Source organism: Emticicia sp. BO119 (assembly GCF_013912375.1).
Taxonomy (GTDB): domain Bacteria; phylum Bacteroidota; class Bacteroidia; order Cytophagales; family Spirosomataceae; genus Emticicia.
Window position 1 is genome coordinate 1 of the sequence record NZ_JACETV010000003.1, and the last position, 57,671, is coordinate 57,671.

At 40.3% G+C, this 57,671-nt stretch carries 50 protein-coding genes and 1 tRNA gene (1 of these 51 running past the window's edge); 28 read left to right on the plus strand and 23 right to left on the minus strand.

Annotated elements, in window-relative coordinates; all coding sequences use genetic code 11:
- The first annotated feature begins 230 nt into the window (after nt 1-230).
- A tRNA-Pro gene (locus H1R81_RS11485) sits at nt 231-320 on the plus strand.
- A 425-nt stretch (nt 321-745) separates the two neighbouring features.
- Here H1R81_RS11485 and H1R81_RS11490 read toward each other — a convergent pair.
- From H1R81_RS11490 to H1R81_RS11505, 4 genes are all read right to left on the minus strand, one after another.
- Nucleotides 746-1,102: a hypothetical protein gene (locus H1R81_RS11490; protein ID WP_181840876.1), complete on the minus strand. Its 357-nt coding sequence runs from the start codon at nt 1,100-1,102 to the stop codon at nt 746-748.
- A gap of 84 nt (nt 1,103-1,186) precedes the next feature.
- Nucleotides 1,187-1,333, minus strand: coding sequence for a hypothetical protein (locus H1R81_RS11495; RefSeq protein ID WP_181840877.1), 147 nt, complete (start codon nt 1,331-1,333; stop codon nt 1,187-1,189).
- 260 nt (nt 1,334-1,593) lie between these two features.
- Nucleotides 1,594-2,277: a response regulator transcription factor gene (locus H1R81_RS11500; RefSeq protein ID WP_181840878.1), complete on the minus strand. Its 684-nt coding sequence runs from the start codon at nt 2,275-2,277 to the stop codon at nt 1,594-1,596.
- A 52-nt stretch (nt 2,278-2,329) separates the two neighbouring features.
- A complete protein-coding gene (locus H1R81_RS11505; protein ID WP_220275212.1) occupies nt 2,330-3,580 on the minus strand; it encodes a sensor histidine kinase KdpD in 1,251 nt (416 codons plus the stop codon).
- A gap of 216 nt (nt 3,581-3,796) precedes the next feature.
- Here H1R81_RS11505 and H1R81_RS11510 point away from each other — a divergent pair, with 216 nt between their 5' ends.
- Nucleotides 3,797-5,419 (plus strand): sodium:solute symporter family transporter, encoded by a 1,623-nt coding sequence (locus tag H1R81_RS11510; protein WP_181840879.1) that lies wholly within the window; start codon nt 3,797-3,799, stop codon nt 5,417-5,419.
- A 119-nt stretch (nt 5,420-5,538) separates the two neighbouring features.
- On the opposite strand, the gene msrA is transcribed toward H1R81_RS11510, so the two are convergent.
- The 4 genes from msrA to H1R81_RS11530 all read right to left on the minus strand — a co-directional run bounded on the left by msrA (nt 5,539) and on the right by H1R81_RS11530 (nt 9,016).
- On the minus strand, nt 5,539-6,204 hold the full coding sequence (msrA, locus tag H1R81_RS11515) for a peptide-methionine (S)-S-oxide reductase MsrA (protein WP_181840880.1): 666 nt from the start codon (nt 6,202-6,204) through the stop codon (nt 5,539-5,541).
- Nucleotides 6,205-6,307: 103 nt separating this feature from the next.
- Nucleotides 6,308-7,036 (minus strand): hypothetical protein, encoded by a 729-nt coding sequence (locus tag H1R81_RS11520; protein WP_181840881.1) that lies wholly within the window; start codon nt 7,034-7,036, stop codon nt 6,308-6,310.
- Nucleotides 7,037-7,155: 119 nt separating this feature from the next.
- On the minus strand, nt 7,156-7,944 hold the full coding sequence (locus H1R81_RS11525; protein ID WP_181840882.1) for a hypothetical protein: 789 nt from the start codon (nt 7,942-7,944) through the stop codon (nt 7,156-7,158).
- A 103-nt stretch (nt 7,945-8,047) separates the two neighbouring features.
- A complete protein-coding gene (locus H1R81_RS11530; RefSeq protein ID WP_181840883.1) occupies nt 8,048-9,016 on the minus strand; it encodes a TolB family protein in 969 nt (322 codons plus the stop codon).
- A gap of 63 nt (nt 9,017-9,079) precedes the next feature.
- On the opposite strand from H1R81_RS11530, the gene H1R81_RS11535 reads away from it, so the two are divergent.
- The 5 genes from H1R81_RS11535 (at nt 9,080) to H1R81_RS11555 (ending at nt 12,954) form a co-directional block, all read left to right on the plus strand.
- Nucleotides 9,080-9,217, plus strand: coding sequence for a hypothetical protein (locus tag H1R81_RS11535; protein ID WP_181840884.1), 138 nt, complete (start codon nt 9,080-9,082; stop codon nt 9,215-9,217).
- Nucleotides 9,218-9,251: 34 nt separating this feature from the next.
- The gene (locus tag H1R81_RS11540) at nt 9,252-10,310 is read left to right on the plus strand and encodes a sensor histidine kinase (RefSeq protein ID WP_181840885.1); all 1,059 of its coding nucleotides are present in this window, start codon (nt 9,252-9,254) and stop codon (nt 10,308-10,310) included.
- Nucleotides 10,297-10,992 (plus strand): LytTR family DNA-binding domain-containing protein, encoded by a 696-nt coding sequence (locus H1R81_RS11545; RefSeq protein ID WP_181840886.1) that lies wholly within the window; start codon nt 10,297-10,299, stop codon nt 10,990-10,992. The genes H1R81_RS11540 and H1R81_RS11545 overlap by 14 nt, the downstream gene beginning before the upstream one ends.
- 63 nt (nt 10,993-11,055) lie before the next feature.
- Nucleotides 11,056-11,943, plus strand: a complete 888-nt coding sequence (locus H1R81_RS11550) for a Ppx/GppA phosphatase family protein (RefSeq protein WP_181840887.1) — start codon at nt 11,056-11,058, stop codon at nt 11,941-11,943.
- A 9-nt stretch (nt 11,944-11,952) separates the two neighbouring features.
- Nucleotides 11,953-12,954, plus strand: coding sequence for a zinc dependent phospholipase C family protein (locus H1R81_RS11555; protein WP_181840888.1), 1,002 nt, complete (start codon nt 11,953-11,955; stop codon nt 12,952-12,954).
- Nucleotides 12,955-13,261: 307 nt separating this feature from the next.
- On the opposite strand, the gene H1R81_RS11560 is transcribed toward H1R81_RS11555, so the two are convergent.
- The 3 genes from H1R81_RS11560 to H1R81_RS11570 form a co-directional block, all read right to left on the minus strand.
- Nucleotides 13,262-14,191, minus strand: coding sequence for a DUF1338 domain-containing protein (locus H1R81_RS11560; protein ID WP_181840889.1), 930 nt, complete (start codon nt 14,189-14,191; stop codon nt 13,262-13,264).
- Between the two features lie 6 nt (nt 14,192-14,197).
- On the minus strand, nt 14,198-15,259 hold the full coding sequence (locus H1R81_RS11565) for a saccharopine dehydrogenase C-terminal domain-containing protein (RefSeq protein WP_181840890.1): 1,062 nt from the start codon (nt 15,257-15,259) through the stop codon (nt 14,198-14,200).
- 344 nt (nt 15,260-15,603) lie between these two features.
- Nucleotides 15,604-16,596, minus strand: coding sequence for a GlxA family transcriptional regulator (locus H1R81_RS11570; protein WP_181840891.1), 993 nt, complete (start codon nt 16,594-16,596; stop codon nt 15,604-15,606).
- Between the two features lie 363 nt (nt 16,597-16,959).
- On the opposite strand from H1R81_RS11570, the gene H1R81_RS11575 reads away from it, so the two are divergent.
- Nucleotides 16,960-17,703, plus strand: coding sequence for an isocitrate lyase/phosphoenolpyruvate mutase family protein (locus tag H1R81_RS11575; RefSeq protein ID WP_181840892.1), 744 nt, complete (start codon nt 16,960-16,962; stop codon nt 17,701-17,703).
- A gap of 41 nt (nt 17,704-17,744) precedes the next feature.
- Nucleotides 17,745-18,116, plus strand: coding sequence for a SnoaL-like domain-containing protein (locus H1R81_RS11580; RefSeq protein ID WP_181840893.1), 372 nt, complete (start codon nt 17,745-17,747; stop codon nt 18,114-18,116).
- Nucleotides 18,117-18,141: 25 nt separating this feature from the next.
- On the opposite strand, the gene H1R81_RS11585 is transcribed toward H1R81_RS11580, so the two are convergent.
- The 3 genes from H1R81_RS11585 to H1R81_RS11595 form a co-directional block, all read right to left on the minus strand.
- Nucleotides 18,142-18,564 (minus strand): hypothetical protein, encoded by a 423-nt coding sequence (locus H1R81_RS11585; RefSeq protein ID WP_181840894.1) that lies wholly within the window; start codon nt 18,562-18,564, stop codon nt 18,142-18,144.
- Between the two features lie 102 nt (nt 18,565-18,666).
- A complete protein-coding gene (locus H1R81_RS11590) occupies nt 18,667-20,826 on the minus strand; it encodes a xanthine dehydrogenase family protein molybdopterin-binding subunit (protein ID WP_181840895.1) in 2,160 nt (719 codons plus the stop codon).
- Nucleotide 20,827: 1 nt separating this feature from the next.
- Entirely contained in the window at nt 20,828-21,289 is a 462-nt protein-coding gene (locus H1R81_RS11595; RefSeq protein WP_181840896.1) for a (2Fe-2S)-binding protein, read from the minus strand.
- Nucleotides 21,290-21,528: 239 nt separating this feature from the next.
- On the opposite strand from H1R81_RS11595, the gene H1R81_RS11600 reads away from it, so the two are divergent.
- From H1R81_RS11600 to H1R81_RS11615, 4 genes are all read left to right on the plus strand, one after another.
- Nucleotides 21,529-22,326: an MlaE family ABC transporter permease gene (locus H1R81_RS11600; protein ID WP_409013553.1), complete on the plus strand. Its 798-nt coding sequence runs from the start codon at nt 21,529-21,531 to the stop codon at nt 22,324-22,326.
- Between the two features lie 227 nt (nt 22,327-22,553).
- The gene (locus H1R81_RS11605; protein WP_181840897.1) at nt 22,554-23,309 is read left to right on the plus strand and encodes an ABC transporter ATP-binding protein; all 756 of its coding nucleotides are present in this window, start codon (nt 22,554-22,556) and stop codon (nt 23,307-23,309) included.
- Between the two features lie 4 nt (nt 23,310-23,313).
- The gene (locus H1R81_RS11610; protein ID WP_181840898.1) at nt 23,314-24,357 is read left to right on the plus strand and encodes an MlaD family protein; all 1,044 of its coding nucleotides are present in this window, start codon (nt 23,314-23,316) and stop codon (nt 24,355-24,357) included.
- Nucleotides 24,358-24,632: 275 nt separating this feature from the next.
- On the plus strand, nt 24,633-26,183 hold the full coding sequence (locus H1R81_RS11615) for a hypothetical protein (protein WP_181840899.1): 1,551 nt from the start codon (nt 24,633-24,635) through the stop codon (nt 26,181-26,183).
- 82 nt (nt 26,184-26,265) lie between these two features.
- Here the strand turns inward: H1R81_RS11615 and aspS are convergent, their stop codons facing one another.
- Entirely contained in the window at nt 26,266-28,017 is a 1,752-nt protein-coding gene (aspS, locus tag H1R81_RS11620) for an aspartate--tRNA ligase (protein ID WP_181840900.1), read from the minus strand.
- Nucleotides 28,018-28,239: 222 nt separating this feature from the next.
- Between aspS and H1R81_RS11625 the strand changes: the two genes are divergently transcribed.
- Entirely contained in the window at nt 28,240-28,869 is a 630-nt protein-coding gene (locus H1R81_RS11625) for a hypothetical protein (protein WP_181840901.1), read from the plus strand.
- Between the two features lie 198 nt (nt 28,870-29,067).
- On the opposite strand, the gene H1R81_RS11630 is transcribed toward H1R81_RS11625, so the two are convergent.
- Nucleotides 29,068-29,313, minus strand: a complete 246-nt coding sequence (locus tag H1R81_RS11630; protein ID WP_181840902.1) for a hypothetical protein — start codon at nt 29,311-29,313, stop codon at nt 29,068-29,070.
- Between the two features lie 98 nt (nt 29,314-29,411).
- Nucleotides 29,412-30,302, minus strand: a complete 891-nt coding sequence (locus H1R81_RS11635; protein WP_181840903.1) for a LysR family transcriptional regulator — start codon at nt 30,300-30,302, stop codon at nt 29,412-29,414.
- A 121-nt stretch (nt 30,303-30,423) separates the two neighbouring features.
- On the opposite strand from H1R81_RS11635, the gene H1R81_RS11640 reads away from it, so the two are divergent.
- The 6 genes from H1R81_RS11640 (at nt 30,424) to H1R81_RS11665 (ending at nt 37,993) form a co-directional block, all read left to right on the plus strand.
- Nucleotides 30,424-30,909, plus strand: a complete 486-nt coding sequence (locus tag H1R81_RS11640; RefSeq protein WP_181840904.1) for a GNAT family N-acetyltransferase — start codon at nt 30,424-30,426, stop codon at nt 30,907-30,909.
- A gap of 19 nt (nt 30,910-30,928) precedes the next feature.
- The gene (locus H1R81_RS11645) at nt 30,929-32,353 is read left to right on the plus strand and encodes an aminotransferase class I/II-fold pyridoxal phosphate-dependent enzyme (RefSeq protein ID WP_181840905.1); all 1,425 of its coding nucleotides are present in this window, start codon (nt 30,929-30,931) and stop codon (nt 32,351-32,353) included.
- A gap of 45 nt (nt 32,354-32,398) precedes the next feature.
- Nucleotides 32,399-33,127 (plus strand): methyltransferase, encoded by a 729-nt coding sequence (locus tag H1R81_RS11650; protein ID WP_310588074.1) that lies wholly within the window; start codon nt 32,399-32,401, stop codon nt 33,125-33,127.
- Nucleotides 33,128-33,140: 13 nt separating this feature from the next.
- A complete protein-coding gene (locus tag H1R81_RS11655; protein WP_181840906.1) occupies nt 33,141-34,106 on the plus strand; it encodes a glycosyltransferase family 2 protein in 966 nt (321 codons plus the stop codon).
- A gap of 22 nt (nt 34,107-34,128) precedes the next feature.
- The gene (locus tag H1R81_RS11660; protein ID WP_181840907.1) at nt 34,129-35,427 is read left to right on the plus strand and encodes a M20/M25/M40 family metallo-hydrolase; all 1,299 of its coding nucleotides are present in this window, start codon (nt 34,129-34,131) and stop codon (nt 35,425-35,427) included.
- A gap of 235 nt (nt 35,428-35,662) precedes the next feature.
- Entirely contained in the window at nt 35,663-37,993 is a 2,331-nt protein-coding gene (locus H1R81_RS11665; RefSeq protein ID WP_181840908.1) for a penicillin-binding protein 1A, read from the plus strand.
- Between the two features lie 6 nt (nt 37,994-37,999).
- Here H1R81_RS11665 and H1R81_RS11670 read toward each other — a convergent pair whose 3' ends face one another.
- Complete coding sequence (locus H1R81_RS11670) at nt 38,000-38,194, minus strand: hypothetical protein (RefSeq protein ID WP_181840909.1); 195 nt, start codon at nt 38,192-38,194, stop codon at nt 38,000-38,002.
- A gap of 790 nt (nt 38,195-38,984) precedes the next feature.
- On the opposite strand from H1R81_RS11670, the gene H1R81_RS11675 reads away from it, so the two are divergent.
- The gene (locus tag H1R81_RS11675) at nt 38,985-42,041 is read left to right on the plus strand and encodes a TonB-dependent receptor (protein ID WP_229251114.1); all 3,057 of its coding nucleotides are present in this window, start codon (nt 38,985-38,987) and stop codon (nt 42,039-42,041) included.
- A gap of 13 nt (nt 42,042-42,054) precedes the next feature.
- Nucleotides 42,055-43,740, plus strand: a complete 1,686-nt coding sequence (locus H1R81_RS11680) for a RagB/SusD family nutrient uptake outer membrane protein (RefSeq protein ID WP_181840910.1) — start codon at nt 42,055-42,057, stop codon at nt 43,738-43,740.
- Between the two features lie 78 nt (nt 43,741-43,818).
- Here the strand turns inward: H1R81_RS11680 and H1R81_RS11685 are convergent, their stop codons facing one another.
- Nucleotides 43,819-44,172, minus strand: coding sequence for a DoxX family protein (locus H1R81_RS11685; RefSeq protein ID WP_181840911.1), 354 nt, complete (start codon nt 44,170-44,172; stop codon nt 43,819-43,821).
- Between the two features lie 275 nt (nt 44,173-44,447).
- On the opposite strand from H1R81_RS11685, the gene H1R81_RS11690 reads away from it, so the two are divergent.
- The 4 genes from H1R81_RS11690 to ffh all read left to right on the plus strand — a co-directional run bounded on the left by H1R81_RS11690 (nt 44,448) and on the right by ffh (nt 49,686).
- A complete protein-coding gene (locus H1R81_RS11690) occupies nt 44,448-44,822 on the plus strand; it encodes a helix-turn-helix domain-containing protein (protein ID WP_220275213.1) in 375 nt (124 codons plus the stop codon).
- 218 nt (nt 44,823-45,040) lie between these two features.
- Nucleotides 45,041-45,379 carry a PadR family transcriptional regulator gene (locus tag H1R81_RS11695; RefSeq protein ID WP_181840912.1) on the plus strand — a complete coding sequence of 113 codons (339 nt, stop codon included), beginning with the start codon at nt 45,041-45,043 and terminating at the stop codon, nt 45,377-45,379.
- Nucleotides 45,367-48,126: an ABC transporter permease gene (locus H1R81_RS11700; RefSeq protein ID WP_181840913.1), complete on the plus strand. Its 2,760-nt coding sequence runs from the start codon at nt 45,367-45,369 to the stop codon at nt 48,124-48,126. Before H1R81_RS11695 ends, H1R81_RS11700 begins: the two co-directional genes overlap by 13 nt.
- Nucleotides 48,127-48,369: 243 nt before the next feature.
- Nucleotides 48,370-49,686, plus strand: coding sequence for a signal recognition particle protein (ffh, locus tag H1R81_RS11705; protein ID WP_181840914.1), 1,317 nt, complete (start codon nt 48,370-48,372; stop codon nt 49,684-49,686).
- 135 nt (nt 49,687-49,821) lie between these two features.
- Here ffh and H1R81_RS11710 read toward each other — a convergent pair whose 3' ends face one another.
- Entirely contained in the window at nt 49,822-51,093 is a 1,272-nt protein-coding gene (locus tag H1R81_RS11710) for a DUF937 domain-containing protein (RefSeq protein WP_181840915.1), read from the minus strand.
- A 118-nt stretch (nt 51,094-51,211) separates the two neighbouring features.
- Here H1R81_RS11710 and H1R81_RS11715 point away from each other — a divergent pair, with 118 nt between their 5' ends.
- On the plus strand, nt 51,212-52,939 hold the full coding sequence (locus H1R81_RS11715) for an IlvD/Edd family dehydratase (RefSeq protein ID WP_181840916.1): 1,728 nt from the start codon (nt 51,212-51,214) through the stop codon (nt 52,937-52,939).
- Nucleotides 52,940-52,998: 59 nt separating this feature from the next.
- The gene (locus H1R81_RS11720) at nt 52,999-53,712 is read left to right on the plus strand and encodes a hypothetical protein (protein ID WP_181840917.1); all 714 of its coding nucleotides are present in this window, start codon (nt 52,999-53,001) and stop codon (nt 53,710-53,712) included.
- A gap of 113 nt (nt 53,713-53,825) precedes the next feature.
- Here the strand turns inward: H1R81_RS11720 and lpdA are convergent, their stop codons facing one another.
- The 3 genes from lpdA to H1R81_RS11735 all read right to left on the minus strand — a co-directional run.
- Complete coding sequence (gene lpdA, locus H1R81_RS11725; RefSeq protein WP_181840918.1) at nt 53,826-55,226, minus strand: dihydrolipoyl dehydrogenase; 1,401 nt, start codon at nt 55,224-55,226, stop codon at nt 53,826-53,828.
- Nucleotides 55,227-55,261: 35 nt separating this feature from the next.
- Nucleotides 55,262-56,947 (minus strand): hypothetical protein, encoded by a 1,686-nt coding sequence (locus H1R81_RS11730; RefSeq protein ID WP_181840919.1) that lies wholly within the window; start codon nt 56,945-56,947, stop codon nt 55,262-55,264.
- Nucleotides 56,948-57,239: 292 nt separating this feature from the next.
- On the minus strand, nt 57,240-57,671 hold the 3' portion of the coding sequence (locus H1R81_RS11735; RefSeq protein WP_181840920.1) for a sigma-54 dependent transcriptional regulator. Its footprint extends 732 nt past the window's final position; 432 of the gene's 1,164 nt are visible here — the last part of the coding sequence; its start codon lies beyond the right edge, outside the window; the stop codon is at nt 57,240-57,242.

The following is a 57,671-nucleotide window of genomic DNA, read 5'->3' on the forward strand; positions in this document are numbered from 1 at the left end:
TCAACTATGATTGTGGGAAGTAATAACTTTAATAGTTCTCCGTAACTCTCTTGCATCTGTTCAATTAGTAAAATGCAAAGGTCTAAATTATTTTATCACCCCACAACTTTTAGGTTTGATCCGTAATTTTCTTGTTTTTAGCCAAGCTCATCATTCAAGTGGCGTCAAAGTCCCCTTGCTTTGTGCTATGCCGACGCACATGGGAGACTTTGACGGGACAGAACCGCCCTCGGGGTGTAGCGTAGCCCGGTATCGCGTCTGCTTTGGGAGCAAAAGGCCGTCAACGGTCCGCCGCCGCGGTTCGAATCTGGCCACCCCGACGTAAAAGCCTTCTTGGAAGTGATTCTGAGAGGGTTTTTGATTTATTATCGCGTCTGTTTTGCGAGCAGAAGGTCGTCAACGGTCCGCCGCCGCGGTTCGAATCTGGCCACCCCGACATCAAAAAGCCCTCTTGGAAGTGATTCTGAGAGGGTTTTTGGTTTATTATCGCGTCTGTTTTGCGAGCAGAAGGTCGTCAGCGGTCGGCCGCCCCGTTCGAATCTGGCCACCCCGACACAAAGACCCTCTTAGAAGTAATTCTGAGAGGGTCTTTGATTTATTATCGCGTCTGTTTTGCGAGCAGAAGGTCGTCAGCGGTCGGCCGCAGAACGTCTGCCGCCCCGTTCGAATCTGGCCACCCCGACTAAAAAGCCCTCTTGAAGAAATTCGGGAGGGCTTTTGGCTTATTAATTATCAGTAATTTTTATCATTTAGGTTTCGATTTTGCATATTCTCTGCCATCTGCTGAAAACCATTTCAAACTCCCCTCTTTATCAATAATCATATACTGGTCAGCTATAACCTCTTTGTACTTTAATCTTATTACATTATCTGTAGATTCCACCACCATTTCTTCGTTCAGTACTGACTTATCATCAAAATTCTCATGGAGAAATACCTTCCCCTCTTTTTTATAAATCGTTACATCGACCACATTTTTATCAGGAGGCATCCATTGCCCGATAGCTGTACTATCAGCTACATGAACGGCCTGGGCTTTATCTTTTAATTTTCCGCAGGAGGTAAGGAATGCAGTAAAAATCAGCAGTAAATATCGGCTCATCAGGTTAGTTTTAAAATGAAATCAAAATTAGTGAAAAGGGTGGGGTTTGGTGTGGGTAGCGATGGGTTTTATTTGAAATATCTATTAAACGCTAATTAATTTCCCTTTCTTCTGCAATCTTTTTTTCTCCTTAGCTATAAATTCAGATATTTCTTTTTCTTCCTCTTTTGTTAATGGCTTTGAGCAAATTGAAATATCTATGTCTGGTTCTTTAAAAGTTGGTTTTTTCATTAACGTAATTCCTTTTCCTATTACCGAATATAAAAAACATCAAAAGGAAGCGATACTAACAACAATTACCTATAAAAAATCCCACCGCAAAAGCCAGTGGGATTGTACAGATAATAATAATTTTGGATAATTTATACTCTTAAAATTACTATCATTCGGCTAAAGCCAGAAAGTTTTTTGTTTTTTAATCCACGACCTGAAGGTTGTGGCAATTGAGCTAATTTAGTGTAAATGCGGGCAACAATATATATTTCAATTATCTAACAAGTAAACCGAAACCCAATCCCATGCACATTTTCAATCTTGATTTTTGGGTCGTCGGAGAGCATTTTTCTTAGGCGGGTAATGAATACGTCGAGGCTTCGGCCCAAGAAATAATCGTCTCTGCCCCAGATGGCTGTCAGTATCTCTTCACGTTTGATTACCTGATGTTTCCTTTCACATAAGTACTTCAAAACCTCTGCTTCGCGGTGGGTTAGTTGCTCGGCTTTATCATCTGATTTCAGCGAAAGCTGGTTATAATTAAATTCGTAATCGCCTAATTTCCATTTGCCGTTGCCTTCGGTCACTTCTTTATTTACGTCTTTCCGTTTCAGAAATACCTTGATGCGGAGGTTGAGTTCTTCGATGCTGAATGGCTTGGTTACGTAGTCATCGCCACCAACTTTCAGACCGGTGATACGGTCTTCCTGCATGCCTTTGGCTGTCAGGAAGATAATGGGTATCTGTTGATTCTGTTTTCTGATTTTTTCGGCTAACGAAAACCCATCTAATTCGGGCAGCATGACATCTAACAGGCAAAGGTCATATTTTTCTTTGGTAAAGCTCTTCCAGGCTTCTTTTCCATCCTGAAAGTGTGTTACCTCATAGCCTTCCAGTTCAAGATTATCTTTGGTTACATAGCTCAGGTTGGGGTCGTCTTCGACGTACAGTATTTTCGGCATATTTAGTTTATGGTAGTAGAAACGAGGAACACCTATTAATCTAACCCGTTTCTTATTCTTGTTTTATGATAATCGTAAATGTACTCCCTTTGTCTGGTTCGCTATCCACTTTTATTTCCCATTTATGTGCTCTTACAATCTCTCTCACATAGCTTAGCCCCAAGCCAAAACCTTTTACATTATGGGTATTTCCGGTTGGTACTCTATAAAACTTGTTGAAAATCTTACTCTGGTGTTCTTTGGCTATACCTACGCCATTGTCTTTTATGGAGAGCACTAATGAATCCTCAAAATTCTCGGTTCTGATGATGATGCATGGTTTTTTACCTGAGTACTTAATGGCATTTTCGAGGAGGTTCCGTATCAGGCTTATCAATTGTGTGCGGTCGGCGTAGATACTGGTGCGGGTGGCATTCAGTTCTATACTCAGTGAGTCTTCGAGTTCTGCTTTTACGCCCTCTGTTACATCGTTAATGATACTGTGCAACTCCTGTAACTGAATATCGAGTTCCATTTTACCCCGCTCCATGCGAGCCGTATTCAACACAGATTCAACCTGATTTTTCAGCCGGTTGTTTTCTTGTCTGATGATATGTACATATTTTTTCAAACGCTCGGGTTGTTCCATTATTTTGGTCTGACTCAAAACATCTGTTGCCACTCTGATGGTTGAAATCGGTGTCTGAAACTCGTGCGTCATATTATTGATAAAATCACGTTGGACTTCGCTGAGGCGTTTCTGTTTCAGAATCACAAACATTGAATACCCAAAAAAGGCTGTTACAACTAAAGTAATAAGTGACGAAATGACCCAGATATCCAGACGGGCCGCCAGAAAGCTTGTTTTACTTGGGAATCGGACACCGAAATAATTGAGATATTTATCGGTTTTGGGCAAAGTCTTTTTCAAGGCCGAACTTTCAAAATCAGAATTGACATGCGCTCCGTCTACAATTTTGTCGGTATTACAATCGTAGATGCCATATTCAAAATCAGTCTGTAGATTTTGTTTTTTAAATTCTTCTTTGAGGTAATGCTCAAGCACGTCGGCATCAAGCGGGATTCTTAAATTGGCTACGTAGTAATCGGAAGAAAGCTGACTAACGGGGTTTTCGATACTTGAAAGCTTATAGAGAGAAGAGATTTTGTTCGCTACATTTCGTAAAGAGATCATGACAGTTTGCCGAAACTGTTGCTCTTTTAAATCGAAAGCACGCTTTACCCAATAGGCCTGTACTGCAATAATTCCCGTGATCGAAAGCGTGCCGAGTATAATCAGAAGTCGGATGGTATTTCTGTTCAAAACGGGATAGTTTTTTCGTAAAATTAGACAAAAGAAGATTTATTGACAAAATTTTAATAAGAAGTTTAGTGAGTGGTTATTAAAAAAGTTATGTAAAATCTAAATATTCTTTTAAAATCGTTGTCTGCCCTTTGAAAAAGCAAATTTTCTACCTTTATTTGCTTTGCTCAAAGAATCTTATTCTAAAAAAACTAAAGTTTCATTTCCCTAAGCACTATGCAAAAATTACAAACCCTCGATTATGTAGTATTTCTCTTCTATTTTATTTTAGTGTCAGGTTACGGTTATTGGATTTATAAGAAAAAACAAGCCAAACAAACTTCAACCAAAGACTTTTTTCTTGCAGAGGGCTCGCTTACCTGGTGGGCTATTGGTGCTTCGTTGATTGCCTCGAATATCTCGGCTGAGCAAATGATTGGTATGTCGGGTAATGGTTTCTCGATGGGTTTAGCGATTTCTACCTACGAATGGATGGCAGCGGCTACGCTATTGGTAGTAGGTATTGTGTTTATGCCTATTTATCTGAAAAACAAGATTTTTACGATGCCGCAATTTCTTAATCAGCGATACAACTCTACTGTAAGTCTGATTATGGCAATTTTCTGGCTGGCTTTGTATATTTTAGTCAATCTTACTTCTATCCTGTATCTGGGCGCGCTGGCGGTATCAAGTATTTCGGGGATAGATTTCACTGCCTGTATGATAGGGCTGGCTATTTTTGCCATTATCATTACTGTGGGGGGTATGAAGGTTATCGGGTTTACTGATGTAATTCAGGTGTTTTTCCTGATTGTGGGAGGTCTGGCTACTACTTATCTGGCCGTTACGCTGGTATCGACAGAATACGACGGGCTTACGAGTTTAGCTAATGGTTTAAAGCTGATGTCGGAAAAATCGGAAGACCATTTCCATATGATTTTCCATAAAGGTGAGCCACATTATATGGCCTTACCGGGATTGACTGTATTGATTGGTGGTATGTGGATTGTGAATCTGAACTACTGGGGTTGTAATCAGTATATTACACAACGGGCTTTAGGTGCTGACCTGAAAACCGCGCGTGAGGGGATTTTATTTGCGGCGTTTCTGAAACTCTTAATGCCTGTGATTGTAACGCTTCCGGGTATAGCGGCTTATACTTTGTATCAGAAGGGATTGTTTCAACAAGAAATGCTTGGGGCTGATGGTACGTTGAATCAGGATAATGCGTATCCGGTTTTATTGAACCTGTTGCCGATCGGTTTGAAAGGTTTATCTTTTGCTGCACTTACGGCGGCTGTTGTGGCTTCATTAGCCGGTAAAGCCAATAGTATCTCAACCATCTTTACGCTTGATATTTTTAAAAATTATATCGGTAAAAACGCTACAGAAAAACATCTGGTCTGGATAGGCCGTGTAACCATTGTGGTATCGATGATTTTAGCTATTGTGATTTCTCCTTATATGGGTATTGATAAAAAAGGTGGTTTCCAGTTTATTCAGGAAATGACCGGTTTGTTATCTCCGGGTATTTTTGCTTCGTTTGTGATGGGTTTCTTCTGGAAACGTACCAACTCGGCAGGGGCTTTGTTTGCCATTGTGGGTGGATTTCTGATTGCGCTTTCGATGCATAATAACTGGCTACCATTTGCAGACTGGACGACTGTTCCGTTCCTTGACCGTATGGGCATTGTATTCTTGCTATGTGTAGCGGTAATGGTGGTTTTAGGTTTTGTATTGCCTGACGAAGGCAAAGGTCTGGAAATTGACGCAAGTATGTTTAAAGTAAAAGGCACATTTGCGGTTGGGGCATCTGTTGTAGTGTTGATTCTTGTTTTCTTGTACTGGTATTTCTGGTAAGAGACATCTTTATAAAACCAGAAAGGCTTGGGGGCATCCCGAGCCTTTCTGGTTTTATAAAGATGTCTATTCATGTTTTATTGCTTAAAACCTGATAAACCAGACTACTGAAGCTATTTTTATTTCAACAATTGAGGAAACATTGCCTGCGCTCTTTCGATACGAGGTATTGACACAGATGCCACATAAGGCTGGTCTGGATGGTGCTGATCGTAGTTCTGATGATAATCTTCGGCTTTATAGAATGCTTTAAAGGGTACAATCTGTACTGCAATTGGCTTTTTGTATTTGCCAGATGCTGCTAATTTATTTTTATAATTAACCGCTAATTGCTGTTCGCTGGCATTGGTATAAAAAATAACCGAACGATACGAATCTCCGTGGTCAGGGCCTTGTCCGTTTACCTGCGTGGGGTCTTGTGAAGCAAAATATACTTCTAATAGTGTTTCGTAGCTGATAATCTTGGGGTCATAATAAACTGCCACAGCTTCGGCATGACCAGTGGTTTCGGTGACTACATCGCGATAGGTTGGTTTTGCTGTGTGCCCCCCGCTATAGCCAGATTCGGCTTCCTTTACGCCTTTCAGACTATCAAAGATACCCTCAACCGCCCAGAAACAGCCGGAAGCAAAATAGGCGGTGTCTAATTTACCATAAGCGGTGTTATCAACTGCCGGCACTTTATACTTTTCTGTTGTAGCACTGTTTGTTTCTGTAGTAGAGCTACAGGAAAAAACGCTAACAAAAGCACTGACCGTAACAATGAGTGAAATAGCCTTATTCATTTGTATTAATATTAAGATTGAATCATTTTCCTATTTATACAAACGTATTTCAGCTAATTTTGGTTTGATAAAGCCCCTTAGTTGCTCATTAAAAACTTAATTTTTATACGCTAAAACCTAATTTGACTTTATAGCGCCAGCGGTCTTTGCCGATTTCGTTCTCCAGTTTGAGTACTTCCTGCGTTTTTTTACTTATCCAGAATACCTCTTTCAAACCTCTTGATTCGTGTGTGAGCAACCAGCAATCTACTTTCTGGTTATCATAGCCCTCTAACTGCCCGGAACCTGATACAGTATAGGCTTCGAAATTCGGAGCAATGTAGCCCGGGTCATAGAACGGAATCATGAAAGTAGTATTGAGTTTATAAGGCAATAAAGGAAACACTTCGAGGTCGAGGTGCCAGTTTAAGCTATACTGGGTCAAAGCCTTCTGAAATGCCTGATAGGGGCCTTTTCTGTTTCTGGCGGTATCGGCATCAGTCAGAGGCAAATCGTTGATTCTGGCAGTTTTATTCATAAAATCGTATTCGCCCGTGCCTCGTTGCTTCCACCAGCTTTGATGATAGAGTGGGGCAAAGGTCTTCTTATCACAAACCGACTTTACGGTATGTACAATACTGTCTCTATCTTCCCATTCCTGTTTTATTACGATGGCGTCTTTGCCATTATAGGTTTCAAACGAGATATTCCTTGTCCAGAATTGTGGTCTTGAACGTGGGGCAACTTTGCTCATTTTAAAATAGACCAGATAGCGGTTGTTGCCTTCTTTCAGGAACTTTGTGTTTACTTTAGTAGCATCTACCCAAACGGTGTCTGTTGTTTGATTTGCCATGCTGGTAGAACAAAGAAAGAATAATAACAAAATGAGATAGTGCGGTTTCATAAAATTGTATATAAAATTAATGGTTTAATTGATAAAAGTTCATAATCTATTTTTGAACCTGTTTAAACTTATTTCTTTTGCCTGAAATCAGGACTATTGAATTGTACCTTAATAAAATCAAAAGTGTACAGTTGTTCGCTCTGGCTAATTACGATATGCATAGGTAATTGCAAGGTATCTACCTTCTTCCAATCAGAAAATGTGATAATGAGCAGTTCTTTTTCATTTTCAGGATTCTGCAAATGTATTTCGTTTAATAAACCCGAATGGTTATCGAAGAATAACAGGCAGAAATGATTCAGCTCATCTCTGGCAGCAATTCTATACATTTGCTGCTGGTTTACTTCTATCAGTTCCGGTTCAGAAAACTCATGAAAGCGTTGCTTTACATCCAGTATTAAATTGAAAAACTCATGGCTTCTTATGGTATAAATAGCTTCCTTACTGAGTGTCTGGGTTGAATCCCGGCTCTGAAATCCTTGTGTTTTATGATATATTTTAGCTTCAAAAGCTTGCGGATTGTAGGTATAGGTCTGCTTGAAATAGGAATACCCCTCCGAATCAGTATGTATTTCAGTAGTATATTTTCCTTTTGGAGAAGTGCAATTGGCAAAAGCAATAATACTTTTCACTTTATCTCTATCTACCGTATTCGCAATTGCTTCTAATGAAGATTCAAGAATACTTTCTGTTGTGTTGCCATGTGTGCCGTCATTATTTCCGGTAGCATGGCAACTGTACAACAGAGGAGCAAATAAGAAAAGTATTCTTATCCGGCTTGTAACAACTCTTCCATAATTACCGATCCAAAACTTCCTTAAGAAATGTTTTGTATCATCTTCACTCTTTTGAAACATTTACTTTTATTTTAATAAGCGCATATAGTTCAAGCTATTATCAGGATTGTTGCTCTTACTACTCAAATAGGTTATCGGGATTCAATCGTCTATGCACTGTAATTTATTTTTTCCATATCTCCATCACCTTGTCGAAACTTACCCAGTAAATATCTCCTGAGCCATTTTGTGGTGAGGTGTAGGTTCTTAATAAATCATCCATCTTAGCTGAAGCATTTGTATAGGCATTCGGGATACTGATTCTTTCGCTGGTGAAAAACATAATCTTTTTATCAGGGCTCACATAAGGGCAATAATCAATTCTGTTAGAATTAAGCATGCTTAAATTCCGGGCTGGCAGCCATTTACCGGTAGCATCTTTTATGCTCATATAGAGGTCTCCCCTACCCTTATCGTCCTTGCGGCCATAAGAGGTAAAAATGATGTAATCTTCATCAGGTGACACAAATGCATTAAACTCGTACATCTTTGAATTAACGGCTGTATCTAAAGGTACAGGTTGCGTATATTTCCCCTGCTCTAATTTTGCAACGAAAATATCTTCTTTGCCTATTGCGGTTTTGTAGGCAGCGGTATAGTAAAGGTTGCCGTTTCGGGCAATAGACGGATAAAACTCATCTTCATCTGAATTGACTGGTGCGCCTAAATTTTGTGGTTCGCCCCATTGCCCGTTTTCTCTGCTTACCACCCATATATCAAAATCCTTAGGGGTTGTGCCTTGTGTGGGTCGGTTTGAAGCAAAATAAAGTTTCTTTCCGTCGGCAGAGAAAGCAGGCTCCAAATCGCTGAATTTCCCGGCAAAAGGAGCAATTTCCGGTTTGCTCCAGCTATTATTTGCTTCTTTTTTGCAATACACGATAGTCTGGAAAACTCCCTGTGGCGATTGTAGCGTATAGTAGATTTCGGTGCCGTCGGGAGAGACCGCAAAATCTCGTTCGCTGAATCCGGTGCTTACGGCGAACACTTCGGCCTGTGATGGGGGATTAGTCAGAGCAATTGTTTTTTGGGCGGTTAATGCCAAAGTTGATAATAATAGTACGAGTGTTGATAAAAGTTTTCTGTTCAGAGGCATAGTTTTTGGTTTTGTCAGGTCGGGTATAAAAGTAAAGGCTTTGTTTTAAAAAATATATCGTTGATGACAGACAGCAACTATCAACCAACAAAAAGCTGTGTTTATGATTATCTGGTTGATTTTACAACAGAAACTACGGCTGGTAAGCAGGAAATCGCTGTTGATAGCCATAAGCGTTTATATGATAATATTTTCTTATAATTTTATGTTTTTAAAAGCTGAATCATTCCTATTAATGCAAAGACGAATCGTTTATCATATAGCTTTCTGGATAGCTTATGTATTATTTAAATCTTATCTCAATTTTGAGTCTTTACAGTATAGTATGCCTAAAGAAAATGTTTTCTATCTTTTCTTTCTGGCTGTTGGTATTCAGTCTTCTTACCTGCCTATCAAGATACCTCTCGTTTATACGGTTTTTTATATTACGAGTCAGTTTCTTTCAAAAAACTGGGGAGTCATCAAGACAGTTTTTATTACTCTATTGACATTTTTAGTATCTATAGTTGCTTTTTTAAAGGTATCAGGCTTGATACAGCAATATGTTCTGAAACGTTCGATGGAAAATGAGAATTATTTTACATTGGCGAGTTTTCTCTATGCTTTTTTTCTATTGAGTTTTACGTGTGGTATTGCACTGGCATTGAAACTAATCAGGCAGAATATACAGGCAAGAGAAACGGCACAGGAAATGGCACAAAAGAGATTAGAAACTGAACTGAAGTTTCTGAAAGCACAGACTAACCCGCATTTTTTATTTAATACGCTCAATAATATTTATGGCCTGGCCCGTAAAAAATCTGATGATACGGCAGAAGTAGTAATGAAGCTCTCGAAGTTATTGCGATTTATGCTCTATGAAACCAACAAGCCCTATATACCGATTGAAGAAGAACTGAGGGTAATTCAGGATTATATAGAATTAGAGAGGATACGTTATAACCAAAGACTGAAAGTTGATTTTAATACTACGATTGACGATTTGCATGAGCCTATTGCCCCTTTGATTTTATTGCCTTTTGTAGAAAATGCTTTCAAGCATGGTGCCAGCGAAACTATTCATGAATCTTATATCAGTATCAGATTACAATTACAAAAAAGTAATCTGTATTTTAGTGTAGAAAACTCGAGAACAGACGATAATCAATCGGAAATTACAGAAAAAATAGGGTTGAGCAATGTGCGGCGACAACTGGAGCTGATGTACCCGGGACATCAATTAAACATTGAGAACAAAAATACTGCTTTTAAAATTGTACTGGAACTAAACCTTAACAGCCATGCAAAAATTTAACTGTATTATTGTAGAAGATGAGCCATTGGCTGCTGAAATTTTACAGGATTATGTGATGCAAGTGCCGTTTTTGCAGTTAAAGGGGGTTTGCACCAATGCGATTTTAGCTACCGAAGCCCTGAGAAATAATAGCATAGATCTGATTTTTTTAGACATTAACCTGCCTAAGCTCAAGGGGCTTGATTTTATCAGAACCCTGCACCATCCACCACGTATTATTCTTACTACTGCCTATCATGAATATGCTCTGCAAGGTTATGAACATAATGTATTAGATTACCTGCTCAAACCCATTGAGTTCAGTCGTTTTCTGAAAGCGGTTAATAAACTGACCACCGTACCGGTAGTTGCGGCTCAGGTTCTGACAGAAGACAGAAAATACCATTTTTTTAATGTGAGTAAAAAAATGGTTAAAGTGTTTTTTGACGAGATTTTATACATTGAAAGCCAAAGAGAGTATGTAAAAATTGTTACCAAAGCACAGACAATACTGACCAAACTACCTTTGGGTGAAATAGAAGAACTACTAAAAACTGAGAGTTTTCTGCGGGTGCATCGCTCTTTTATAATAGCCAAAGATAAGATTGATGCCTTTTCAGCCACAGATATAGATATCAATGGCAAACAGATTCCGATAGGCAGGGGCTACAAAGATGAGGTTTGGGTGGTTTTAGGTAATTAATCAACGCTTTTTCCATAAAAAGCGATATTTTTGCAAATCCACTAAATACTGATAACAGATTTAATGAAAATTGCCGCTATCGATATAGGTTCAAATGCCGCCCGAATGCAGATTTCGTCGGTATTACATGACAAAAATAAAATCAGCTTTAAAAAAGTAGAATATGTGCGTTTTGCCCTTAGATTGGGTATGGACGTATTTAATACAGGAAAAATATCTTACGAGAGTGAAGCCCGAATCAAAAAACTACTAATGGCTTATCGCCTTCTGATGGAGCTTCATGAAGTAGATGCCTATATGATTTGTGCCACCTCGGCCATGAGGGAAGCTGAAAATGGCATTAATATCGTGGAGAGAGTCAGGAATGAGTTAGGCATGGAAATCCACCTGATAGAAGGAGAAAAGGAAGCCGAACTGATTAATGATGTGATTAAGGTGGTTTTGGAGAACGACAAAACCTATCTGCATATTGATGTAGGTGGTGGCAGTACCGAACTCAATATCTATAAAGGCAGAACCAAAATAGCTGCCAGGTCTTTCAAAATAGGTTCGGTAAGGCTGCTCGAGCACAAAGAAGCACCCGATGTATGGAACAAGATGAAAGCATGGATAGAAGATACAATACCGACTCATGAAAATGTTATTGCGGTGGGTACTGGAGGGAATATCTCAAAGTTGTTTAATATGATTGAACATAAAACACAGGGGAGAGCTACCTTAAGAGAATTACAGCAAAAACGGGATTATATCAATAAATTCAGTCTGGAAGACCGTATCAATCTGCTGCAACTGAATGCAGACCGTGCCGATGTAATTGTGCCTGCTTCTGACATCTATATATCAGTAATGAAATGGGCCGATGCCCATGAAATTATTGTACCTGATTTAGGTTTGAAAGACGGGATTCTGCTATTGGTTTACGAGACTCTGATGGAAGAAGAACAACATTAAAACACTCTCATGAAAAAAAGAATTTTCATTTACACACTCCTTATTGCTACGAGTCTTAGCCTGTTATTGATGCTTTCTTCGTGGGGTATGTGGGGGCATCAGCACATTAACAAATCAGCGATTTTTGCCTTACCCGAAGAACTACGAATTTTCTTTTATAACCATCTGGACTTTGTGGTGGAGGAATCGAATGTGCCTGATTTAAGAAAATATACGCTGAGCGACAGGGCCGAAAATCCCCGCCACTATATTGATATTGAAGATTTTGGCAGTATAGATAGTTTACCGCAAACAAGCAAACTGGCCTATGCCAAATATGATAGCAAGCTGTTGCAGTCGAACGGTATTCTGCCCTGGTATATTCAGGAAGTAATGGAGAAACTGACTAAATCGATGCAGGGTATGAGAAAAACAGAGGCTTTGTTTTTAGCTGCTGATTTAGGGCATTATCTGGCCGATGCTCATATGCCCTTGCATACTTCGAGCAACCATAACGGACAGCTAACCAATCAGGCGGGTATTCATGCTTTCTGGGAGGCACAAATGCCCGAATTATATGGCGAGGCTTATAATATCCATACAGGCCAAGCTCAATATATTGATGATATTACCAAAGAAACGTGGCGTATTATCAGGCATTCGCATGAATTAGCTGATACTTTACTGGCTAAAGAAAGAGAGTTGAGAAAGACGTTTCCGGCAGATAAAATCTTTCAGAAAGATGCTAATGGCAAAATAGCCAGAAACAAATTCAATCAGCCGGTTTATACCAGAGCGTATGCAGACCTGTATCATAAAGCTTTAAACGGCATGATTGAAGACCAGCTAAGGGGAGCGATTGCTGCCACAGCCAATTTCTGGTACACTGCCTGGGTAAATGCCGGAAAACCTGATTTAAAATCTTTAGACGACGCGGGGTTAACCAAAAGAAACAGGTCTAATTATAAAAAGGATATAAAAGCCTGGGAGAAAGGGAAACTGATGGTACTGAAGGTAGAGCCCGAGTTTTAAAAGAATGTAGTTCAATAAAATAAATCCCGTAGGATGATATAACGGTAGAAATAAGAAAGAGATTGAGTCCCGTCGGGGACGGTATATTAAATCAATATATGGTCCCTGACGGGATTTTAAATTCACTTATAGAAATTTTTCTACCGATATACTATCCCTACGGGATTTTAAGAAACTGTTTGAGTTAATCTTATTGAACTAAAAAAGTTGCTTTTTGACCAATACTGCGGTGAAAAAATCATCCTTTTTTATTTTCAAAATTTAACTCAAACAGTTTCTAAATAAATGTACCATCTATATAAAAGAATTATTTACCAACTTCCACCCTCTCCTTGCGCTTCACCGTCTGGCTGGTGAAGGTACTTTCAAAGATTTTATCGGCGTTGCCGGTTTCAAAACCTTCGCGGCGGTGTTCTCTTTTAATTTCAGATGGTTTTAAATGCCTGAATTGCGGTAAAACCTTGCGTTCGGCAAATTCAACATAACTGCCCGAAATCGGGTGGGTTTCTCCCCCAGCAAAGGTAGCATCAATGATTTCTGCTACTGTTGAACTCTGCAATAACCCCCCATCCGGGCTAACCTTGATTTTTCCGCCTGCATCATTGAGTTTAATTCCTGTTTTTTCCAGAAAAGCATTAAATTCCTGAATGGTATTATACCCTTCTTTCAGATTATGCACACTTATGGTATAATGATTGAGGTAATAGCGGTTATAAATCACCCATGCGGCATATTCGCTTTCTTTCAACAAGGTCGAATAATCTTCCCATGTTGGTACACGCCACAAAGCTCTATGTAAAAACTCATCCACTGCTGCGCCATCATTCAGGTCCAGACTATCGGCAGGGTCAGTTTTTACTTCATCTGTATAGCTTGTGATAAGGGTCTGAATGTGCTGTGGTAAATCATTGACACGCAATTCGCTCACGAATATCCGGGGATATTCGGGCTTTGGTGGCGAAAACCAGTAAGCATCTAATTTCTTGCCCTCAAAATAAAAGTAATCACGTTTCTGATAGCCTAAATGAAGAAAAATCTTCTCGAACGATTTAATCCCTAATTGCGGCACACCCATTGTACGAAAAGCTATGTGGTCATTTTCAATTTCGCTCGCATTGGTAATAATGCCTTCGGTAATCATGGCGTCTGATACTTTCTGAACATCAGGTACACGCTCACGGTATCGGCGCATTAAGCCATTTAATACGTATTCTAAAGTTGCTGTCTGAGTTTCCATCTATTATTATTCTTCTACTTTAAAAAATTGTCCGTTGGTGGTCTCCAGATAGGTATCTAACGGAATATCCTCCTGTTTAATAAATCCTTTCTGTGGTAGTTTACCATCGGCTACCATTTCTACTACTGCAGCTATTGAGGCTGCTGTTGTCCAGGAAATAGCCCGCCAGTGTTTGCCATCAATTTCTATCGGATGATAAGCCTCATAAAATTCTTCACGAGCCAGTTCTTCACCTTTCCATCCCTCTACTACGGCATATACATATACCACGTCGTCCTGTACAGGTGGTTTGGCCTCTGTCAGAATCTGTTCTACCAGTTCGCGTTTATCTTTCAGAATCAATTCATATAGCAAAAACTTCATAAGCTTTGCGTGGCCAGGGTAACGGATGGTTTTATAATTGAGTGTATCTACCTTGCCTTCGTAGGTCTCACACATGGTTCCTAACCCTCCTGAAGTACTGAATGCTTCAAACTCCTGTCCTTCAATCTGGATATGTTCGATACCATCTAAAGACGGAACCATTTTTTTTGTGCCGTTATGAATCACCTCGGCATCATTGATATATTCGTTAATAACACCTGCCGGAGACCAGGTGAATGAATAGCCCATCAGGCCATTCGGATAACGGGGTAATGCCCCCACACGTAGTTCAATATCACGCAATCTGGTGAAGCGTTTGGCTAAATCTGCTCCAACAATACCAATTAAGCCCGGTGCGAGGCCACATTGCGGGGCCATGACAGATGTAGCTGTTTCAGCCATTTCTCTGATAGCCGTAGTGGTTGGTACGTCTTCTGTCAAATCAAAATAATGGATGCCGAATTTATGGGCTGTCTGGGCAATGGGCAGGTTCAGGTTATAGGGCATAGCCGATACTACTGCATCAAAACCCGGGATAGTTTTTTCTAAAAAGCCGATGTCGTTTACATCGCCTAAGACTACATCAAAGGGTAGTTCGGTATTGGGGTGGCGTTTGTCCATACCCATCACGGCAAAGCGTTTAGAGAGCAATACGCCCACCAACGAACCCACTTTGCCCATACCAATCACAAGTACGTTTTTCATGTCTGGTTTGATAAGAAAGTTTATGATGAAACTAAATACCACAAATAATAGCACTAAACTTAATTCAATAGCTATACCTATTACTAAACTGAACCAAATCGCATTAGTTCAATAGCAAGATAGAATACCTGAAAATAATTCAGTAAAAATTATTTGTCAATAAATGATAAAGATTGGTTATGACCCCAGATACATATCAGGAACAAATGAGCAGGCACTACGAAGATAAGCGAGGCGTGCTAAGTGATATTTAAGGTCTTTGAACAAGTGGAAGATTTATTTTTTCAACAAATGTAGGCAATTGAGAATAATTTGCAAGGGAATTTTATCAAACAATGTCTACCTCATACGGTCATTGCCTCTTTATTATATCTATTTCTGTATTCTAAAGGTGACATACCGGTGATTTTTCTGAAAACTTCTCTGAATGCTTTAATATCAGAATATCCCACATCATACATTACTTCGTTAATGGTTTTACGGGTAGTTTCAAAGCTTTTTTTGGCCGCTTCAATTTTTACCCTTTGTGCATATTCAAGTGGAGTGTTTCCTGTTGCTTTTATAAATCTGCGGTCGAAGTTCCGCCTTCCAATGGCCAGTTTAGCCGATAAATCTTCAATAGAAATTTTTTCGTCTATTCTGCTTTCAATGTATTGCTGTGCTTTTTTTACATCTTCGTCTTCATGCAATTTCTGTCCGCTGAAAATACTGAATACCGACTGGTGTTGTCTGTCAATTTCAATCTGAAAAACCTTGGCGCAATAAATGGCGGTTTCCCGGTTATAATACTTCTCAACCAGATAAATGAGCAGATTAAGAAAAGAATACGCCCCGCCGTTTGTATAAATACCGTTTTCATCGGTAATCAATTTATGGGTATGCAAATTTACATCCGGGAATAAGGATTTGAATGTATTTTCAGACGACCAGTGAGTAGAACAATTTTTGCCATTGAGCAAGCCCGTTGCTGCCAGCATAAATGCGCCACTGCACATCGTAGCTATTTCTGCGCCTTGCTTGTATTGCTGGGTTATCCAGTCGGTCAAAAGCTTATTCCCTCCGAGGGCTTTCTGGTAATCTCTGGCTAAAGAGGGAATAATAATAAGATTAGTTTTTTTGAGATCGGCAATAGTGGTATGCGGACGAATGCTGAACAAACCATTATCAAACTCTGTATTTGCTGCAATACCTACAATCTGGGCTTTATATAAATCTTTATTTCCCATACTCTTCCAATGTTCTGCGGCCTGTAAAAGAATTTCATAAGAGCCCACAATACAGGCTACGCTACTTAAGTTTCCCTGACCGTCAGGAGCAATGATAGAGATATGTTTCATGATAAATAATTTTTCACAAATATAGCGAAATGTAATTGTCTGAATCAACCCGTCAGAATGTCTATTTTACACCCTCTTAAAGTAAATTTCAGCTTCTAAATTTGTGCTATAAAAATTTATCCTGCGCAGAGCCGATAATGAACCTGTTTAAACTTATTTCTTTTGCCTCCGAATGGCACTTTTTTAATCATATTTCACCGATTTATTTTGTCCGTAGCTCTGCTACGCACTCAACAAATCCGCTCATCTGATTAAAAAATTGCACATTTCCGCCATAAAATAAAAAGTTTAAACAGGTTCAATATTAAAAAGTTTCCTTAAAGCGCGAAGTTTTAAGCTCATCTGCCAGTAACCTTATCAAACATGAATACTTACGAACATTTCCTGAGCTTACATCATCGTCCTGAACCACTGGTTATAGCCAATGCCTGGAATGCTAAAAGTGCACAGATTATTGAAAAAAGCGGTTATGACGCTATTGCCACTTCAAGTGGGGCAATAGCCGATTCTCTGGGATACAAAGATGGTGAAGTGATACCATTTGCTGAATTGATTTATATTATAAAAAGAATAAAATCGTGCACAACACTACCGCTATCGGTGGATATGGAAAGAGGGTATGCCAGTAATCCAGAAACGCTCACTGAAAATATCCAACAGCTTATTGATATTGGGGTGGCAGGTATAAATATAGAAGATGCCGAAGGAGAAGACGTATATCTAAGAAAATTGACAAGTATCAAAAATTATCTTGAAAAGACCAACCAGCAGCTTTTTATCAATGCCAGAACGGATGTTTTTTTATTAAAACTCAACTCGCCTCTTGAAACAACCCTGAAAAGAGCAAAACTTTATGAAGAGGCTGGCGCGGACGGGTTGTTTGTTACGGCTGTAGGTGATGTTGAGCTAATCAAAGAAATTGCGGCCTCAACTACTCTTCCACTCAATGTAGTTGGTGTACCCAAACTCTCTTCTATCCGATTATTAGCCGAAAATGGCGTTAAGCGAATCAGTATGGCTGCTTTTCTCTACCGGGCTACTTATATACAGCTTGAAAAGATGGCTCAGGCAGTAATGGCAGAACAATCGTTTGTTCCACTACATTAATCAGCTCATTAATTATACATTATCATAAATCCATATTTAATATGCAAAACAAAGAAATGACTACAATAGAAGTAGCAGCAAGATTTAATGCTTTAGCACAACAAGAGAAATGGTTTGAGATACAGGACGAACTATTTGCCGAAAATGTAAAAAGTATTGAACCACCAGACTCGCCTTACCTCAAAGATGCTGAGGGAAAAGCTTTGGTGAGAGAAAAAGGAGAAAACTGGGTAAAAAGAATAACAGCCGCCTACAAGCTGGCGACTACCGAACCTGTGATAGCAGGCAACCATTTTGCGATAGGCAGAGAATTTGATATAGAAGTTAGTGAGTTAGGCCGAGTGCATATCAATGAGATAATATTATATGAGGTGAAGGAAGGGAAGATTGTATTGGAGCAGTTTTTTTATTGAGACCAGCTACTCAGTTTTACTATTCTTAGCACTTTATTAAAAGATACACAAAGAAGCCAGACAGAATAATACTTATGAGAGTCATGCTATAACCCGCCCATATAAGGGTTTTAGTTAGATTTTGAGTATGAGGAGCCAATTCAAGACCTAATTTTTCTTTAATTTTGAGAAGAGATTCTGTTAATTCTCTTGACATTGGGATTGCTTGTATGAATCCTGTACCTGTAGCAAAGCATATAATAACTGGTAGAACGACACCAAATAATGACAATTTAAGCGTATGGTCTGATTTATGTTCTGCTTGCGACAACGTATATGAAATAATAGCTCCTGAAACAGTTGATGTTGCCACTAAAGTTTTAAGTACTATGTCCAGATAAAACTTATAAAGTTCTACAAGAATTTTATACTCATCCAAATCATAACTTGCGTTTTTCACTGTTTTCATAATTTACAACTTTGCAGTAGAATAGATTGAACATGAATATACAAAAAGAACCATCCCCCAAAGAGGATGGCTCATATATGGGTAAGGAATCGTAATGGGTCATTATGAAATACCGTCCAATAGTTTTTCTTCCTGCTCAATAAACGGCTGGTTTTTCAGGCGCTTACCTGTGGCCTTGAAGATTGCATTAGCAATTGAGGCTCCGGTTGGTGGCAGGGCAGGCTCTCCCAACCCTGTCGGGTCGATGCCATTATCAACAAAGTGTACGTCAATGGCAGGAATCTCGTTCATCTTGATCAGACGGAAAGTATTGAAGTTACTCTGGTTGGGTTTACCTTCAGTAAAGGTCAGGTTGCCATACATGGCGTGTCCCATTCCGTCTACGATGCCCCCTACTACCTGGTTTCTGGCACCACTCTGGTTGATTACTACACCGCAGTCGACAGCCGCATAGATTTTCTGCAAGACAGGTTTGCCTTTTTTCATCACTACTTCTCCTACCTGCGCTACATAAGAAGCATGAGAGAAATAGACACTAAAGCCAAGACTTACACCTTTGCGTTTTTTGTTCCAGCCTGATTTTTCGGCAGCTAATTCAATGACTGCCTTCATGCGGTCAATGTCATAACGAACAGGGCCTGTTGGCGATGTTTTGGCTTTGTCCAGCAATTCCAGTCTGAATTGCACAGCATCTTTACCTGCGGCATTGGCTACTTCGTCAATAAAAGACTGTTCGGCAAAGGCCAGGAAGTTGGTAATAGGTGCTCTCCAGGGGCCGGTAGTGATGGGTGATTTATGGTCAACTGAATCAATCAATAAATTAGGTACAGCACCAGACGGGAAGTTATTCTCGCGGGTTGGGTTTCCGGCATTAATACCTACTCCACGAAGCGAGTAGCCAATCATATTCCCTTGTTTGTCTAACGCAGCACGGAAACGATAACGCACTGCCGGACGATAGCTACCACCCGTCATATCATCTTCACGCGTCCAGATAACTTTTACAGGGGCTTTTACGAGGTTAGAGACCTCTACGGCTTCCAATACGTAGTCTGTACCCAAACGACGGCCAAAACCGCCACCCATACGGGTTAGCTCTACTGTTACTTTCTCAGGGGCAATATTGAGTAATTTTGCTGTCTGCCCTTGCGCATTGGCAGGTGTCTGTGTAGGGCCAACTAATTCTACGCCATCTTCTCTTACATGAGCAAAGAAGTTCATTGGTTCCATGGGGTTATGCGGCAGGAATGGACACTGGTATTCTGATTCTACTATTTTTGCCGCATTCTTAAAAGCTTCTTCTACATTTCCTTCTTTTCTTCTGACATCTGCTTTCGGCGAATCAAGTAATTCTTTGAAGAGTTTGTTGTGGTCGTCGGTGCTTTCAAGGTTTCCATCTTTTTCCCATTCTATTTTCAAGGCATCTTTGGCCTTTTTCACTTCCCAGGTTGATTTACCAACTACTGCTACCTTGTTTTTGAAAGAGACTACATCAACAATACCCGGCATTGCTTTGGCGGCTGAGGCATCGAATGATTTGAGTTTTAAACCAAAAGCTGGTGGGCGCTGAATCATCGAGAATAGCATACCCTCTCTGTAAAAGTCTATTCCGAAAAGCGGCTGACCAGTGATAATTGGTTTATTATCTACGTTTTTTACTGTCGAACCTATCAGTTTAAAATCTTTCAGGTCTTTTAGTTTTACATCTGTCGGCGGGGTAATCTGAGCCGCATCTGTGGCTAATTCGCCATAACTCAGTTTTTTGGCTGAGGTGGTGTGTATCACATAACCTTTTTCGGTTTTGCACTCAGTGGCAGATACATTCCACTTTCTGGCGGCGGCCTCTATTAACATCTGGCGGGCTGTAGCTCCGGCCTTGCGGAGTCTTTGCCAGGAGTGTGGAATAGACCCACTACCGCCAGCTACCTGACGCTCAAATTTCTTTGTATCTAAAGGCGCTTGTATCACTTTCACATTGGCCCAATCTACATCCAGTTCTTCGGCTACTATAATCGGAAAGGCTGTTTTGATGCCTTGTCCGATTTCCGGATTGGGTGAAAATATAGTTACGATTCCATCAGGATGTATCGATAAATAGGCATTCGGAGCAAAATCTGCGGCGGCAATAGCTGCTGCATCTGTTGCGGCAATGTCTCCGGCAAATGCCTCTTTGCCGAACCAGTTAAAACTCAACATGAAACCACCACCTGCAAGCGCGGCCGATTTCAAAAAATTTCTACGGCTGTTGTTTGTCTTTTCCATGTTATTTCATTTTGGTTGCTGCTAACTGAACGGCTTCTCTGATACGGTGGTAGGTACCACAGCGACATAAATTATTTGACATCGCAGTTTCTATTTCTTCTGTAGTAGGTTTAGGATTGCTTTTCAGAAATGCGGCGGCGGTCATAATCTGCCCGGCCTGGCAATAGCCACATTGAGGAACATCCACCTCATGCCATGCCGTTTGTACGGGGTGGTCACCTTTTTCGGATAGCCCTTCAATAGTAGTTATTTTAGCTTCGCTTACCGATGATACAGGCAAGATACAGGTGCGGGTTGCTTCGCCGTTGATATGTACTGTACAAGCCCCACACATAGCCATTCCACAGCCGTACTTTGTACCTAACAATCCTAAATGGTCACGCAAAACCCATAGCAGCGGTGTGTCGGGGGCTACGTCTGTTTTATAGACTTTCCCGTTAATGTTAAGGTTGTAATTTGCCATCGTAGTTTATTTTGTTGATAGTCAATAGATTAGTCAAAATTAAAGAAAATACTTAGACATTGGAAAGAATTTTGATACTAATTATTTTGTTGGGCAAAGAAAGTAGACAAACTGCCCAAATGATTATACCACAGTTTGAGTATTTTTTTCCCCATACGTATATAAATTCTTTAAAAACGTAGATGGTTTATAAATTTAACGATATACTTTAATAACTTTGAGGCACCGGATCTCCACTAATGCAAGAAAATATGGGTTCACATTCAAGAAAAAATTTATTCTCTGAAAAAATAGATGATTGGCTTATTGGGTTTAAAGATGGTGCCGACTTCCTGCTGTTGTTCTTCAAGGAAACTCTTAGTGGAAATTTTGAATTTAAAGAATTTGTCAATCAATGCTACCGTATCGGTAACAGTTCACTGACACTTATATCGCTGACAGGTTTTGTAACAGGCTTTGTATTTACCAAACAATCAAGGCCGTCATTAGAAAGTTTTGGGGCAACATCCTGGCTTCCGTCATTAGTAACCATTGCCATTATCAGAGCTTTGGCTCCTTTGGTAACCTCTCTGATATGTGCAGGTAAGGTAGGGTCAAGTATCGGGGCAGAGTTAGGCTCTATGAAAGTAACCGAACAGGTAGATGCAATGGAGGTGTCGGCTGTTAACCCCATTAAGTTTTTAGTGGTAACACGGGTGCTGGCTACTACCATCACTATTCCTATCCTATCGTTTTATTGTGCACTCATGGCCATGATAGGGGTGTTTCTGAACGTAACTACCAACGAAGACACAAGCCTGCCGGCTTTTCTTGAGCAGGCATTTAACAGCATTATTTTTCTGGATATGTGGACGGCCGTTATCAAAGCTGTGGCCTATGGTTTCACTATTGGTATTGTGGGCTGTTATAAGGGATACAATGCGAGCAATGGTACGTTAGGTGTAGGTAAAGCCGCCAACTCGTCGGTTGTATTGTCTATGTTTTTAATATTTATTGAAGAAGTATTTATAGTACAAGTAACTAACTGGTTTAGATGATAAAATTTAGTGATTGCGTGAATTAGTGATTGAGTGATTAATTGAGAATTAGCCATTAATTAATCTTGAACTTTGATTTACCTGATTTATTGATTTTTATGATAAGATTTACAATCAATAATCAACAATAGTATAATCAATTTATAAATCAGCGCAATCAGGTTAATCAGCTAAATCACAGTTTAAGACATAATCACTCAATCGCTAAATCACTCAATAAACAACCCATGAACAAGGTAATAGAAATAGAACATCTTTATAAGTCATTTGGCGACAGGAAGGTTTTAATAGATGCTGATCTGGAAGTCTATGAAGGTGAAAACATGGTGGTTCTGGGGAGGTCAGGAACCGGGAAATCGGTTCTGATAAAAATCATTGCAGGGCTTCTGACTGCCGATAAAGGGAGTGTAAAAGTATTGGGGCAAGAGGTGACACAACTCCAGAAAAAAGAACTCAATGAATTGCGTCTGAAAATAGGTTTTTCGTTTCAGAATAGTGCGCTTTATGATAGTATGACTGTAAGAGAGAATCTGGAGTTTCCGCTGGTAAGGAATGTTCGGAATATGAGCAGGGGGGAAATCAATAAAGCGGTGCATAAGGTATTGGACTCGGTAAGTCTGCTAAAATCTATTAACCAGATGCCGGCAGAATTATCGGGCGGACAGAAAAAACGTATCGGGATTGCCCGTACACTGATTATGAATCCGAAGATTATGCTATATGACGAACCGACTGCCGGCCTTGACCCGATTACCTGTATTGAGATTAATCAGTTAATTAATGAGGTAAAAGAAAATTATAATACGAGTTCGATTATCATCACCCATGACCTGACCTGTGCCAAAGAAACAGGCGATCGTGTAGCGGTGTTATATGAAGGCAACTTTAAGTTTCAGGGGACATTTGACGAGGTGTTCAAGAATCCTGATCCGAGAATCAAGAATTTTTACGATTACAATTTTATAGAAAATCAAAAGAAATAGGTATATGGCGACCCCAGAATCTTCATCGAGAATAGCGGCCAAGGTTGGTTTATTTATTTTAATAGGTGTTATTATTTTAGCCGCCGGTATCCTTACGCTCGGCACCATGCGTAAATCGTTCATTAAACGCATAGATGCTACGGCTACATTTAATAGTGTTAACGGCCTTACCAAGGGTAACAATGTGTGGTATGCCGGAGTAAAAGTAGGTACAGTTCAGGAAATATCATTTACGCCAGACGCTAAGGTAAAAGTACTGTTTAGTATCGAAGACAAATCTCAGCCTTTTATCAAACAGGATGCTACTGTAAGAGTAAGCTCTGACGGCCTGATTGGAAACCCCATCATCCTGATTTCCGGTGGTTCGCCTGATGTCAAGATGATAGAGGCAGGTCATACTTTTAAGGCAGAAGCAGATGTTACGCAACAGGAGATGCTCTCAACCTTGCAGGCAAACAACAAGAATATTCTGGATATTACCAACGACCTGAAAGGGTTAACGGCTGATATCAGGGCAGGACAAGGTTCATTAGGTAAACTGATGAAAGATGAGGCGCTTTATGCCAGTATCTCTAAAAGTATGTCGACTGTTGAATCTGCTACGAGAGATTTGAAGAGAGGAGCTACTGCCTTAGCCACTCTGACAGATAAATTAAATGCAGAAGGCAATTTTATTAACTCCCTTGCTACTGATAAAGAGATTTATCCTTCTATTAAAAATACAGTTGCCTCATTACAGAGTACTTCGCAGACTTTGAAAGAGACGACGACTTCTGCCCAGAAAACCGTTGGCAATTTAGAGCAGACTACCAACGCTTTACTGAATAATCCTAATAATACGATTGGCGTACTGCTGCACGACCCGAAGGCTGCCAACAATATCAGAGAAACAATCAGTAATCTCGAAAGCAGTACCGAAAAGCTGGATGAGAATCTGGAAGCCCTGAAACACAATTTCCTGTTCAGAAGATATTTCAGAAATAAGGCCAAAGAAGAAGAAAAGAAAAAAGAAGAACAGCAGAAGATACAAACGGCGAATCCAAAGTGATAGCATTGTAGTATCATATCATATATGTAAAAATAGAACCTCTGATAGGGTTCTATTTTTTTTGCGCTATACTATTAATATACTTATTCCAGAACCACAAAATCTTAACCGTAGAATAACTTTTGCTTAGAAAATCGGTATATATGCTCACCGATTTTCGTTAATTCATTTATCTAATTATTAGTGCATTTTAAAATATACATTAACAATTAATTTCCATTAACTTCTATCCGAATATGGTCAAAATCGGCTAAAAAGTTAAAATTTCTTATCTAATGAAAAATCTCGTTTTATTTATAAATCTGATTATTTTATTATCAATGTTGTTGGTTAGTTGTAATAGGAATGAATTTATAGTAACACCTCTCATCATAAACAAATATTCCATTATTAGTGGAGATACAGTAAAAACTGTGATTAACAAAGATTACAAAAAGACTAAAGGTATAGATCTCAATGGAGCCAATTATCTTGTAGTTGGTGATACAATTATTACCTATAAGGAGCCACTCCTTCCGGCCCTACCTTCAGTTGCCCCTGATTTAAATAACCTGAAAAACAATGATGATTCTGAATTGAAGGGTAAACCTTTAAGATATGTGGCAATTGGCGGAAGCCTGACTGCAGGGGTAAGAGACGGCGGCTATTTTAACGAAGGTATTATTACTTCTTATCCCAACCTTATTGCAAGACAGATGCGTTTAGCAAAATTTGAACAACCATTATTTGAAAAAGAAAATTATAATGGGTATGGTCGAAAGGCCATAAAAGTATTTAATCCAACAGGAGGCCCAGTACCTAAATTTAACGAAGCTCATAATAATAGTGCAATCGTTTATGCAGATGAAAAAACAGTAACTTTAAAAGTATATCAGGAAAAAGAAGCTTTAGATAATTTTGCATTACCCAATTTTAGCGTCAGTGCTTTATTCCCTTGGCGTGGTACGAATGAATATGAACAAATTGGGCTTGGTGCAGTGAATAATGCTTTTTTTAGCCGTATTGCACCCAAAACAGAAGTTAATTCAAAATTAATTGATAAAATTTTCAGTAAGAAATTTGATTTTATCTCTATTGAGTTTGGTTATACGGAAGTTTTAAACTCTTTTTTACCAGGATACAAAAAAGAGTTTTTTAGCTCTGCTATTCCAGATAAAGAAACGATTTTCAGTAATGAACCTTCTACAGAGCTTAATATGTCGCTTTCTCCTGAACTGATTTTGATGCGAAAACTTCGAGAAAATAAAGGAACAAAAGCAGTACTATTAAATATTCCTGACTTTTTATCATTACCGTACTTTAAGTTTGTTCAAAATGAAATGGCTCAAAAAATAGTAGGTAATAGTGCTATTAAATATGAGAGTTATTTTGGTGATGGTATAAGTTATTTTGAAACACAGAAAGATTTGTTACTTCCTACATCATCAATTGATTCTTTGTTAAGTAATAAAATCCAGTTTGAGTTTAAAAAAGGCATTTATAATAATAAACCAGTAAGTTTTTGGGATATTTTGCATGATGCCATTAGATGCAAAGAAATTACTAATCGATATAATGAAGAAATTTTAAGTATGAGTGAGAAGTTTGGATTTCCAATTGTAGATATTAGAAACTTATATGAGAAAATAGTAAAAGGTCAGTTTGTAACTGATGACGGAATAAGAGTAGATGCCAGCTATTCCACTGATAACTTTTTTTCTTCTGATGGAATTAATCCCTCAGCTTTTGGGCAGGCTATTATTGCAAATGAGGTAATTAAAGTTTTAAATCGAAACTATAAAACAACTATATCACTGATTTCGACTAAAGAATATTTGGTTCGTTAATATTTTTCTGGATATTTTTTAGGTTAGACTTCTTAAACTTTATGTTTTAAGTAGCCTAACCCATTATTTATATTCTAATTTTTTACAACACCGTCTTAATCTTCAATTCATCCATTTGTTTCTGGTCGATGGTTGATGGTGAATCAATCATCATATCACGCCCTGAATTGTTTTTCGGGAAAGCAATGAAGTCACGGATGGAATCTGCTCCACCAAAGATTGAACACAGGCGGTCGAAACCAAAGGCGATACCTGCGTGCGGAGGTGCGCCAAATTCAAAGGCATCCATCAGGAAGCCGAATTGTTTTTTGGCCTCTTCTTCGGTGAACCCCAGGATACCAAACATTTTTTGTTGCAATGGTCTCTGGAATATACGCACTGAGCCTCCTCCTACTTCTGTTCCGTTAATGACCATATCATAGGCATTGGCTCTAATACTGCCTAAATCTTCTGTCTCTAATAACGGAATGTCCTCTGGTTTAGGACTTGTGAACGGGTGGTGCATAGCAAACCAGCGGTTTTCTTCTTCGCCATATTCTAACAAAGGGAAGTCTAAAACCCACAAAGCTTTAAATTCATCAGGTTTGCGTAAGCCCAGACGGCTACCCATTTCCAGACGTAATTCGTTCAGTTGTTTGCGTGTTTTGTTGGCTTCTCCGGCAAGAATCAATATCAGGTCGCCTGCTTTCGCCTCAAATTTCTCGGCAATTTGTTTCAAAGCTGCTTCATCAAAGAATTTATCGAACGATGATTTTAAAGTACCGTCAGCATTAAAACGGATATAGGCCAATCCTCTTGCACCAACTTGCGGGCGTTTCACCCATTCCGTTATTTCGTCAATCTGTTTACGGGTATATTCTGCACAACCCGAAGCATTGATACCAACAACCAGTTCAGCCGAATCGAATACCACAAAATCTTTTCCTTTCACTACGTCGTTCAGTTCCACAAACTCCATTCCGAAACGTGTATCAGGCTTATCTGAACCATATAAACGCATGGCATCGGCATAAGTCATACGAGGTACTTCCGGCATATCAATGTTTTTCACGGTCTTAAACAAATGACGAATCAAGCCTTCAAACATTTGCAGAATGTCCTCCTGTTTCACAAAAGACATCTCGCAGTCTATCTGGGTAAATTCCGGTTGGCGGTCAGCACGTAAGTCTTCATCACGGAAACATTTGACAATCTGATAATAACGGTCAAAACCCGATACCATCAATAATTGCTTAAAGGTCTGAGGCGATTGTGGTAAAGCATAAAACTCTCCCGGATTCATGCGGCTTGGTACGACAAAATCTCTGGCACCTTCTGGAGTAGATTTAATCAATACCGGAGTTTCTACCTCAATAAAATCCTGTCCGTCCAGATAATTACGGGTTTGTTGTGCCATTTTGTGGCGCAATTGCAGGTTCTGACGCACCGCATTGCGGCGTAAATCGAGGTAACGGTATTTCATTCGGATATCGTCGCCACCGTCGGTTTCGTCCTGAATCAGGAACGGAGGTAATTTGGCAGGGTTCAATATCTCTAAAGCCGTAACCTTAATTTCAATATCGCCTGTAGGAATTTTATCATTTTTTGATACCCGCTCAACTACCTCACCCGAAGCCTGAATCACAAATTCACGGCTTAATGTACGAGCCAGGGTTATCACGTCAGTATCGCTGCTATTTTCATTTAATATTAATTGAGTAATACCGTAGCGGTCACGAAGGTCAATATAAATAATACCGCCTTTATCACGAACAACTTGTACCCACCCGCATAAGGTAACTGTCTGATTTACATCTGCGATACGCAATTGTCCGCAGGTATGAGTTCTTAACATTACGTCTAAAGAATTATGTTGAGCAATTTTTTTGCAAAAGTAAGCATTTTAAAGCAAAGGTCTTAGGAGGTCTCTAAAAATTATGGCTTTTATTCAATTACCAAATATCAGCCGGATTCTACCAACTACTCATGCAGGTTACCAAATACTCATTTATGCTTTTATTGGATTTTACTATTCATTTATTTCAGGTTCTCAAATTCTCTAAAACAGATTATTGCCATGAAAAAAATCTTTACCTTTTTTGTTACTTGCCTGATAGCAAGCAGTTATGTCATTGCCCAGCACTCGGAAGCACTCCCCGGAACCCTCAAGGCAACTACGCTGAGCGGGGTAGGTAAAAGGCCAGTTTATTCGGACCCTGACGGGGTATTAATTAATCAGTCGTCGGGCGATGAATTATATATTTCTATTCCGGCAGCTGATTTTGGCAGTACAACTGACCAGGGGCCAATCAATTTTAATTTTGGTGAAGTAGCCGGAAACGGAGGCACGAATATGCGGCTTATAGCCCCTGCCGGATACCTGCCTTACAGAGTAAAAATCAACAAAATGCGGGTTTGCTTTAAGGATAATATTATTTCTAATCTGGAGGTAAGTTTATTTGAAGTGTACCCCGACCCCAGCCTTACGGCACTTACCACCACAACTTTAGCCACTGCAGTTTCGGCGGGTGCAGACCCGAAATATCGTTGTATAGATAAAGAAGTAGAGAAAGTTTTTGACTACGCAAAATTCAGTTATTATTTGCAGGCAAGACCTGTTCCGAATCAGACAGATAACGGTATCTGGTCAAGTAAAATTGAAGATATGTCTTTGGTACACGTAATACTATTTTATGCTTACTTATAAAGACAGTATTACAGAAAAACTTTAAAATCGGAAGAAAATCCGCATGAATTTATGTAGTTGGCCAACACATGAGGCAGATTTTTTGCCTATTAAAAATATAATTGTTAAATTTCCCCTTTAGTCACAGCAAAACATTTTGGAATAGGGCTGCTCTTTGGGCGGCTTTTATTTTTTGCGTAATTTTATAAGACGGAATATTCAGGCGGAGAAAATAGTCTGGCTTTGCTCAGTAATTCTTTTATTCTGGTGGTTAATGTAGTTATTAACAATTATGCAGGCTTCAAAATATTCCTTGGTTTCGTAGAAGTGCAGTAATTCGGTTAATTCTTCCATATCCAGACGACGGACAAATTTACCTAAATCGTCTAAGGAAAGGCTCAATAGTAATTTTTGGGAAGGCAATGTAAGCACATTACCTCCATGTAGTTGGGATGGGTTTGGCATTTATCTGGGATTCTTTTAGTATATTCGTAACTCTGGCTATATCGTAAATGTTCAACAAAAATAAATAATATTTTTATTTTCCCTAAACAAACTTTATTTTAAGGCTTCTTCTGGTCAGTTATCTGGTTCACAATATCAAAAAAGCGGCTCAATTCTTTTTCTCGCCCTCGCAGCCATACCATACGCATTTCCGATTTGGCACTTATATTTTTTAGTTCAATATGCCGTACATTCATGTTTTGTCCACTCAATGCTGATTTTGGCTCTATTGATACGCCTACTCCGGCTTCAACTAAACGGAGTACTGTATTCGTATTTCCTGATTGATAGGCTACTTTCGGGATGAACCCGTAGTTCTGGCATAATGCCTCTATACTTTCTACATAGCCCGAACTTTCACTGCGTGAGGGCAAGATAAAATTTTCATCGGCTAATTGCGCCAGTGAATGAAAATTTTCGGTAGTCAGCCAATGTTTTTGCGGCAATAGTATCACAAAGTTTTCGGTGTAAAGTGTACGGGCGTTTATCTCCTTGGGTACAATTATATTCGGCCCGAAACCTACATCAATCGTTCTGTTCAACAGGGCATTGATTTCATATACATTCGTCGATTCTATCAGCACCGTTTCCATCGAAGGTATTTCTTGCTGAATTTTGGCTAAGATAGCCGGCAGTAAAAACTGCATAGACGAACTCGAATGAGCAATACGAATTTCTCCGCCTTCTCCCCTGTGTATCCGGGCTGTTTGCTGGCATACTCTTTCAAAATTTTCTAAAATCCGTTTGGCTTCATCTCTGAAGTAGATACCTGCCTCAGTGAGTTCTACTTTTCTTTTATGTCGGTTGAATAACTTCACCTCTAATTCTTGCTCCAGTTGCATGATCTGGCGACTTAGCGCAGGTTGGGCAATGTAAATATCTTCTGCTGTTTTGCGATAATTCAGCCTTTCAGTCAGTTTCAAAAAATTCTCCAGAGTTCTTAAATCCATATACTATAGCAATAAAAATAATGTTCATAATTGATACCAGAATTGCATCAATTAATCAAAATTAAGTATTTTTTGTTATCATAAATAATTCCGTGTTTTGTATTTCTAATCTTTATTAATTATGTATAAGCCATTATCTACCATTTATGGGGTATCTTTAGCAGACAACATCCGGTTAGTACGAGCTGAATCAGAACACGTTGGATTAGTAGCCGAGGTATTTGATGCGTACCGCCAGTATTACGGACAAGTATCAGACATGGCAGGCGCAAAGCGATTTCTGGCAGAGCGGATAGCTAATCAGGAATCTGTTATCTTCTTAGCTTTAGCAGATAATCAACCATTAGGATTCACGCAATTATATCCGATGTTTTCGTCGGTTTCCATGCGTCGTTCATGGACATTGAATGATTTATTTGTGCAAGAAACGCTCAGAAGCAAAGGTATTGGCAAGGCTCTTTTAGCTACTGCCCAGCAGTTTATAAGTGCACAAGGCCACAAAGGTTTATTATTAGAAACAACGCCTGATAATACTAAAGCGCAGCGCTTGTATGAGGGCTTGGGCTGGGTGCGTGAGCAGAACTATTATTATTTCTGGCAGGCTTAGTAAAACAAATTATTAGCTTATGATGGAATCTCCCCTACAAAAAGCCTTTTCTCCAGACCTCTTCCGACAACAAGCGCATAGTCTGGTTGACGTACTGGCCGATTATCTTGAACAGTCGCAAAGCGGCTCTATGGAGACGGTTATCCCCTACAAAGACCCTGAAGAAAGTCTGGCTTTCTGGCAGGAAGATTACGAGCAAGGACAAGGCAATGTGGCTGATTTTTTCAGTAAAACTATCCAACAATCCAATCATTTGCATCACCCGCGCTATATGGGGCATCAGGTTACCCCACCTGTGCCTATCTCGGCTTTGGCAGGTCTGCTTAGCAGTATGCTTAATAATGGGATGGCTGTGTATGAAATGGGGCTGGTTTCTAATCCTTTAGAACGCATTCTTTCAGAACTATTGGCTAAAAAGATTGGTTTTGATGCCCATGCCAGCGGATTGCTTACATCTGGCGGCACATTAGCTAATCTGACAGCACTATTAGCCGCAAGAGCCGCTAAAACTGATGTATGGGAAGAGGGGAATACTGAAAAACTTGCGGTAATGGTCTCGGAAGAAGCGCATTATTGCATCGACCGTGCCGCACGCATCATGGGTATGGGTAGTGAGGGTATTATCAAAGTACCAACTAATGAGCGTTTACAAATCAGAACTGATTTATTGGAGCAATATTATCAGGAAGCCATAAACCAGGGCTTGCGTGTGATAGCCATTATAGGCAGTGCCTGCTCTACCTCGACCGGAAGCTATGATGATCTGGAAGCTATTGCCGCCTTTGCCCAAAAGCATGACCTATGGTTTCATGCTGATGGTGCTCATGGCGGGGCAGTGGTATTTTCTGAGAGATATAAACATCTGGTAAAGGGTATTGATCAGGCTGATTCGGTAGTTATAGACTGGCATAAAATGCTGATGGCCCCAGCTTTGATTACTGCTGTGATATTCAAGCGGAATGATGATGCCTTCAAGACTTTTCAGCAGAAAGCGCAGTATTTATGGGCCAATCAGCATTCGAAAGACTGGTTCAATTCAGGCAAACGTACTTTTGAATGTACCAAGCTGATGATGAGCGTAAAGGTATATGCGATACTGAAAGCGCATGGCGAGCAGATTTTTACAGACAATGTAGAGTACCTGTATGATTTAGGGAAGCAATTTGCCACACTTATTAAAGCCCGGCCAAACTTTGAACTTGCCTTAGAGCCGGAAAGTAATATTGTTTGTTTCCGCCTGAAAAATGAGGCTGGTTCATTGAACGAATTAAATGCCAGTATCAGAAAAAGACTTTTAGAAGAAGGTAAATTTTATATTGTACAAACGACTTTAGGTGACAAGCTTTATCTGCGGACAGCTTTGATGAATCCGCTTACTACTGAAACTGACCTTATGGCTTTACTTGATGAGGTGGAACGGTTGGGTATGGTGGTTGCTTCCTAAATTCTTCAAAAATCGTTATCTTCGCCCCTTTTAAAGTTAGAAGGGGTGCCAAAATCTTATTTCCAGTTCAAGCAATTCATTATCTATCAGGATAAATGTGCCATGAAAGTATGCACCGATGCCTGTATCTTAGGGGCGTATGCAGAGGTGGCAGAAGTGAACAAAATTCTGGATATAGGCACCGGAACAGGGTTATTATCGTTGATGCTGGCACAGAGAAGCAAGGCTACTATCGATGCTGTTGAAATAGATAATGATGCTCACACGCAGGCAAAAGTCAATATTACTGAAAGTCCGTTTGCTGATAGCATCAGGCTTTATCACCAGTCTATACAGGATTTTAGTCAACAACGGTCGGGTTCAGAAGATAAAGGCTATGATTTAATTATTTCCAATCCACCGTTCTACCAGAATTCTCTGCAATCTCCCGACCATCAAACCAATAAAGCCTTACACGCCGCAACTTTAACTTTTGATGAATTGCTTGATGCCGTTATGAGCCTTTTAAGCCCTGATGGTCAATTTATAGTATTACTTCCACCTTTTGAAGCCCAACAACTGGCAACAGTAGCTCAGAAAAAAGGTTTATATTTGTGCGCAAAACTGCTGATAAGGCACAATCCTCAGAAATCTGTGTTCAGACATATTCTCAGTTTCAGCAAAATGCCTGTCTCAGCATACACCGAAGATATATTAGTGATTCATGAGAAAAATACCAGTGGGTATTCTGATAAATTCCGGCTACTGTTGAGCGATTATTACACGATTTTTTAGAACTTTGCTCCTAATGAACCAAGCACTTCAAATATCGGTCGTTATACCTTTATATAACGAAGCAGAATCTTTACCTGAACTACACGACTGGATTGTGAGGGTAATGCAGGAAAATAACTTTACATACGAAATTCTTTTTGTCGATGATGGCAGTAATGATGGTTCGTGGGAGGTCATTCAGCAGATTGCCCGGCAGAATCCGAAAGTCAAAGGCTTTAAATTTGTGCGTAATTATGGAAAAACTGCTGCCCTGCAAACAGCCTTTACGCATGCCGAGGGCAAAGTAGTGATTACGATGGATGCTGATTTGCAGGACAGCCCGGATGAGATTCCGGAGTTATACCGTATGATTACCGAAGAGAAGTATGACCTGGTATCGGGCTGGAAAAAGAAACGATATGACCCTATTACCAAGACCATTCCAACCAAGCTGTTCAATGCGGTTTCCCGCTGGGTATCTGGCGTGTATTTACATGACTTTAATTGCGGGCTGAAAGCTTATCAGTCAAGAGTAATCAAGAATATCACGATTTATGGCGAAATGCACCGGAATATTCCGATTATAGCCAAATGGAACGGTTTCAAGAAAATCGGCGAAAAAGTAGTTCAGCACCGCCCCCGTAAATATGGCAGTACCAAATTTGGTCTGGAGCGTTTTATTTACGGTTTTCTTGACTTACTGACGGTTGCCTTTGTGAATAAATTTGGCCGCCGGCCCATGCACTTTTTTGGTACTATGGGAGTGCTTTCGTTTGTCATAGGAAGTTTAATGGCTTTGTATCTGCTTTTTGAAAAACTATATAATATCAGCCAGGGGTTACGCTACCGTAATGTGACCGATAACCCGTTTTTCTTTTTAGCTTTGATAGCTATTATTATTGGCTCTCAATTATTTTTAGCAGGCTTTATCGGTGAGCTTTTTGTAAAACAGACTTTCAAAAAAGACGAATATTTAATTGAAGAAAAAACAGGAGAATAATTACCAAACCAACAAACTATCTATGAGAATCATCAGACTAACCCTTATCCTCTTTCTTATCACGTATGTTTCGCAGGCACAGAAGGTAAACAAATTAATTAAAGAAAATGAAGTGAAGCGTATCATCAGCACGTTGGCGGCCGACGATATGCTGGGCCGAAACTCGATGCAGCCACAGCAGATTGAAAAAGCCACCGCTTTTATTGCCGATGAATTCAGGAAAATTGGTTTGCAGCCATTAAAAGGTGCAAATGGATTCAGACAGGAGTTTCCTATTACGAAGATAGATGGGTTTTTAAGTGCTGAGGTAATGATTAACGGACAGGTGATTCCGAAAGATAAATATCTGCTGATGTCTGATAACGAAGAAATCAACTGGACATCTAATATTCCGGTGGTAATTGTCGGAGCAGGAGATACTTTTACTCCGAACCAGTATATGAGCGACTCAACCAGCAAAATAATTGTGGTTGATGCAGCACATGAGTCCAAATTAGCAGGTTTGAAACGTTTTATGGGCCGTGCAAGGTTGTTGTCAAAGCCTTATCCGAAAATTGCAGGGAATATTCTGTTTGTATCGGGCATCAGTTCGGTAGACAATTATTCTGTGAAAATCAAACAACGCAAAGAAGCCTTTATGATGACTAACGTGGTGGGGGTGCTTCCGGGTAAAAGCAAACCTGACGAAATGGTTGTTTTTTCAGGCCATTACGACCACCTGGGTATTCAGAAAGCTGTTGAGGGAGATTCTATCGCTAATGGTGCTGATGATGATGCATCGGGTACAACAGCGGTTATTGCTTTGGCCAACTATTTTAAAAAGCTGAAAAACAACGAAAGGACGATTGTTTTTGCTGCTTTTACAGCAGAAGAAATCGGTGGATTCGGCTCAAAGTATTTCTCTCAGCAATTAGATGCCGATCAAGTAGTAGCCATGTTTAATATAGAAATGATAGGTAAGGCATCTAAATGGGGGATGAATTCAGCCTTCATTACCGGCTTTGAACGGTCGGATTTCGGGACAATCTTACAGAAAAATCTGAAAGGCACAGCATTTACGTTTAATCCTGACCCGTATCCGCAACAAAACCTGTTTTATCGTTCGGATAATGCTACTTTAGCTCGTCTGGGCGTTCCGGCACATACTATATCTACCGATCAGATTGATTCAGATAAATTGTATCATAGTGTAAACGACGAAGTAGAATCGTTGGATATTCAGAATATTGTTGCTACTATCCGTGCTATTGCCTTAAGCTCTCAGACTATAGTTGCCGGGAAAGATACGCCTACACGGATTGATAAGAGTACAGTGAAGTAATAAAGAATTCTAAAATTTGTAGAGACGCAGCGGTTTGCCGCCCAATGCGTCTCTACGAAAATAGCAGATTAAACCAACATCCCCGCAACACAATAATTAAGCAAATCTTTCGTATGATAGGTATCATTGGCATAGGATATATGCACCAAAAATGAGATTTTAACGTTATTAGCTTTTGCATCAAAACGCAAAAATGCTTACGTTTGCTTTTATATAACACCCTTTCCTCACCAAAATGAAGTTTAAATTCCCGGAATTAGAAGCAGGTAGATATAAGAAAATCATTTCAAGAATCTGGAAGTTTGCCGGATTTACCGCTATTGCAGCCATTGTATATCTGATAGCCGTAAGTTTTAATTTATTCTGGCTGTTTGGAAAAATGCCAAGCCCCGAAGAAATTGAAAATCCGAAAAGTGATGTAGCTTCTGAGATTATCTCTGCCGACGGAAAAGTAATCGGCAAATTTCTTTACGAAAACCGTAGTCCTATCGAGTTCAGCGAACTCTCTCCTAATATTATTAATGCTTTAGTAGCTACCGAAGATGTTCGTTTTACGGTACATTCAGGTATTGACGCCCGTAGTACATTGCGTGTGGTGACCGGTCTGTTTTCGGGTCAGAGAAAAGGCGGTGGTAGTACTATCTCACAGCAGTTGGCAAAAAACCTTTTCAAACTCCGTGAAATCGACTATTACAAAGGCCCGTTGTATGCAGTGCCGGGTATCAGACAGATAATTATCAAAACCAAAGAATGGATTACAGCCATTAAACTGGAGCGCAGATATACCAAGCAGGAGATAATGGAAAAATACCTGAACACCATCGAATTCAGTAGTGGTGCTTTCGGTATCCGTTCGGCCACCAAGACTTATTTCAAAAAAGAACCAAGTGAAGTGACACTGGAAGAAGCAGCCGTATTGGTGGGTATGATTCAGAACCCTTCACGCTTTAATCCGAAGTTTCACCCGCAGGCTTCAAAAGCCCGTCGTAATATTGTTTTCGATCAAATGGTGAAATATGATAAGTTGTCGCCTAACAGAGCAGAGTTATTAAAACAAGTACCTATTACATTGAAGTATCAGCCTGAAAGCCATAATACAGGCCCGGCACCATATTTCAGGGAGTTTCTGAAAGGCTGGCTGAAAGAGGAAATTGCCAAAGAAGGCTATGATCCTGACGATATTTATACCAAAGGTTTCAAGATTTATACAACCATAGACTCGCGGATGCAAGTATATGCCGAAGAAGCAATGCGGGAGAACATGAAACAACAGCAAAAGATTTTTTATGAACACTGGAAGGGCCGGAACCCCTGGACTTTAGAAAAAGCGGGTACTTCGGGCAAATATGTTGAAATTCCGAATTTCATTGAGAACATTGCTAAAACCACACCCCGTTTCCGTGAGCTAAAAGAAGAATATAATGGTGATCTGGATAAGGTCTGGAAAGAAATGAATCGTCCGAACAAAATGCGTGTGTTCTCCTGGAACGGCGAAAGAGATACTGTTATGTCGTCGATGGACTCAATCCGATATTATAAACACTATCTGCACTCAAGTTTTCTGGCGATGGATCCCCGTAACGGGCAGATTAAAGCCTGGGTTGGTGGAATTAATTATAAATACTTCAAATATGACCACGTAAAACAGGGAAAAAGACAACCAGGCTCAACATTCAAGCCATTTGTGTATGTTACGGCCATTGACAACGGTTTCTCTACCTGCGAACACGTAGTTGACCAGCCAATTACTATTCAGGTACCTGGTGGTAGCTGGACACCTAAAAACTCTGATGGGGTATATAGCTACAGGTCGCTCACGCTCCGGCAGGCATTAGGACAATCAATCAATACTGTTAGTGCTTACCTGATTAATCAGTTCAAGGCCGGCAATGTAATAAACTATGCTCATAAGCTGGGTATTAAAAGTAAATTAGATGAAGTACCTGCGCTTTGCCTGGGTATCAGTAATGTTTCTTTGTATGAAATGATGGCAGGCTATTGTGTGTTTGCCAATTCGGGAAAATATACAGAACCCCTATTTGTAACGCGAATTGAAGACAAGCATGGAGAGCTGGTTAAAGAATTTTATTCTGATAGTAAAGAGGTAATCAGCCAGGAAACAGCCTATAAGATGATACACCTGATGCGTGGTGCTACCCAGCCGGGTGGAACGGCATTCGGGGGGTTATCAAGATACGGGGTTTTAGATGGTAATGAAGTAGCCGCTAAAACGGGTACGACCTCCAATTATTCTGATGGCTGGTTTATGGGCATCACCCCTTCTTTAGTTGCTGGTGGGTGGACTGGTGGAGACGACCCGACGATTCACTTCAGGACTATTGCTCTGGGGCAAGGCGCACGGGTATCGTTGCCCACCTGGGGAATGTTCTTTCAGAAAGTATATGGAGATAAAACCCTTGAATACAAAAAGGGCTCATTCCTGAAGCCCTCTACTGTTTCAATATCAGGAGATTGCGTATTTGCGGCCGGAGAAGGGTATCATATTGATTCAACTCAAAAGTACACTCCGCCAACTGCAAAACCCGCAGACGATGACCAATTATAGGTGAGTTTATGCTGCCATTGGCGCAAAATCCATATCTGGTACTGCTTCTACTTCGGTAGATTCAAGAACCATATAAGCAGTCTTCGGCTGTTTTCTTCTGGTGGCGAATTCATTCCAGTTTGAAATGACTACGCTGATTCCGCAGACTAAACTCAGTATTACATACGGAATTTGGATTAGTATTACAAAGAAGTGTGACATACAAATATTAGTTTCATGGTATGTCCAGAATATCTAAAATCTTATGCCATAGCTTATGGATATGTATCGGCCAAAAGATGAGGAAAATAATCCTCATCTTTTTGTTTTTTTTGTTGATTGCTCTCTGGAATCTACTTCTATTTTCCTCTTTTTTTTCTCTAACGCTGGAGATTTCAACTACGCACAGCCACAGGCTTGATACAATAACATGAATTATTTAATAAAATATTTGCTATCTACTAAGTTTCCAAATCGGTGGCTGAGCCAAGCTGAAACCACACGATTAAAGAAAATGCCAGACTTCAATCAATATCAATCTTGTACTTTTCTTTAACAATTGCTTAATAACCCCTTAACATTATAAGAATACAAAAAACCTACTTTTGCGCTTGAAAATTAATAAAATCAAGGTCTTACAAAGTCACGTGCAAGGAATTTCATCAACCGATAGTGCCAATCTTCCAATTGTCCAATATTTCCATTTTTTGACCCAATTTTTCAAAAAATTTAAAACGTTTGCAGAACGATTTAAAACGTTTGCATAAAAAAACGTAAGAATAATAATATTTTTTATTGTTAAAATGCAACAGATTTCAAGAAATTAGAAAATAACACCGGTAATCTGAAGATTCATAACTACCTGACAGAAAGCATTGTTTTCATAGCAGATGATAATACTCTGGAGGTTGTAAATATTGCCTTTATTTCTATGCACTATTATTTATCAAAATACCTCACCCTTTGTAAGTACCCAGTTCAAACATCAAATTGTTTAATTAACCATCTTATCATGATGAAACACCTTGCTACCTCTCCCCCACGGTTAAAATTCCTATTGGGGGTAATTATGTTTGCTTTTGTGTGTATGCCACAGGTATATGCGCAAAAAGCAATATTCGCCAGTGTGAAAGACTCACGTAGCACCAGCAACGTTGATAGTAAAATCGTAGAACTCACCGTGAAAGGTCGTGTAACAGATGCCGGAACAGGCGAAGCCTTAGTTGGTTGTAGTGTGGTTCTGAAAGGCACACAAAAAGGAACAACGACTGATGCAACCGGAAACTATTCAATATCAGTAGCTGACGAAAAATCGGTATTGGTATTTGGTTTTATCGGCTATACCAAACAGGAAATTACTGTTGGCAATAACACCACACTGGATGTACAGTTGAAGTCTGAGGCGTCTGATCTGGCGCAGGTTGTGGTAATCGGTTATGGTAGTGCTACCAAAAAAGATATGACAGGTGCTGTAAAATCTCTGAAAAGCACTGAGTTTAATAAAGGTATCATAAACTCACCAGAACAGTTATTACAAGGTAAAGTTGCCGGTGTGAATGTTGTGTCGGCAAGTGGTGAGCCAGGTGCTTCACAAAGTATCACCATCAGAGGCCCCGGTGGATTACGTACCGGAAGTACGCCTTTGTTTATCTTAGACGGTATGGCTCTGGATAATTCAGGCACAGGGGCTGCAATTAACCCGCTGACATTCCTGAACCCGCAGGATATTGAATCAATAGACGTTTTAAAAGATGCCTCTGCAACGGCTATCTATGGTTCTCGTGGTGCCAATGGTGTAATTCTGATTACTACCAAAAAAGGCAAAGCAGGTTTCTCTACCATAACCTATTCAGGAAGTGTGGGTATATCGAAAATGGCAAGAGCTTTACCAGTGTTTACAGCGGATGAATTCAGAACTCAGGTAAAAGCGGTAGGTGGTACTTTAGACGATTTAGGTGGTAATACTGACTGGCAAAAAGAAGTAACACAAACAGCTATTACGCAAAACCATAATATTTCGTTGGGTGGTGGTGCTGACAAGCTCACTTACTACGGCTCATTTGGTATCCAGAACCAGGAGGGTATCCTTAAAAACAGTAACCTGAACCGCTATACAGGTCGTATTAATATTTCACAAAAATTCCTGGATGACCGCCTGACTGTTGATGTAAACCTGAATGCAACCTATACTACCAATTCAAGACCTCCGACCGAGAGCCTGATTGGTGGAGCTATTTCAGCCAACCCAACGTATCCGGCCTATGATAACGCCACAGGTAAACCTAAGAATTACCCAAGCTTTACAAATCCGCTTATCACACTTAGATTACAAAAAGATGCTTCTACTGTTAATCGTGTGATAGGTAATATCTCTCCGTCGTTCAAAATCACAAAAGATTTAGTATATAAACTGAATTTTGGTATTGATAACTCGACCGGGGTACGTGATATTCAGTCGTTAGCCAATTTAGAACCACAACAAGATGGCAGATTGGAAACTTATAATACCTGGAACAGAAATAAACTGATAGAAAACTATCTGACTTATACGCTGAACACTGGTGCTCATAACATGACTGCACTGGCAGGGCACTCATACCAGAAAATATTTGTACAAGGTCGCAATACAAGCATCAATAAATTTCCGATTACCGACATCGAGCCTATCTATAACCCAGGCTTAGGTCAGGAACTGACACTTGCCAATAATAAGCCTGGCGGATATGCTCTGGTGAATGAGTTGCAATCGTTCTTTGGCCGTGTAAACTATCAGTACAAAGATAAATACTTAGCCACTGCTACTGTTCGTGCTGATGGTTCGTCTAAATTCGGCGCTAACAACAAATACGGTGTATTCCCGTCGTTCTCGTTAGGCTGGAGAATCTCGGAAGAAGCGTTTATGAAAAATGCCGGCTTTACAGACCTGAAACTGAGAGCAGGTTGGGGGCAAACCGGTAACCAGGAGATTCCTGCCAAAATTACTCAGGCCTTGTTTACTTCACAGGTATCGTCATCAACGAGTTATCCTTTATATCCGACAGGGGCTTTTCCGGCCGGTACATCTTATACTCGTTTAGCTAACCCTAATATTCAGTGGGAGGTATCAACCCAGACTAACATAGGTTTAGACTTTGGTTTGTTACGTGGAGCTTTAACGGGTGCCGTTGATTATTTCCATAAAGTATCAAACAACATTCTGTTAGAGGTTATCCCGGCTGACCCAGTGCAACCAGCAGGTACTTTCTGGACTAACGTGAAAGACATGACCATTACTAACAAGGGTCTTGAAATAGAGCTGAACTATCGCTACACAGCAGGAAACGGACTACGATTTGATATTGGCGGTAATATGACCTTCATCAATAATATCGTTAAAAACTCGCCTTATACTGTTATTCCATCGGGTAATGCTACGGGTGCAGGTTTAACATCGGCCACCATTAACGGCTATGTGAGCGGGCAGCCTATCGGTACTTTCTTCCTGAAAGAATTTACAGGATTCGATGACAAGGGGCTGAGCACTTACAGAGATGTAAATGGCGACGGTGTAGTAGGTGATAACGACCGGATTGCAGCAGGTAGTGCCTTACCAACCAAGCAATACAATATCAATGGTAATATTGCTTTCAAAGGTTTTGATTTAGCAGTTAATTTCAATGGGGTATCAGGTAACAAAATCTATGATAATACAGCCAATGCCAATTTCTATAAGCTGAGATTATCAAAGAGCCTGAATACGACTCCTGAAGCTATTGCGAATCCGAATGAGTCAATCAACAACTCAGCTCCGGTTTCTACGAGATTCCTGAAAGATGGGGCCTTTTTCAGATTGAATAACCTGTCTTTGGGCTATAATGTAAACACCAAAGCTATTGGCCTTGGCAAGTGGGTACAAGGTTTAAGATTATCAGTAACCGGACAAAACCTGTTTGTAATTACAAAATATGATGGTTTTGACCCTGAGGTAAACATTGACAGAACTATTGGTGGTATTACTTCTTATGGTATCGATTATTTAAGTTATCCTAAGGCTCGTTCGGTGGTATTTGGACTGAACGTTTCATTATAAAATTTTAGAACTCATGAAAAAGAAAATATATACAACATTAACGCTTGCCGGCCTGTTTGCCCTTGGTAGTTGTACAGACCTGAATGAAGTAATTCTTGATGAAACATTCGGCTCAAACCTGACTGATAAACAAGCCGTTGAGGGAATTATTGCGCCGGTATATGCCCGCCTTCCCGATATCTTTTTGCACACAAACTATTTTGCCTTACAGGAAATATCGTCTGATGAGGCCATCCTGCCTTACCGTGGTGGTACTGACTGGGGTGATAACGGTATTTATCTGGCCATGCACACCCATACGCATGGCGCCAATGACCCGAATATCCGTAATACCTGGAACCTGCTTTTGCAAGGTATGTCAAGATCTATTACGGCTATTAATACTTTGCCAACTATGAATGATCCGACTGCTAAAACATTTTTAGCAGAAGCAAGAGGTATGAGAGCCTACTACTCAATGCTTACGCTGGATTTGTTCGGTCTGGTTTTCGTTAAAAATGATGTGGGCGAAACCTCAAAAATTATCAGAGGCGAAGAAGCATTTGAGTATATCAAAAGTGAATTGCTGGCTGTTGAACCAAACCTTGAAACGAGTGTAGGCCCGGGCAGACTAACCAAAGGGGCTGTCTGGGGCTTACTGGCCCGATTGTATCTGAATGCGGCTGTATATCGTGACAGATATGCTACGCAGTTCAATTTCAAGCCAGAAGACATGGACAAAGTAGTTGAATACTGCGATAAAATCATTTCGTCGGGTCAGTATCAGTTATCAAAAGATTATTTCTCTATCTTCAACGATGATAATCATGATAACAAAGAGTTGATTTTTGCCGTAGACCAGAGAGCGGAGCTGAACGGACACAACCGTATGGCTTACTTCTCTATCTCAGGCGACCAGTTCCCGCTTTATAATTTCCCGGCGGCTAATGGTACTGATGGCCCTTCTATCACTTCTGACTATTACCGCACCTGGGTAAATGCTTATGGCAACCAGGATCCGAAAGTTGACCCTCGTTTCTATAAACAGAACATCTCTATTTATACTAATCCTGCTGACTCTTGCGTGGCCGGAGAAAGTTTTAACATTGACCGTGGTATTTTGCGTGGACAACAATATGGTCTGATAAGAAAAAATGGTGTTTTTGTGAAATGCGCTAATGGTAATTTTAAAGTTGGCAAACTGGTTTATGATACCCGTAACAAACCAAACCTGAACGTAGATTTTACTGAGAAAGTTGACTTTACAGTAGAAGGAAGTAACTACAATACCGGTTATCGTGTTGAAAAATATCAGTTCAGCAAGAAATCATCGAGTGGTAGAAATTTCGGTGACGCAGATATTGTGATTTTGCGTCTGGCTGATGTTTACCTGATGCGTGCAGAAGCTAAATTGCGTAAAAGCAACGATGCCGCCAGCGCCCTGGCTGATGTAAATACCGTTAGAGCCGCAAGAAATATTACTACGCCACCGCCGGCATTGGCAAGTATGTCATTAGACTTATTGTTCCGTGAGCGTGGTTTTGAATTGTACTGGGAGATGGTTCGTCGTTCAGATATGATTCGTTTCGGAAAATATGAAGGAACATGGACAGAAAAGACCAATAATGATGTGAAGAAAAGAATCTTCCCGATTCCGCAGACAGCTATTGATGGGGCCTCTAATATCCCGGGTTATCTGAAACAGAACGACGGATATTAATCGCTTACTTACCTATTCTTTATGCAGCCCTGTTTCTGTTATGGAAACAGGGCTTTTTTATGCATATGCGTTTCATCATTACTGCACCACAAAGTTATTTCTGTCTTTCAGGTAAAAACCTATCCAGGCGAGGGCTATCAGTGCAAAAGCAACTGGCGAAGCACCCCCTGCCACTTCAACCGCTGCGGCACCGCCCAGATATGACAGAATAAAATAGAAGCCTACTTTATAGGTTCTGGGTATCCAAAGAAGCGCAACAAACAGGATTTCGGCTATCCCGAAAATTTTAATGTATGAACCGTAGCCTGCCTTGGTAAGTCCGGTTACTACCTGTTCTCCTCCGGTGATTTTCATTACTCCACTCATAACCAGCATGAATGATAAAATAGCCATTAAGATAGTGGCCAGAATTTTCTGTGTTTTACTCGACATGATTTTATATGTTTTAAGTATTTATAAATAAAGTCTATGGTAATACAATAATCAGAAAGAATAAGTTTACACTCGGAAGTTAATTTCCTTTTGAAAGTAGTTTCCTTTAAGAAACTATCTATTTGAGCAGTAGATTTAAAATAATTTGTTAAGGTAATACGGTGAATGAAACCGGATATATTTTAAATAGTGTATCTTTGTTATCCTTTCTACCGTATTGCGAAACTTATAAGACTACAGATTGCACGGAACGTTTGGTATGACTTTTAAAAATTATGACAAAAAAAGTTGCTGAAAATATAGATACATCTGAGCATAATTCTGCTCAATGCAACCAGCATATGATGGCTGTGCAGGATGCGATGGATATATTGAACGGGAAGTGGAAAATTATGATTATAGGCTCGCTGAGCTTTGGGAAAAAGCGTTTCATGGAATTGATTCGTGAGGTAAATGGCATAGGCGCAAAAATGCTTTCAAAAGAACTGAAAGACCTGGAAGATAACGACTTAGTAAAACGCACAGTCTACGACACCAAACCCGTAACAGTAGAATATGAGCTGACAGAATACGGTCATACATTAACCGAAGTAATAGGCTCTATTGCCAAATGGGGTGCCGAGCACCGGAAACGGATTTTCGGGAAGTGAGATTTTCTACTCAATTTTGTGGCTATCTCTGAAAAAGGTACTTATTGAACTCTTCTGCTATTGTCCGTTTCTGGACTTAAGTTTGTCCATTTCTGGACGGGGTATCGCTTAATAAATCATAAAAACGGCACTTTAAAGCCCAATAAAGCCAGATTTTAAGTTTGGCAAAGTATTTGTTCGACAAAATCTATACTAATCATATAAAAGTTAATTTTAGTATGAAACGAGCATTTTTAGGGGAGCTGGAGGAAGTTGTCTTACTGACGGTAGCCGCTCTACAGGAGTCCGCCTACTGCGCTTCGGTTACTCAGGCTCTCGACGAGCAAATGGGCCGCAGTATCAGTTTTCCTACTGTACATACTACCCTTCAGCGTTTAGAAGAAAAAGGCTTTGTCTCTTCTCGGATGGGTGGGGCGACCGCCGAACGAGGAGGTCGTCAGAAAAGACTGTTCACTGTCACGGCGGCTGGTCAGCGGGCATTAATGGAGTGTCGTTCCGTTCGTACCCAATTGTGGGATAAAATTCCAATCTCAATTACACAGCTATGGGAAGCCTAAATCACGACGACAAGCATTTTCCTGAACCACCGGATTGCCGGCCGCCCCGATGGGCTATCTGGCTACTGAATCACTTCTCCCCTGCCGGAATGGAAGATGAACTGCAAGGCGATTTGCAGGAGATGTACACCTATTGGCTGAAAACCGTCGGAATATCAAAAGCCCGTTGGCGATATATATCAGCAGTGCTACGGCTGATTCGCCCTTTTACCTGGTCCAGAACCAACTGGAATAATAATTATACCCAACCTGAAACATTTGTATTTCAACCCGCTATGCTACCAAACTATCTCAAAATTGCCTCGCGCAAACTGGCGCGCAACAAGATTTATTCTTTCATCAACGTACTGGGTTTAACGTTGGGTATTTGTACCTGCCTGGTCATTTATCTGATTACCCAGTATGAGTTCAGTTTTGATAATTTCCACGAAGACCGCGACCGCATCTATTGTGTGGATGCAATGGTATTTGGCGGTCGCTGGAATTGTGTACCCGGACCTATGCCAGCCGCCATGCGCCAGGAAATGAGCGGAATCCAGACTGTTGCTGCCTACCAGACCTACAGCGCCAGCACAACGATACCTGGAGACAAGAATGAGCAACCGACCCGCTTCGAAGACGATGGTAGTGTTGCTATTGTAGAGCCACAATATTTTGACATCTTTCGCTATCAGTGGCTAAGCGGAAATGCCGCAACCTCACTCTCGACGCCTAATTCAGTGGTACTTACTGCCGAAAAGGCCAGAAAATACTTTGGTGATACTGAACCGGATAAAATTATCGGCCGCACTATTTTTTATCAGGATTCACTGATGGTCAGGGTAACAGGGGTAGTTGCTGACTGGACTGGCAACAGCGATTACAATTTTAGCCAATGGATTTCTTATGCTACTATCCCCACGAGTTTTCTTAAACGTGATATAACGCTGGATAGCTGGGATAATTTGAATCGTTCAAGCCAGGTCATGATTAAGCTGGCAAAGGATGTAAATCCTTCACAGATTGATGCGCAGTTTATATCGTTCGGCAAAAGGCATTATGGCGAAAAAAAGGGATTTGCCGCCCAGCTGAAACCTCTCCCGGGTGCTCATTTTCATCCCGAATATGGCAGTATGAGCAGAAAGGCCAGTTTGCCAGTTTTATACACATTAATAGCCGTAGCAGGCTTTATTCTGGTTCTTGCCATAGTCAATTTTGTCAACTTGTCAACTGCGCAGTCTATGCAAAGGGCCAGAGAAATCGGCGTCCGGAAAGTATTGGGCGGTGGCAGGCCGGGTATAGCTATGCAGTTTTTTACCGAAACCCTATTATTAACAATAGCTGCAACGAGTCTTGCAGTACTTATGGTAAAGCCTGTAATGGCCCTATTTGCCGATTTGATGCCAAAGGGCGTCCATTTTCAGATAGATACTACTACCCTCCTGTTTTTGTTATTGGTAATTGCAGTTACCACCTTCCTTGCAGGGTTTTATCCGGCAAGGGTACTGGGGAGTTATCAGCCAACCGTAACCCTGAAAGGAATTACGGCAACACCGGGCAGTGGAAAAGGAACACTTCGCAGAGGGCTTATCGTATTCCAGTTTATCATATCGCTGATGTTTATCATCGCGTCTTTTGTTATTGGGTCGCAATTGCGGTATGTGTTGCATGCCGACCTTGGTTTCAAGACTGATGCTGTCATTACGCTTGGCAGCTCCCGCAACACAAGTTCAGGAAGTTCGGCCATCGGCTCTGACAAAAATATGAGAAAACAACAGGCTATTCTGGAGACAGGCAAGATAGCAGTATTGGCCGGAAAGATACAACAACTGGTTGGTGTGGAGCAGGTAATCAGACAGTGGAAGTCGCCGATGGATAAGTTGCACAGCGGATTTGGTGGTGGCGGACTGAAAAACAGCACTGAGAAGCCCATTGATATATCTTTTCACTTCGGCAATGAAGATTACATTTCTTTTTATGGAATAAAGGTAATCGCCGGGCGAAATTTGCTACCGGAGGAAAGTGGCAGAGAAGTGCTGATTAGTGAGACTTGTGCGCGTGCGCTGGGTTTTGCAGATGTAAGTAAGGCTATCGGTCGGGAGTTGGTCGCCAGCCCTGTTGACACTTATCCTATTGCCGGAGTGGTAGCCGATTTTTACGAAAATTCTTTTCATGAGGCAAGCTGGCCGATTGTTATCAGACACGACCCCGCAAGGGAGACAACCATTGCAGTCAAAATCGCTTCAAAAGGCATGGCTGCAGGTGAGTTACAGACCCTCATCGACAAAATAGAGAAGGAATGGAAGGCGGTCTTCCCCGAGAAAACGTTTGCTTATTCTTTTCTGGACGACAGCATTGCCAATATGTATGCAGACGATCTTCGGACTGAACGATTGACCAATATGGCCATGGGCATCACCGTTTTTATCTCTTGTTTAGGGTTACTTGGGTTAGCCATTTTTTCAACGGAAAGAAGAGCCAGAGAGATAGGCATCCGAAAGGTATTGGGAGCTACCGTATCGGGTATAATGGTAATGCTTTGCAAAGAGATTGTCTTATTAATTCTGATTGCCTTGCTGATTGCCAGCCCACTGGCCTGGTACTTTATGCACGACTGGCTACAAGGCTTTGCCTACCGCACAGCCCTTAGTGTATGGATATTTATTATTGCAGGGGCGGTTACTATTAGTTTAGCACTGCTTACCGTAGGTTTTCAGGCCATGAGAGCAGCAATGGCGAATCCGGTTAAATCTTTGCGTAGTGAATAGCAAATTCATTAAATATTGAGTTGTTACTCCGCAACAGGATGCGCCGAGAATATGCAGTTTCATAAAATGTGTTTGTACTCAGGCACAAATATACATCGTATGGATTAATCATAGAGATTTTGAACCAAACCATTAAAAAAACTATTACGCTTTTAATGCTAAAATCTTAACTTTGCAAATTATACGCATTCTGTTCTTTTGTTTCGACTATAAACAAAGGAATACTTATTAACAATCTGAACGATGTTTGAAAATTTAAGTGATAAACTCAATAAAGCCGTTAAAACCCTAAAGGGTCAAGGTAGAATTTCTGATATTAATATTGCTGCTACGATAAAAGAAGTGCGCCGCGCCTTAATGGATGCCGACGTAAACTATAAAGTTGCGAAAGATGTAACCGACCGGGTAAGAGAGAAAGCTATTGACCGCAAGGTAATGATTGCTGTAGAGCCGGGTCAGTTGTTCGTTAAAATTATTCAGGAAGAGCTAACCGAGTTGATGGGTGGACAAGCCCAGAGTGTAAACCTGAAAGGCTCACCTGCCATTGTTCTGATTGCAGGTTTACAAGGTTCTGGTAAAACTACTTTTTCAGGGAAATTTGCCAATTACCTGAAAAAACAGGGTCGTCAGATATTATTAGTAGCTTGTGATATTTACCGCCCTGCGGCGATTACCCAGCTACAGGTATTAGGTGAGCAGATTGGTGTTGATGTATATGCCGAACCTGAAAGCAAAAATGCTGTTGAAATTGCTAAAAATGCCGTAGCATACGGAAAAAGCAATGGGAAAAATATAATAATCATAGATACAGCCGGACGTCTGGCGGTTGACGAAGTGATGATGCAAGAGGTGGAGAATATCAAGAAAGCAATTACACCGAGCGAAATCTTGTTTGTGGTTGACTCCATGACAGGTCAGGATGCGGTAAATACCGCCAAGACTTTTAATGAGCGATTAGACTTTGACGGAGTTGTATTAACCAAACTCGATGGCGATGCCCGTGGTGGTGCGGCACTTTCTATCAAGTCGGTTGTGAATAAGCCTATCAAGTTTATTTCGACAGGTGAGAAAATGGAGGCACTTGATGTGTTTTACCCTGATCGGATGGCGAGCCGTATCTTAGGTATGGGCGACGTGATCTCATTAGTTGAGCGTGCACAACAAGCCTTTGATGAAGATGAAGCCAAACGTCTGAACAAGAAAATGCGTGAGAATAAGTTCGATCTGAACGACTTCCTGACGCAATTGGAGCAAATCAAGAAAATGGGTAATATCAAAGACCTGATGGGGATGATTCCGGGGGTTGGCTCACAGATTAAAGACCTGGACATCAGCAACGACTCTTTTAAACCAATAGAAGCCATTATCCGCTCAATGACACCCAAAGAGCGTGAAAAACCGGATATTATTGATGGTAGCCGTAAGAAAAGAATTGCTACAGGTAGTGGAACCCAGATTTTGCAGGTAAATAACTTACTGAAACAATTTGACCAGATGCGCTCAATGATGAAGAAAGTGAACCAGATGCAGACGGGTGGTAAATTGAAGAGTTTTAAATGATAGAAATTATTCTAATCTGGCAGAGACGTATTGCCATATGTCTCTGCGAACACAAAAAAATGAATCTCTATTTATGAGCATAAAAAAATACCCCGCCGATTGGCGGGGTATTTTTTTATGCTGGAATTATGATACTTATTTTGTTACAATTTTAATATCGGCCTTATCGCCACCACCCTGAATACCGATAGCATCAATACGGGTATCTGTTATGCCTGCTACCAGAAGTCTTTTCTTGATGGCAAAGGCTCTTTTGGTTGCCATAGCTTTATTATCAATACCTACTGCATCGGTCGAATGCCCTTGTATTCTGACCTGCATTTTAGGGTATTTCTTCAACAAATCGGCTAATTCATTAATTGCGCCTGTTGATTTATCATCTAATGCCTGCGAACCTTTTACGAAAGAGACATCTTTCATTGTAAATATCTGACCAACAGGTTTAGTGTTATCGATCAGATAAGGCTCTACTTCCTTTGTCAAAGCCCCGCCACCAGTGGTAACATTGCTAATAGCCGGGGTTGCTTTTGCGCTGTCAATCGCAACTGAATCAACAGCTGTGGCTGTTCCGTCTGTTAAGGTTGAATCTCCCAATACCGTTGTTTCTTCCTGACTTGCACCAGCTTGTGATGGTTTATAGTAATTTTCATAATAATAATACCCACCAGCTGCGGCTGCTATTACGACAAGGAAAATTAACAACCATTTTACCGGAAATGCCGAGTTTGCACTTGACTCTTCTTCTTCCTCGGGTTCAGCTACATACTGCGGTGTATTTACGGCAGTTGAGGTCTTTGGTTTTACCGAAGCAGATTTTGGTGCGATAACACGCTTGGTTGAGGTAAATTTAGGAGAAAGGAGTTCCTGCAAACCTAATTGAGGAATCATTTTTTCGACTAATTCTTCCGGCGTTCTTTTAAACAATGGCTCGTGATGGTCGGCTAAGTAGGTAGTCAGGGCATCAACGTCCATTTTATTATTACTGATTTCTCTGCTTACGGCATCAATCAGAATCGGAGTTGCCAGGCTTGAATACATTGTTGATGAATTCTTCTTGATTCCGGCATAGGTTCCTATCATACTGATAAGCGGGCTCTTGTAAGCCGGAAATATCTGACTTACCAACCCATCGCCTGTCTTTAAAATTGCATCCAGTTTATCTTTTTTATTCAGATAAGACATTACATCCCCTATCAAATCTCCTCCCTGGTTACCTTTCTGTACCTGATTGTAAAGCATATTTACGCTCATGGTGCTTCCGGTTCTTCGTACTAACCCTGCAATCAAAGTGCAGAAAATCCCGTCTATTGCTTTCTTAGTTTTCGTAGGCTCTTCGTCGGTCAACTTGGCAATTTTTGATACAACTTCATCAGTCATTGCCTCGTTCAACGTATCAAATAAGTTCATAATGTTTAATTTTTAAGTCATTCACAATTAATTCCAACAATTTTCTTAATTTGGTTGCAAAACAACACAAAAATAAGGATTATTGGTAAATTTTTTGCCTTTTTCTCTAACTTAAATTATGACCTCTGAAAATACAACAAAATTACGCAGCCAGGATTGGTTCGGAAAAGATGGAAAAGATGGTTTCATCTACAGAAGCTGGATAAAGAATCAGGGCTATCCTGCACATCAGTTTAAAGGAAAACCAGTAATAGGAATATGCAACACATGGTCGGAAGTGACCCCTTGCAACGGGCATTTCCGCGAGTTAGCTCAGTCAGTAAAAAATGGTGTTTATGAAGCCGGTGGCTTTCCTCTCGAATTCCCTGTAATGTCGTTAGGCGAAACACTTATCCGACCTACAGCAATGCTTTACAGAAACTTAGCTGCCATGACAGTAGAAGAGAGTATAAGGGGGAATCCTTTCGATGCCATTGTATTGCTGACAGGCTGCGATAAAACCACGCCATCACTGGTAATGGGTGCAGCAAGTGTAGATTTACCAACTATTGTAGTACCGGGCGGACCCATGTTGAGTGGTCGTTTTCAGGGTAAAGCCATTGGCTCAGGTACTGATGTTTGGCGTTTTGCTGATGATGTAAAAACAGGTAAAATGACACTCGAGGAGTTTGAAGACGCCGAAGCCTGTATGAGCAGAAGTATAGGGCACTGTTCTACTATGGGTACAGCCTCAACAATGGCTGTAATGGTAGAAGCCCTGGGGCTAACACTACCAGGAGCCTCAGCAATCCCGGCAGCCGACTCACGCAAAAAGGTATTAGCGCATATGTCGGGCATGAGAATTGTGGAAATGGTCAAAGAAAATATGCTTTTATCATCGGTTCTGACACGCGAGGCTTTTGAAAATGCCATCATGATGAATGCCGCTGTGGGTGGCTCAACAAATCTGGTACTACATTTGCTTGCTATTGCTGGTAGAATAGGTGTTGAGGTAGATCTGGAAGATTTCGATAAAATTGGCAGTAAAATGCCTTTCCTGCTGAACCTGATGCCATCGGGCAAATATCTGATGGAGGATTTTTATTATGCAGGCGGGCTTCCGGCAGTTATTAAAGAAATGGCTGGTTTTTTGAACAAAACGGCTATTACGGTAAACGGTAAAAGTCTGGTTGATAACTCAAAAGGTGCCAAGATATGGAATGATGAGGTAATAGCTACTGCTGAGAATCCTATATTACGCGAGGGTGGCATAGCTGTTGTAAAAGGCAATCTTTGCGAAAACGGAGCTGTGATTAAACCTTCTGCCGCTTCGGCACATCTGATGCAGCATACAGGCAAGGCAGTAGTTTTTGAAACGATTGAAGACTACCACGCCCGAATTGACGACCCTGAATTAGAGGTAGATGAAACCTGTGTATTGGTTTTGAAAAACGTAGGACCGAAAGGATACCCGGGTATGCCCGAAGTAGGTAATATGCAATTACCGAAGAAGATATTAGAGAAAGGTGTTACTGACATGGTACGCATATCAGATGCACGCATGAGCGGCACAGCCTATGGTACAGTTTTTCTTCATGCTTCACCTGAATCGGCGGTTGGGGGTAACCTTGGACTGGTTCAGAACGGAGATCTGATAGAAGTAGATGTACCTAACCGTAAAATACATTTGCATGTATCAGACGAAGAACTGGCTGAGAGACGTAAAAACTGGAAACCTCTTGATCTGGGATATAACCGTGGCTATGTGCAGTTGTATATTAATACGGTTACTCAGGCGGACAAAGGAGCTGATTTAGATTTTCTGGCCGGGAAATCGGGCCATGATGTCCAGAGAGAATCACATTAGTCGAACCTAAATTTATAAAGAGCCTATATGCAACCATGTAGGCTCTACCTAAGCATGCAATGAACACAAGATACATAACTGCTACTTTACTTTTATTGATTTCAGAATTTTTTCTGATTGAACTCCCAGAAAAAGAGAGTGTTTTCTGGATTGCTATTGCAAGAATTATTGCAGCTATTGTATTGACAGTCTGGTATTATCAACATCGCAAACCATTATCTACCTTAATTGACAAACTTTTTATTCTGACCCTTATCATTCCTGTTCTTATTTCTTTATGTGTAATATTCTTTCCGCCACTCATAAGAGATTTTAATCTGATTGCCCATGCGTGTATTGTCTGTCTCTGGGCGGTTATTTTCAGGCTGATGGGGTCAAAGATACGAATAGAGGGGTCTTCTTATAAATTATTGAAGATTGTTCCTATTTATGCGTTGGTGCCTATTTTGTTTTATATTTTCTCTTTACATGCTTTAGTGCCATATCTTGATAAAATTCTACTGATTATCTATACTTTTATTTATCTCTACGCCAATACATTAGCCTCATTTTTACCTATCAATGAAACCGATAAGTTCTGGATCCGGTGGGGTGTTATATTGATGGCTTTTGCTAATTATCTTGTTTTCTACAGCATTTTTGTTGAACAGCTTCCCTGGTTGGGTTTTATACCCAGAACCGTAGTAGTTGTAGCCAGATGTATCCTGATTTTAGGCATGGTTGACTACTTTACGGCCAAAAAATCTGCTTCTGTACAAGGGGCAGTTATGTGATTGAGTGAATGAGTGGTTGATCTAACCTTGAATATTGAATTAGCGGATTTTACATAATTATTCGTTAATTCACCATTCTCTAATTCGCAATTAATCACTCATTCACTCAATTCTTACGTATGTATTGGTCTGTTATCTGTTGCCGCTAAAGCTGCTTCTTTCACAGCTTCCATATAGGTAGGATGTGCATGAGAGGTGCGGGCAATATCTTCTGCACTGGCTCTGAACTCCATTGCCATTACGGCTTCGGCAATCATATCTGCGGCCCTTGCTCCTATGATATGCACACCTAATACTTCGTCAGTTTCTTTGTTGGCCAAAATCTTTACCAAACCATCGGTATCTCCACTGGCGGTAGCACGGCCAAGTGCTTTAAACGGAAACTGCCCTGATTTGTAGCTAATACCTTTGGCTTTCAGTTCTTCTTCCGTTTGTCCGACAGATGCCACCTCTGGCCATGTATAAACTACGCCCGGAATCAAATTATAATTAATATGTGGTTTCTGCCCGTTCATGGTTTCGGCTACCAGCACGCCTTCCTCTTCAGCTTTATGTGCCAGCATGGCTCCACGTATTACGTCACCAATGGCATAGATACCTTTTATGTTTGTTTCAAGCGTATGTTCGTCAACTACAACTTTGCCCCTATCTGTAGCTACGCCTACGGCTTCGAGGTTTAATCCATCAACATACGCTCTTCTACCAATACAAACCAAACAGTAATCACCTTTAATCTCTACAGGTTTTCCGTCTGCACCATCGGCAGATACCAACACTTCTTCACCCAGATTCTCAATTCTGGTTACTTTGGTATTAAAGTAAAAATCAGTACCTAATTTTTTCACTGCCTTCTGCAATTCTTTCCCCATTGTTTTATCCATTGTCGGAATCATTGAATCGGCAAACTCCACAAAAGTTACTTTTGCACCTAACCGGGCATATACCGAGCCTAATTCTGCGCCTATCACTCCTGCTCCTATCACTATGAGGTGTTTAGGGATTTCTGTCAGGCTTAAGGCTTCTGTACTGGTAATAATTCTTTTTTTATCATAATTCATAAAAGGCAGAATCGTTGGTTTCGAGCCTGTGGCAATAATTACTTTTCCGGTAGTTATCTGCTCTTCTGAATTATCTGCTTTTTTTATTTTAATGGTATTTTTATCGACAAACGACCCAAAACCGTTATAAACTGTAATTTTGTTTTTCTTCATCAGGAAATTAATCCCACCATTCATTTTTTCTACGACACCTTTTTTACGAGCCATCATCTGTTCTATATTTACTTTGGGAGCAGGTATATCAATGCCGTGTTCGGCAAAGTGGTGAGCCGCATTGTAAAAATGCTCCGACGAATCGAGCAATGCCTTCGAAGGAATACAGCCTACGTTCAGACAAGTGCCTCCTAAAACATTGTATTTTTCAATAATGGCGGTTTTCATACCTAACTGGGCAGCTCTGATAGCTGCCACGTATCCTCCAGGGCCTGAGCCTATCACCGTAACATCGTATTGCATGAGATTAGATTTATATTCTTTGGTCAAATGTATGCTTAATAATTATCAACTCTGATGATCTGCTCTGAAATTTTCCACTCAGCTTGCTGATTTCCATCAATAAATACCATTCCCACATGATACTCTCCGGCCGGAATCGCATTTTTGAAATACTCGTACTTCACACCGAATCCTGTTTTGTCATAAAACAAACTTCTATGTTTAATGAGACCTCTGATACCGTTAAAGGTTGGGGTAGCTCCAAAAAAATACATCTGATTCGTAGAATCGCTGAGAATAAAACCATAGCGTTCTTTATATTTCCTGTCGGTATCTTTCGGATTCTCTGGATTATACTGTATTAATGTAGCAAAATGTTCAGCAGATTTTTCTAAAACAAAGTTAGTTTTTTCACATTTACTTCTGTCAAAAACCTGATTGCCCAAAGGTGTTTCAGGCAAAATATACCACCCTTTGCTGATAAATCGGCGGGTTTGGTTGTTATGTCTTTCGTAAAAAGCCTGTCCTTCCTGTGCTGTAAGAAATGACCAGTACTGATGATTTTGAAAATTAACAACATCAGCCTCAAAAGTTGATTTAATGAGCTGAAAGCTAATCAGATTTTTTTCTGCCGATTTATACCAGATACCTACACTATAGAAAACAAATACACTCAAAGTAGCCAGCCGGAAGTATTGATTTATTTTAAACTGCACCAGAAACAGGTATATAGTGGCAATAAAAAGAATTGAATAGTTTTTATACCAGTCAGGAATTTCTACTTTATGAATGGCACGCACCACGGCGGTCATCATGGCTGTAGCTGCTAAAAACAGAAATACCCCCAGACAAAACAACAGGACGTTGTTCTGGACAGGTTTGAATCTGTTTTGTATCAGTTTAAAGAAAAAATAGCCAAAGTAGGCCACTATTCCGATGACGGCAATAATGCCAAAAACAACCGATATGGAATTAATCTCAGTCAGGAAAGCCGCCCCTAAAAAGCGGAAGGCATATAGAAAAGTATTACCATTGAGTTTAGCTTCTTCCGAGTTCATGTGGAAACCACTAAAATAGATAGCCAGACTCAGGGCATAAACAATAGATGTATAAATAACCTGACGGAATCTTTGCCGGAGCAATAGCAGGATGATAGCCACTAAGAAAACCACAATGCCATTACCATTAGAAAAGGTAGCAAAAAAACCTGCGATCCATATCAGATAAGTATGTTTTGGAGAAGCAAAACAAGCCAGATATAAAGTAAGCACAGCCAGAAAAATAATGCTCATATTGGGCACTCCATAACTGACAATACTATTATGCATGAACTGGTACTGAAACAGTAAAAAAGGGATTGGCAGGAAATATACCCATGTGAGTGTTGTGCGCCTGAAAGCCAAAGCATATACCGTAAAAATGCCGAAAAGACTTATATTACCGATCAGTATCAGGTCTTTGAAATTCAGATTGCCCTCTAACTGAAACAAACCCAGCAATACGGCTCTGAAATAAATAAATCGGTGCTGATTATGCTGCATCAACAGCATTCTGATTTTATCTATAAGCGTGTCTTTCTGAAAATAGTGTTCGAGGTAATCGAATCCCCAGAAAAAATCATCGTAGAAAGGTACGTTGGAAGAAAAATGAAGTATGATGTAACAATAAAAAATGATTGGAAGGATTCCAATAAGAATAACGGAATTTTTAAATCGGGAAAGGAAAGTGAGAAACCGGGTCATACAAAATCTTTGGCTATAAACAACGATAATATTTGGCTAAAGCCGATATAGATTATTATTGCTTTTTACCCCCATTTAAAAATGGGCGGATGCCGCGCGGGCTATTGATTCAATTGTCTGTACGCTAAAATTGAAACACGTAATCGGCTTTAGCAGACGCCACGCGACCAAAACTTAAGCCAGACATCGTTTCATTTGTGAAAATAAATTTAAGACAAATCCACAGATAAAATCCAGTAAATAAAAATCAGTACTGACTTTTATTCACTGGATTCACAATATTCATCGCGTATTAAAATCCTATTCCTGCATATAGTTTTACGTCATCAAGGGTAATAGTGGGGCCACACATAATTACCAGACGCTCAACTACGTTGCGTAACTCACGCACGTTGCCTGTCCAGGGCAAACTTTTCATATACTCCATGGCATCAGGTTCAAATTCTTTTACGGCATCGCCATATTCGTCGGCAACATCATGCAAAAACTTATCAGCCAGAAGGGGAATATCAGTTTTACGGTCGGTCAGGGCTGGTACGTGAATCGGAATTACGTTCAGGCGGTGGTATAAGTCTTCACGGAAGTTTCCTTCTGCAATTTCTTTTTTCAGGTCTTTGTTTGTAGCGGCAATGACACGCACATTTACTTTTATCTCTTTGTCTCCACCTACCCGTGTAATCTTGCTTTCCTGCAAGGCTCTCAGCACTTTGGCTTGTGCCGAAAG

Bases quoted from the DNA above. Each gene is read 5' to 3' on its own strand.
- H1R81_RS11720 (WP_181840917.1), top strand. From the start codon at position 52,999: ATGAACACAAGATACATAACTGCTACTTTACTTTTATTGATTTCAGAA.
- H1R81_RS11670 (WP_181840909.1), bottom strand. From the start codon at position 38,194: ATGTCACACTTCTTTGTAATACTAATCCAAATTCCGTATGTAATACTG.
- H1R81_RS11555 (WP_181840888.1), top strand. From the start codon at position 11,953: ATGAAAAAAAGAATTTTCATTTACACACTCCTTATTGCTACGAGTCTT.
- H1R81_RS11660 (WP_181840907.1), top strand. From the start codon at position 34,129: ATGAGAATCATCAGACTAACCCTTATCCTCTTTCTTATCACGTATGTT.
- H1R81_RS11575 (WP_181840892.1), top strand. From the start codon at position 16,960: ATGAATACTTACGAACATTTCCTGAGCTTACATCATCGTCCTGAACCA.
- H1R81_RS11710 (WP_181840915.1), bottom strand. From the start codon at position 51,093: ATGAACTTATTTGATACGTTGAACGAGGCAATGACTGATGAAGTTGTA.
- H1R81_RS11565 (WP_181840890.1), bottom strand. From the start codon at position 15,259: ATGAAAAACGTACTTGTGATTGGTATGGGCAAAGTGGGTTCGTTGGTG.
- H1R81_RS11640 (WP_181840904.1), top strand. From the start codon at position 30,424: ATGTATAAGCCATTATCTACCATTTATGGGGTATCTTTAGCAGACAAC.
- H1R81_RS11580 (WP_181840893.1), top strand. From the start codon at position 17,745: ATGCAAAACAAAGAAATGACTACAATAGAAGTAGCAGCAAGATTTAAT.
- H1R81_RS11545 (WP_181840886.1), top strand. From the start codon at position 10,297: ATGCAAAAATTTAACTGTATTATTGTAGAAGATGAGCCATTGGCTGCT.
- H1R81_RS11680 (WP_181840910.1), top strand. From the start codon at position 42,055: ATGAAAAAGAAAATATATACAACATTAACGCTTGCCGGCCTGTTTGCC.
- H1R81_RS11730 (WP_181840919.1), bottom strand. From the start codon at position 56,947: ATGACCCGGTTTCTCACTTTCCTTTCCCGATTTAAAAATTCCGTTATT.
- H1R81_RS11615 (WP_181840899.1), top strand. From the start codon at position 24,633: ATGAAAAATCTCGTTTTATTTATAAATCTGATTATTTTATTATCAATG.
- H1R81_RS11550 (WP_181840887.1), top strand. From the start codon at position 11,056: ATGAAAATTGCCGCTATCGATATAGGTTCAAATGCCGCCCGAATGCAG.
- H1R81_RS11595 (WP_181840896.1), bottom strand. From the start codon at position 21,289: ATGGCAAATTACAACCTTAACATTAACGGGAAAGTCTATAAAACAGAC.
- H1R81_RS11605 (WP_181840897.1), top strand. From the start codon at position 22,554: ATGAACAAGGTAATAGAAATAGAACATCTTTATAAGTCATTTGGCGAC.
- H1R81_RS11675 (WP_229251114.1), top strand. From the start codon at position 38,985: ATGATGAAACACCTTGCTACCTCTCCCCCACGGTTAAAATTCCTATTG.
- H1R81_RS11590 (WP_181840895.1), bottom strand. From the start codon at position 20,826: ATGGAAAAGACAAACAACAGCCGTAGAAATTTTTTGAAATCGGCCGCG.
- H1R81_RS11685 (WP_181840911.1), bottom strand. From the start codon at position 44,172: ATGTCGAGTAAAACACAGAAAATTCTGGCCACTATCTTAATGGCTATT.
- lpdA (WP_181840918.1), bottom strand. From the start codon at position 55,226: ATGCAATACGATGTTACGGTGATAGGCTCAGGCCCTGGAGGATACGTG.
- H1R81_RS11495 (WP_181840877.1), bottom strand. From the start codon at position 1,333: ATGAAAAAACCAACTTTTAAAGAACCAGACATAGATATTTCAATTTGC.
- H1R81_RS11570 (WP_181840891.1), bottom strand. From the start codon at position 16,596: ATGAAACATATCTCTATCATTGCTCCTGACGGTCAGGGAAACTTAAGT.
- H1R81_RS11530 (WP_181840883.1), bottom strand. From the start codon at position 9,016: ATGCCTCTGAACAGAAAACTTTTATCAACACTCGTACTATTATTATCA.
- H1R81_RS11645 (WP_181840905.1), top strand. From the start codon at position 30,929: ATGATGGAATCTCCCCTACAAAAAGCCTTTTCTCCAGACCTCTTCCGA.
- H1R81_RS11635 (WP_181840903.1), bottom strand. From the start codon at position 30,302: ATGGATTTAAGAACTCTGGAGAATTTTTTGAAACTGACTGAAAGGCTG.
- H1R81_RS11525 (WP_181840882.1), bottom strand. From the start codon at position 7,944: ATGTTTCAAAAGAGTGAAGATGATACAAAACATTTCTTAAGGAAGTTT.
- H1R81_RS11715 (WP_181840916.1), top strand. From the start codon at position 51,212: ATGACCTCTGAAAATACAACAAAATTACGCAGCCAGGATTGGTTCGGA.
- msrA (WP_181840880.1), bottom strand. From the start codon at position 6,204: ATGAATAAGGCTATTTCACTCATTGTTACGGTCAGTGCTTTTGTTAGC.
- aspS (WP_181840900.1), bottom strand. From the start codon at position 28,017: ATGTTAAGAACTCATACCTGCGGACAATTGCGTATCGCAGATGTAAAT.
- H1R81_RS11655 (WP_181840906.1), top strand. From the start codon at position 33,141: ATGAACCAAGCACTTCAAATATCGGTCGTTATACCTTTATATAACGAA.
- H1R81_RS11535 (WP_181840884.1), top strand. From the start codon at position 9,080: ATGACAGACAGCAACTATCAACCAACAAAAAGCTGTGTTTATGATTAT.
- H1R81_RS11585 (WP_181840894.1), bottom strand. From the start codon at position 18,564: ATGAAAACAGTGAAAAACGCAAGTTATGATTTGGATGAGTATAAAATT.
- H1R81_RS11695 (WP_181840912.1), top strand. From the start codon at position 45,041: ATGAAACGAGCATTTTTAGGGGAGCTGGAGGAAGTTGTCTTACTGACG.
- H1R81_RS11540 (WP_181840885.1), top strand. From the start codon at position 9,252: ATGCAAAGACGAATCGTTTATCATATAGCTTTCTGGATAGCTTATGTA.
- H1R81_RS11560 (WP_181840889.1), bottom strand. From the start codon at position 14,191: ATGGAAACTCAGACAGCAACTTTAGAATACGTATTAAATGGCTTAATG.
- H1R81_RS11510 (WP_181840879.1), top strand. From the start codon at position 3,797: ATGCAAAAATTACAAACCCTCGATTATGTAGTATTTCTCTTCTATTTT.
- H1R81_RS11630 (WP_181840902.1), bottom strand. From the start codon at position 29,313: ATGCCAAACCCATCCCAACTACATGGAGGTAATGTGCTTACATTGCCT.
- ffh (WP_181840914.1), top strand. From the start codon at position 48,370: ATGTTTGAAAATTTAAGTGATAAACTCAATAAAGCCGTTAAAACCCTA.
- H1R81_RS11500 (WP_181840878.1), bottom strand. From the start codon at position 2,277: ATGCCGAAAATACTGTACGTCGAAGACGACCCCAACCTGAGCTATGTA.
- H1R81_RS11690 (WP_220275213.1), top strand. From the start codon at position 44,448: ATGACAAAAAAAGTTGCTGAAAATATAGATACATCTGAGCATAATTCT.
- H1R81_RS11700 (WP_181840913.1), top strand. From the start codon at position 45,367: ATGGGAAGCCTAAATCACGACGACAAGCATTTTCCTGAACCACCGGAT.
- H1R81_RS11600 (WP_409013553.1), top strand. From the start codon at position 21,529: ATGCAAGAAAATATGGGTTCACATTCAAGAAAAAATTTATTCTCTGAA.
- H1R81_RS11665 (WP_181840908.1), top strand. From the start codon at position 35,663: ATGAAGTTTAAATTCCCGGAATTAGAAGCAGGTAGATATAAGAAAATC.
- H1R81_RS11610 (WP_181840898.1), top strand. From the start codon at position 23,314: ATGGCGACCCCAGAATCTTCATCGAGAATAGCGGCCAAGGTTGGTTTA.
- H1R81_RS11520 (WP_181840881.1), bottom strand. From the start codon at position 7,036: ATGGCAAATCAAACAACAGACACCGTTTGGGTAGATGCTACTAAAGTA.
- H1R81_RS11490 (WP_181840876.1), bottom strand. From the start codon at position 1,102: ATGAGCCGATATTTACTGCTGATTTTTACTGCATTCCTTACCTCCTGC.
- H1R81_RS11625 (WP_181840901.1), top strand. From the start codon at position 28,240: ATGAAAAAAATCTTTACCTTTTTTGTTACTTGCCTGATAGCAAGCAGT.